The 57,671-nt window shown below is 44.3% G+C and carries 51 protein-coding genes, 6 pseudogenes and 1 other annotated feature (2 of these 58 cut by a window edge); of the genes and pseudogenes, 9 read left to right on the forward strand and 48 right to left on the reverse strand.

The features are described from left to right. The 14 genes and pseudogenes from FU659_RS07005 to FU659_RS07070 form a co-directional block, all read right to left on the reverse strand. Positions 1-283: the 5' portion of a tellurite resistance TerB family protein gene (locus FU659_RS07005; RefSeq protein WP_147946897.1), read on the reverse strand. Its footprint begins 164 nt before the window's first position; only the first 283 of its 447 coding nucleotides appear in the window; it begins with the start codon at positions 281-283; its stop codon lies off the left edge, out of view. A gap of 235 nt (positions 284-518) precedes the next feature. Further along, positions 519-1,685, reverse strand: a complete 1,167-nt coding sequence (locus FU659_RS07010; protein ID WP_261807663.1) for a M20 metallopeptidase family protein — start codon at positions 1,683-1,685, stop codon at positions 519-521. 11 nt (positions 1,686-1,696) lie between these two features. After that, positions 1,697-3,025: an LLM class flavin-dependent oxidoreductase gene (locus FU659_RS07015; protein WP_147946898.1), complete on the reverse strand. Its 1,329-nt coding sequence runs from the start codon at positions 3,023-3,025 to the stop codon at positions 1,697-1,699. A 17-nt stretch (positions 3,026-3,042) separates the two neighbouring features. Then, entirely contained in the window at positions 3,043-3,570 is a 528-nt protein-coding gene (locus FU659_RS07020) for a GNAT family N-acetyltransferase (RefSeq protein ID WP_147946899.1), read from the reverse strand. Positions 3,571-3,592: 22 nt separating this feature from the next. Beyond that, the gene (locus tag FU659_RS07025; RefSeq protein ID WP_147946900.1) at positions 3,593-4,069 is read right to left on the reverse strand and encodes a DinB family protein; all 477 of its coding nucleotides are present in this window, start codon (positions 4,067-4,069) and stop codon (positions 3,593-3,595) included. After that, on the reverse strand, positions 4,069-5,253 hold the full coding sequence (locus tag FU659_RS07030; protein ID WP_147946901.1) for a M20 peptidase aminoacylase family protein: 1,185 nt from the start codon (positions 5,251-5,253) through the stop codon (positions 4,069-4,071). Before FU659_RS07030 ends, FU659_RS07025 begins: the two co-directional genes overlap by 1 nt. Then, complete coding sequence (locus FU659_RS07035) at positions 5,250-6,260, reverse strand: LLM class flavin-dependent oxidoreductase (RefSeq protein WP_147946951.1); 1,011 nt, start codon at positions 6,258-6,260, stop codon at positions 5,250-5,252. Before FU659_RS07035 ends, FU659_RS07030 begins: the two co-directional genes overlap by 4 nt. A 27-nt stretch (positions 6,261-6,287) precedes the next feature. Further along, positions 6,288-7,040 carry an amino acid ABC transporter ATP-binding protein gene (locus FU659_RS07040; RefSeq protein ID WP_147946902.1) on the reverse strand — a complete coding sequence of 251 codons (753 nt, stop codon included), beginning with the start codon at positions 7,038-7,040 and terminating at the stop codon, positions 6,288-6,290. After that, complete coding sequence (locus tag FU659_RS07045) at positions 7,037-7,747, reverse strand: amino acid ABC transporter permease (protein WP_147946903.1); 711 nt, start codon at positions 7,745-7,747, stop codon at positions 7,037-7,039. Before FU659_RS07045 ends, FU659_RS07040 begins: the two co-directional genes overlap by 4 nt. After that, on the reverse strand, positions 7,744-8,520 hold the full coding sequence (locus FU659_RS07050) for an amino acid ABC transporter permease (protein WP_147946904.1): 777 nt from the start codon (positions 8,518-8,520) through the stop codon (positions 7,744-7,746). Before FU659_RS07050 ends, FU659_RS07045 begins: the two co-directional genes overlap by 4 nt. A gap of 42 nt (positions 8,521-8,562) precedes the next feature. Further along, positions 8,563-9,428: pseudogene (locus tag FU659_RS07055) on the reverse strand (transporter substrate-binding domain-containing protein). Between the two features lie 144 nt (positions 9,429-9,572). After that, positions 9,573-10,463 carry a LysR family transcriptional regulator gene (locus tag FU659_RS07060; protein ID WP_147946905.1) on the reverse strand — a complete coding sequence of 297 codons (891 nt, stop codon included), beginning with the start codon at positions 10,461-10,463 and terminating at the stop codon, positions 9,573-9,575. A 233-nt stretch (positions 10,464-10,696) separates the two neighbouring features. After that, positions 10,697-12,268 (reverse strand): sensor domain-containing diguanylate cyclase, encoded by a 1,572-nt coding sequence (locus FU659_RS07065; RefSeq protein ID WP_147946906.1) that lies wholly within the window; start codon positions 12,266-12,268, stop codon positions 10,697-10,699. 174 nt (positions 12,269-12,442) lie between these two features. After that, the gene (locus FU659_RS07070; RefSeq protein WP_147946907.1) at positions 12,443-13,186 is read right to left on the reverse strand and encodes an AAA family ATPase; all 744 of its coding nucleotides are present in this window, start codon (positions 13,184-13,186) and stop codon (positions 12,443-12,445) included. Positions 13,187-13,523: 337 nt separating this feature from the next. Here FU659_RS07070 and FU659_RS07075 point away from each other — a divergent pair, with 337 nt between their 5' ends. After that, entirely contained in the window at positions 13,524-13,796 is a 273-nt protein-coding gene (locus FU659_RS07075; protein ID WP_147946908.1) for an HU family DNA-binding protein, read from the forward strand. A 197-nt stretch (positions 13,797-13,993) separates the two neighbouring features. Here FU659_RS07075 and FU659_RS38205 read toward each other — a convergent pair whose 3' ends face one another. The 6 genes from FU659_RS38205 to tdh all read right to left on the reverse strand — a co-directional run bounded on the left by FU659_RS38205 (position 13,994) and on the right by tdh (position 19,791). Beyond that, complete coding sequence (locus tag FU659_RS38205; RefSeq protein WP_315971284.1) at positions 13,994-14,125, reverse strand: hypothetical protein; 132 nt, start codon at positions 14,123-14,125, stop codon at positions 13,994-13,996. 26 nt (positions 14,126-14,151) lie between these two features. Next, positions 14,152-15,375 carry a sugar phosphate nucleotidyltransferase gene (locus FU659_RS07080; RefSeq protein ID WP_315971285.1) on the reverse strand — a complete coding sequence of 408 codons (1,224 nt, stop codon included), beginning with the start codon at positions 15,373-15,375 and terminating at the stop codon, positions 14,152-14,154. Positions 15,376-15,411: 36 nt separating this feature from the next. Beyond that, positions 15,412-16,437 carry a glycosyltransferase family 4 protein gene (locus FU659_RS07085; RefSeq protein ID WP_261807664.1) on the reverse strand — a complete coding sequence of 342 codons (1,026 nt, stop codon included), beginning with the start codon at positions 16,435-16,437 and terminating at the stop codon, positions 15,412-15,414. A gap of 95 nt (positions 16,438-16,532) precedes the next feature. Then, a complete protein-coding gene (locus FU659_RS07090; protein WP_147946910.1) occupies positions 16,533-17,357 on the reverse strand; it encodes a DUF6492 family protein in 825 nt (274 codons plus the stop codon). 196 nt (positions 17,358-17,553) lie between these two features. Then, on the reverse strand, positions 17,554-18,732 hold the full coding sequence (locus tag FU659_RS07095) for a glycine C-acetyltransferase (protein WP_147946911.1): 1,179 nt from the start codon (positions 18,730-18,732) through the stop codon (positions 17,554-17,556). Between the two features lie 18 nt (positions 18,733-18,750). Further along, positions 18,751-19,791, reverse strand: coding sequence for an L-threonine 3-dehydrogenase (tdh, locus tag FU659_RS07100; protein WP_147946912.1), 1,041 nt, complete (start codon positions 19,789-19,791; stop codon positions 18,751-18,753). A 138-nt stretch (positions 19,792-19,929) separates the two neighbouring features. Here tdh and FU659_RS07105 point away from each other — a divergent pair, with 138 nt between their 5' ends. Then, positions 19,930-20,490 carry a helix-turn-helix domain-containing protein gene (locus tag FU659_RS07105; RefSeq protein WP_147946913.1) on the forward strand — a complete coding sequence of 187 codons (561 nt, stop codon included), beginning with the start codon at positions 19,930-19,932 and terminating at the stop codon, positions 20,488-20,490. Between the two features lie 19 nt (positions 20,491-20,509). Here the strand turns inward: FU659_RS07105 and FU659_RS07110 are convergent, their stop codons facing one another. From FU659_RS07110 to FU659_RS07140, 7 genes and pseudogenes are all read right to left on the reverse strand, one after another. Then, positions 20,510-21,778, reverse strand: coding sequence for a Gfo/Idh/MocA family protein (locus FU659_RS07110; RefSeq protein ID WP_147946914.1), 1,269 nt, complete (start codon positions 21,776-21,778; stop codon positions 20,510-20,512). Between the two features lie 17 nt (positions 21,779-21,795). Further along, positions 21,796-22,641 (reverse strand): carbohydrate ABC transporter permease, encoded by an 846-nt coding sequence (locus FU659_RS07115; RefSeq protein WP_147946915.1) that lies wholly within the window; start codon positions 22,639-22,641, stop codon positions 21,796-21,798. A gap of 12 nt (positions 22,642-22,653) precedes the next feature. Continuing rightward, positions 22,654-23,567 (reverse strand): annotated as a pseudogene (locus FU659_RS07120) (carbohydrate ABC transporter permease). Positions 23,568-23,635: 68 nt separating this feature from the next. After that, entirely contained in the window at positions 23,636-24,946 is a 1,311-nt protein-coding gene (locus tag FU659_RS07125; protein ID WP_147946916.1) for an ABC transporter substrate-binding protein, read from the reverse strand. A 175-nt stretch (positions 24,947-25,121) separates the two neighbouring features. Beyond that, a complete protein-coding gene (locus tag FU659_RS07130; RefSeq protein WP_147946917.1) occupies positions 25,122-26,165 on the reverse strand; it encodes a LacI family DNA-binding transcriptional regulator in 1,044 nt (347 codons plus the stop codon). A 251-nt stretch (positions 26,166-26,416) separates the two neighbouring features. Beyond that, positions 26,417-27,674: pseudogene (locus FU659_RS07135) on the reverse strand ((Fe-S)-binding protein). A 67-nt stretch (positions 27,675-27,741) separates the two neighbouring features. Beyond that, positions 27,742-29,157, reverse strand: coding sequence for an FAD-binding oxidoreductase (locus FU659_RS07140; protein ID WP_147946918.1), 1,416 nt, complete (start codon positions 29,155-29,157; stop codon positions 27,742-27,744). 121 nt (positions 29,158-29,278) lie between these two features. Here FU659_RS07140 and FU659_RS07145 point away from each other — a divergent pair, with 121 nt between their 5' ends. Next, complete coding sequence (locus FU659_RS07145) at positions 29,279-29,995, forward strand: FadR/GntR family transcriptional regulator (protein ID WP_147946919.1); 717 nt, start codon at positions 29,279-29,281, stop codon at positions 29,993-29,995. A gap of 259 nt (positions 29,996-30,254) precedes the next feature. Here the strand turns inward: FU659_RS07145 and FU659_RS07150 are convergent, their stop codons facing one another. From FU659_RS07150 to FU659_RS07170, 6 genes and pseudogenes are all read right to left on the reverse strand, one after another. Beyond that, positions 30,255-30,596 (reverse strand): GNAT family N-acetyltransferase, encoded by a 342-nt coding sequence (locus tag FU659_RS07150; protein ID WP_261807666.1) that lies wholly within the window; start codon positions 30,594-30,596, stop codon positions 30,255-30,257. Further along, positions 30,589-30,729 carry a hypothetical protein gene (locus FU659_RS36890; RefSeq protein WP_261807667.1) on the reverse strand — a complete coding sequence of 47 codons (141 nt, stop codon included), beginning with the start codon at positions 30,727-30,729 and terminating at the stop codon, positions 30,589-30,591. Before FU659_RS36890 ends, FU659_RS07150 begins: the two co-directional genes overlap by 8 nt. A 433-nt stretch (positions 30,730-31,162) precedes the next feature. Further along, on the reverse strand, positions 31,163-32,113 hold the full coding sequence (locus FU659_RS07155) for an alpha/beta hydrolase (protein ID WP_147946920.1): 951 nt from the start codon (positions 32,111-32,113) through the stop codon (positions 31,163-31,165). Between the two features lie 93 nt (positions 32,114-32,206). Continuing rightward, positions 32,207-33,677, reverse strand: a pseudogene (locus FU659_RS07160) (protein adenylyltransferase SelO). A 143-nt stretch (positions 33,678-33,820) separates the two neighbouring features. Next, positions 33,821-35,557 carry an arginine--tRNA ligase gene (gene argS, locus FU659_RS07165; RefSeq protein WP_261807668.1) on the reverse strand — a complete coding sequence of 579 codons (1,737 nt, stop codon included), beginning with the start codon at positions 35,555-35,557 and terminating at the stop codon, positions 33,821-33,823. A gap of 29 nt (positions 35,558-35,586) precedes the next feature. Continuing rightward, positions 35,587-35,803 (reverse strand) — a binding site (T-box leader). Positions 35,804-35,949: 146 nt separating this feature from the next. After that, complete coding sequence (locus FU659_RS07170) at positions 35,950-37,497, reverse strand: FAD-dependent oxidoreductase (RefSeq protein WP_147946922.1); 1,548 nt, start codon at positions 37,495-37,497, stop codon at positions 35,950-35,952. 190 nt (positions 37,498-37,687) lie between these two features. Between FU659_RS07170 and FU659_RS07175 the strand changes: the two genes are divergently transcribed. After that, positions 37,688-38,482: a DUF2935 domain-containing protein gene (locus FU659_RS07175; protein ID WP_147946923.1), complete on the forward strand. Its 795-nt coding sequence runs from the start codon at positions 37,688-37,690 to the stop codon at positions 38,480-38,482. Positions 38,483-38,830: 348 nt separating this feature from the next. Here the strand turns inward: FU659_RS07175 and FU659_RS07180 are convergent, their stop codons facing one another. After that, positions 38,831-39,412 (reverse strand): TetR/AcrR family transcriptional regulator, encoded by a 582-nt coding sequence (locus FU659_RS07180; RefSeq protein WP_147946924.1) that lies wholly within the window; start codon positions 39,410-39,412, stop codon positions 38,831-38,833. Between the two features lie 368 nt (positions 39,413-39,780). Between FU659_RS07180 and FU659_RS07185 the strand changes: the two are divergent. Further along, positions 39,781-40,937, forward strand: a pseudogene (locus tag FU659_RS07185) (MFS transporter). Positions 40,938-41,049: 112 nt separating this feature from the next. Here FU659_RS07185 and FU659_RS07190 read toward each other — a convergent pair. Together FU659_RS07190 and FU659_RS07195 are read right to left on the reverse strand one after the other, a co-directional pair. Next, positions 41,050-42,093 (reverse strand): DJ-1/PfpI family protein, encoded by a 1,044-nt coding sequence (locus tag FU659_RS07190; protein WP_147946925.1) that lies wholly within the window; start codon positions 42,091-42,093, stop codon positions 41,050-41,052. Positions 42,094-42,134: 41 nt separating this feature from the next. Next, complete coding sequence (locus FU659_RS07195) at positions 42,135-42,782, reverse strand: DUF2306 domain-containing protein (RefSeq protein WP_147946952.1); 648 nt, start codon at positions 42,780-42,782, stop codon at positions 42,135-42,137. Between the two features lie 221 nt (positions 42,783-43,003). On the opposite strand from FU659_RS07195, the gene FU659_RS07200 reads away from it, so the two are divergent. Then, on the forward strand, positions 43,004-43,600 hold the full coding sequence (locus tag FU659_RS07200; protein ID WP_147946926.1) for a TetR/AcrR family transcriptional regulator: 597 nt from the start codon (positions 43,004-43,006) through the stop codon (positions 43,598-43,600). Positions 43,601-43,684: 84 nt separating this feature from the next. Here the strand turns inward: FU659_RS07200 and FU659_RS35225 are convergent, their stop codons facing one another. Then, positions 43,685-43,852, reverse strand: a complete 168-nt coding sequence (locus tag FU659_RS35225) for a hypothetical protein (protein WP_187273962.1) — start codon at positions 43,850-43,852, stop codon at positions 43,685-43,687. 222 nt (positions 43,853-44,074) lie between these two features. Between FU659_RS35225 and FU659_RS07205 the strand changes: the two genes are divergently transcribed. Next, entirely contained in the window at positions 44,075-44,422 is a 348-nt protein-coding gene (locus tag FU659_RS07205) for an EamA family transporter (protein WP_147946927.1), read from the forward strand. 121 nt (positions 44,423-44,543) lie between these two features. Next, on the forward strand, positions 44,544-44,921 hold the full coding sequence (locus FU659_RS07210; protein WP_147946928.1) for a ZIP family metal transporter: 378 nt from the start codon (positions 44,544-44,546) through the stop codon (positions 44,919-44,921). On the opposite strand, the gene FU659_RS07215 is transcribed toward FU659_RS07210, so the two are convergent. Together FU659_RS07215 and FU659_RS38730 are read right to left on the reverse strand one after the other, a co-directional pair. Further along, positions 44,910-46,529, reverse strand: coding sequence for a heavy metal translocating P-type ATPase (locus FU659_RS07215; protein WP_397355234.1), 1,620 nt, complete (start codon positions 46,527-46,529; stop codon positions 44,910-44,912). The genes FU659_RS07210 and FU659_RS07215 overlap by 12 nt on opposite strands. Then, entirely contained in the window at positions 46,481-46,900 is a 420-nt protein-coding gene (locus tag FU659_RS38730) for a hypothetical protein (RefSeq protein WP_397355236.1), read from the reverse strand. The genes FU659_RS07215 and FU659_RS38730 overlap by 49 nt, the downstream gene beginning before the upstream one ends. A gap of 330 nt (positions 46,901-47,230) precedes the next feature. On the opposite strand from FU659_RS38730, the gene FU659_RS07220 reads away from it, so the two are divergent. Then, positions 47,231-48,589 (forward strand): Nramp family divalent metal transporter, encoded by a 1,359-nt coding sequence (locus FU659_RS07220; protein WP_147946929.1) that lies wholly within the window; start codon positions 47,231-47,233, stop codon positions 48,587-48,589. Positions 48,590-48,634: 45 nt separating this feature from the next. Here FU659_RS07220 and FU659_RS07225 read toward each other — a convergent pair whose 3' ends face one another. The 9 genes and pseudogenes from FU659_RS07225 to FU659_RS07265 form a co-directional block, all read right to left on the reverse strand. Then, a complete protein-coding gene (locus FU659_RS07225; protein WP_147946930.1) occupies positions 48,635-49,381 on the reverse strand; it encodes a YwaF family protein in 747 nt (248 codons plus the stop codon). A 177-nt stretch (positions 49,382-49,558) separates the two neighbouring features. Next, complete coding sequence (locus FU659_RS07230; RefSeq protein WP_147946931.1) at positions 49,559-49,966, reverse strand: DUF6855 family protein; 408 nt, start codon at positions 49,964-49,966, stop codon at positions 49,559-49,561. Between the two features lie 93 nt (positions 49,967-50,059). Beyond that, positions 50,060-52,186, reverse strand: coding sequence for a hypothetical protein (locus FU659_RS07235; protein WP_147946932.1), 2,127 nt, complete (start codon positions 52,184-52,186; stop codon positions 50,060-50,062). Between the two features lie 24 nt (positions 52,187-52,210). Continuing rightward, positions 52,211-53,152 (reverse strand): ABC transporter substrate-binding protein, encoded by a 942-nt coding sequence (locus tag FU659_RS07240; protein ID WP_147946933.1) that lies wholly within the window; start codon positions 53,150-53,152, stop codon positions 52,211-52,213. Beyond that, positions 53,149-53,601, reverse strand: a complete 453-nt coding sequence (locus FU659_RS07245; RefSeq protein ID WP_147946934.1) for a type 2 periplasmic-binding domain-containing protein — start codon at positions 53,599-53,601, stop codon at positions 53,149-53,151. Before FU659_RS07245 ends, FU659_RS07240 begins: the two co-directional genes overlap by 4 nt. Further along, the gene (locus FU659_RS07250; RefSeq protein ID WP_147946935.1) at positions 53,582-54,991 is read right to left on the reverse strand and encodes an ABC transporter permease; all 1,410 of its coding nucleotides are present in this window, start codon (positions 54,989-54,991) and stop codon (positions 53,582-53,584) included. The genes FU659_RS07245 and FU659_RS07250 overlap by 20 nt, the downstream gene beginning before the upstream one ends. Positions 54,992-55,064: 73 nt before the next feature. Next, the gene (locus tag FU659_RS07255) at positions 55,065-56,219 is read right to left on the reverse strand and encodes an efflux RND transporter periplasmic adaptor subunit (protein ID WP_147946936.1); all 1,155 of its coding nucleotides are present in this window, start codon (positions 56,217-56,219) and stop codon (positions 55,065-55,067) included. Positions 56,220-56,240: 21 nt separating this feature from the next. Then, positions 56,241-57,106: pseudogene (locus FU659_RS07260) on the reverse strand (carbohydrate ABC transporter permease). 120 nt (positions 57,107-57,226) lie between these two features. After that, positions 57,227-57,671, reverse strand: partial view of a carbohydrate ABC transporter permease gene (locus FU659_RS07265; protein WP_261807669.1) — the 3' portion only. The gene runs 443 nt beyond the window's last position; only the last 445 of its 888 coding nucleotides appear in the window; its start codon lies off the right edge, out of view — the gene reads right to left on this strand; the stop codon is at positions 57,227-57,229.

Consider the following 57,671-nt stretch of genomic DNA (forward strand, 5'->3'; position numbering starts at 1 on the left):
TGAGAGCCTCTTGTTTGCCAATCATTCCCGAGAACTCGAAGTTACTTGTAAAATGGTTAAAACGCGCGATAACATTGCTAATATCGAAAACTTTAAGTTCATCGCTTCTGCTTATGTACCCAATCATTTTTTCCTTTTCTGCATGGCTAATATTTCCATCAGCTGCTGCTACGATTGCACATCCAGCAACAACGGCATCCAGAAAATCTTTGTTTTGAAATTTTTTCACTTGATCCGACAAACCTGTTTTTGCACTCGAAAACCATGATTTGAAAGTACTCATTTCAGCACCACCTTAAGTTATAGTTACACAAACTGACTATAGGCTACATTTTTTCCCAAATTGCCCCTATACGTTCAGTTTAATCGATATGATTTCAGTTATCAAATTTCAGATTTGTCGAATCGTATATGAGAAAAAGGCATGCTGAGAACACAGCATGCCTTTTTCTATTCGTTTAGTGCCTCGCGAACGAACTGCACATGTATTTTGGCCCCATAGAGCAGAACATCCTCATCTACATTGAACTGGGGATGGTGAAGGGGATGATGATTCCTCGGTCGGCATTCCCCACTCCGATGAAGGCGAATGCGCCCGGGACACGCTTTACATATAGGGCAAAATCCTCACCGGCAAGGCTGGGTTTCTCCAACAGCAACGATTGCTCCCGACCCAGCACTTCCGCTCCTGCCTGCAGCACCAGCTGCGCGGCAGAGTGATCGTTCTTAAGCGCCGTACCCATGCGGAAGCTGAATGAGCAAGTACCACCATACGACTCCGCGATAGCCCCCGCTCGCTTTTCAATCGTTCCTCTGATCTTATCCACGACCTCCTGATCAAAGGTACGATACGATCCTGTGATTTCACTGTGATCAGCAATCGCGTTAAGAACGGTACCTGCTTTCAAAGTGCCGAAGGACAACACGGCAGGTTCAAACGGATCGATTTCTGAAGACATCGCAACCTTCATTTCTATGGCGAACTGCGAGGCCATCAGAAGCGCATCGGCAGCCAAATGAGGAGTGCTGTGATGTCCGGTTAAACCGTGAAACACGACTTTAAAATGTGTTGAAGCAGCCATCGCATATTGGGCATGCACGCCGATCGTACCTATAGGCAGTTCAGGCCAAACATGCAGCCCGAAACATAACCCGCAATCATCGAGAACACCCGATTCCACAAGATCCGCGCCGCCGCTGAGCAAACGTCCATCCAACGGACTTACTCTGGCGCCTTCTTCGGCGGCTTGGAAGACAAATTTAACTGTACCAGCCCATTCCTCACGGTACCGACTTAGCGCTTTCGCTGCGCCCAGCAGCATTGTCGTATGAACGTCATGTCCGCAGGCATGCATGAAGCCATCATACAAAGATTTGTATGAGGCATCTGTCTGCTCATGAATCGGCAAAGCATCCATATCCGCACGCAGAACAATGGTCTTCTGTAGGTTTTCGTTTAGCTTTGCATCCTTCTTGCCACGAAGTACGCCAATAACACCCATACCGAAGTGCTGACCGACATGACGCTGAACCTCCAGCCCCCATTGCTCCAATAAATCAGCAACTTTAGCCGCTGTTCGGGTAACATCAAACAACACCTCGGGATGTTGATGAAAATCCCTCCGCAATGCGACGAGTTCGTCCTCAATCGTGTCCAAATAAGCGAAAATCAGTGCTGTATTCATGCACGGTCCCCTCAGCTGGTAGCTTCTACCTTCGTATAACGGTTTGCCGGAATCGCAATACCTAGGTTGCCTCTTAACGTATCTGCTTCGTATTCGGTTCGATAAAGGCCGCGTTCTTGCAGGATCGGAACGACCAGCTCAACGAAATCGTCCAGCCCATTCGGAAGCGCCGCGGCAATAATGAAGCCATCTGCAGCGCCTTCTTCGAACCAACGCTGCACGCGATCAGCCACTTGTTCAGGCGTTCCTGTGAATTCGTTACGCGGCGTAGCTACACTAAGCGCTACTTGGCGCAGCGTTAAGTTGTTATCTCTAGCATTTTGCTTAATCTTGTCCGTGCCGCTGCGGAAGCTGTTGCTGCCGAAATCGCCTAGATCCGGAAACGGTTCATCCAGCGGATATTGCGAGAAATCATGGTGTTCGAAGAAGCGTCCGAGGAAATCCAACGCTTTATCAATCGTTACCAGGTTTGCAACCTCTTGATATTTGCGCTCCGCTTCTTCTTCCGTGAGCCCAATAATGGGACCAATACCTGGAAGAATGACAAGATCATCCGGCGAACGGCCATAAGCAGCGGCTCTATTTTTAATATCTTTGTAATAAGCTTTCGCATCCTCAATCGTTTCATGTCCGGCAAAAATGGCATCAGCCACCTTCGCTGCGAAGGCCCGGCCATCTTCTGAGGCTCCGGCTTGGAAAATAACCGGCTGTCCCTGCTTGGAACGAGCTATATTCAGCGGACCTTGTACGGAGAAAAACTCTCCTTTGTGGTTCAAGGTATGCAATTTATCGGGATCGAAAAATACACCGCTCTCTTTGTCCCGAACAAAAGCATCATCTTCCCATGAATCCCATAACCCGCGTGCTACTTCCAAGTATTCATTGGCGATGCGGTAACGTTCAGGGTGTGACGGGTGCTGATCCTTGCTGTAGTTTTTGGCAGAACCTTCTAAGGGTGAAGTAACAATATTCCAGCCTGCACGCCCGTCGCTGATCATATCAATCGAGGCAAATTGTCTAGATACGGTGAATGGCTCACTGTAGGAAGTCGATAATGTGCCCACCAATCCTATGTGTGAGGTTACCGCTGCGAGCGCGGATAGAATCGTGATCGGTTCAAAACGATTTAGAAAGTGCGGAATTGATTTCTCCGTGATATAAAGGCCATCTGCAATAAAAACAAGATCAAACTTACCGGACTCCGCTTTCTGCGCTTGCTGCTTGTAGAAACCGAAGTTCACGCTCGCGTCCGTTATAGCTTCAGGATGCCGCCAGCCCGATATGTTGCCTCCCACACCATGAATAATCGCGCCAAATTTCAATTGTTTTTGTTTGGACATAAGATCTCCCTACTCTCCTATAGATTCGCTGTTTCTTTTAATTGAAGCCGATAGCTTTTAACGAGTGTTTCACCCTTTTGAATATCCTTGTCAAATGCCCGCTCGAAGCCTAACCGTTCATAAAGCTTAACGGCCGATTCCATCATGTCGGATGTATGCAAATGAAGCGTAGATGCGCCTAATGCCAGCGCACGTCTCGCGCTTTCTTGAATGAGCGCCGTCGCGATACCGAGCCCTCTGGCTTGAGGCGAAACTGCCAGTAAACGAATAATCGGCGATTGAATGCCTAATTCCGGTAAGCCGTATGCCGCTTCAGATGAAAGGAAAAGCAAGGAGCTTCCGACCACTTCACCTTCCAATTCGGCAACCAGGCGAGCTGATGGCGCGTCCCCATCCACAGAGGACAAAATATTCGCCTTGTAATCCTCCCAACCTGCAGGAGTCAGAATAGCCTGATACTGCCCATAGGCATCAGCAAGCAGCTGCCGGATGAGATCCCGATCTCTTTCATTCGCTTCACGAATACGAACCTCTTGTGTACTCATAGCCTTATACCACCCTTCATCCTTACGCTTTCACTTTGGATGCGTTCTTGATCCGTTCAATTTGCGCTAAATGTACTTGGACATGTGCCGTGAAGGATTGGACGACATCGGTTAGTTTCACAACCTGCCCTTTAAAATTAATGCCGCTTTTCTCCCAATCCTGTGTAGGCAGCCGTTTGAACAACAGACTGTTAAACGTTAATAAAGCTTGAAAAACATCCAGAATGTCCGAAGCTGCGCCTTCATTCGCTCTGGCGCTGCTCACCCACGGGTCTTGGCTAAATGCAGGCAATTGCACCGTAGATCCAGAAAGAATTTCACGAATTCGGAACGAAACAACAATATTATGGTCGGCCAGATGGGACAGGACTTCCGTCACGCTCCATTTCTCTGGCGTCTCTTTCCATGTCAGCTGTTCCTCCGTAAGCCCTTCTATGGCTGTAATCAGTTGTTGATGTGTATCTATATAGGACTGGATATCGTTTGTATGTTCACTCATTATTTGGCCTCCAAGGGGTTGTCGGTATTCAGCTGCTTCAAAGCATGCTCAGCTAAACCGGCGAAATAGTGCGCACTGATCGATAGGGCGCGTTCATCCAAATCAAATGCCGGATGGTGCCACTCTTGCGTACCTGATGTCCCCATAAAAACAAAGACGCCAGGCACCTTTTTCTGATAAAAAGCAAAATCTTCTCCTGCCGGCGATGGGGTTGGTGTAATCACTCGCAAGCCAGCGTTGTGGGCGGCTTGGATTGCAACCTCAGCTAGCTCCGCATCATTATTCACGGAAGGAGGTCCCTTGATCCAGCGAACCACAGCCGTCGTGCCATAAGCAGCAACAACACCCTGAACAACCTGATCAAAACGTTTAAGCACCACAGAACGAACATTTTCATCAAAACTTCGCACTGTACCGTCCAAAACGGCTTTGTCCGGGATGATATTCCATGACGTCCCGCTATGAATTTTCGTCACACTAACGACGGCGCTTTGCAGCGAGCTAATATTGCGGCTAACAATGGATTGAAGGGCAGTGACAATATGCGCACCGGCTACGATCGGATCAATCCCCGCTTCGGGAACAGCAGCATGAGTGCCAAGTCCAGCCACTTCAACAACGAATCCGTCCGCTGCAGCCATTAATGGACCTGATTTAATACCAATGGTACCGACCGGAAGATCTGGTTTATTATGCATACCGAAAACAGCACTTACGTCCTCTAGCGCGCCGGATTGAATGACTCTCTCGGCTCCTTGCGCTTTTTCTTCTGCCGGTTGAAAAATGAAACGAACCGTGCCTTTCAGCTCATTTTCCTGCTGCTTCAGGAGGAAAGCTGCTCCTAGGATCGCCGCCGTGTGAAAATCATGCCCGCAGGCGTGCATTTTGCCGGGAATTTGAGACGCGTAGGCGAAACCTGTTTCTTCTTGGATTGGCAAAGCATCAATATCGGCGCGAAGCGCAATGATCGGTCCATCCTGCTTGCCGCCTACTTCCGCGATAAGTCCGGTTTTGAGCGGATAGTTGGCAATCCGAATATCCGCTTCCTCCAACCAGGCACGAATGGATGCTGTTGTTTGAAATTCTTCATTAGATAATTCCGGATTTTGGTGCAAATGACGTCGGATCGAAATTAATGTCTGATCAAGCTCGGGCAGCTGTAGTTTCGATGTGGTTTCACTCATACAAGCAGCTCCGAGAATGCCTCGCTGAGAAGCTCAAAGGAGCGGCGGCGTTTAGCAAAATCTTTTACAGACGTCGTAACCACGAATTCTTCAACACCATACTTTTGGGCAATTTCCAGCAGCTTTTGACGAACCGTTTCTTTCGTCCCTTTGGTGATCTCCGCTTCTTTCTCTTCTACTGTGAATTTCGCTTGTGTTTGGCGGCCATATTCTTCCGCTTGCTCAAGCGTTCCGACTGTCAATGTCTTCCCATTTTCCAAATGAATTTTGACATTCTTATATTCGCCCGCTAGTTCCTTTGCTTCCTCGTCCGTGTCTGCGACAATTAAGGCAAGCGCAAGGATCGCCTTCGGCTCTGCCCCATTCTCTCTGTTAAAGCCGTTATGATAAGCTTTGAAAGCTTCTGCTGCGACATCATGATCGCCATTAATAAATTGTGCGAAAACGTAAGGAAGTCCTAATTCAGCAGCCAATTGCGCACTTGCCGCCGTAGCGCCAAGCAAATAAATATCGGCAGGTTGCGCTGGGATTGGAGACACACGCAAGCCTATAAGTGGATGATCATCATCCAAACGATTGTGTACGAATTGCTTGAGTTCTTTCAATTTATCTGACAAGGAGGCTGCTTCGGTAATCCCCTGCTGCAGTGCCTTCGTCGAACGCGGTAATCCGCCCGGCGCTCTTCCGATGCCTAAATCCACTCGGCCAGGCGCAAGGGATGCCAACACGTTAAAATTTTCAGCCACTTTATAAGGGCTATAGTGCTGCAGCATAATACCGCCAGACCCGATGCGAATCCGTTCCGTTTTGGCCAATAGATGGGAAATAAGCACTTCAGGTGAAGAACCTGCTAATTGCTGAGAATCATGATGTTCCGAAACCCAGAAACGGTTATAGCCCAGTTTTTCCGCCAATTGTACAAGCTCTATCGTGTGCTGCAACGCATCCTCTGCCTGCTCCCCTGGAAAAATAACGCTTTGATCCAAAATACTCAGTTTGATCCCCATCATCATCCACTCCCGTTCGACTCAAAGTTATATGTTGTACGTATATTCCGGTGTAATTCTTTTCAAGAACTGCCTGGTCCGTTCTTCCTTCGCACTATTGAAAATCACCTGCGGCTTTCCTTCTTCGACAATCACGCCTTGATCCATAAAGACAACATGATTAGCAACCTCACGGGCAAAGCCCATTTCATGCGTAACGACGATCATCGTAATGCCTTCTTTCGCGATTTTCCGTATAACCTCCAGCACTTCACCAACGAGTTCAGGGTCTAGCGCTGAGGTAGGTTCGTCGAAAAGAATGACTTCAGGATTCAGCGCAAGCGCTCGGGCAATGCCTACGCGCTGCTGCTGTCCGCCTGAAAGTTGACTTGGATAGGCGTCGAGCTTGCTCCCTAATCCTACTTTTTCAAGCATTTGAATGCTTTTCTCGCGCGCGGATTCCTTGGCCTGTTTTTGAACGATAACAAGCCCTTCCATGACGTTCTCAAGCACCGTTTTATGTTTGAACAAATTATAATGTTGAAAAACCATGGCGGTTTTCTTACGAAGTGTATGAATGTCTTGTTTGCTTGGACGTTTGCAGTTTACCGTGAAATCGCCGATGGATACTTCACCGTCATTCGGCTTCTCCAAGTAGTTAAGGCAGCGAAGCAACGTTGTTTTGCCTGAACCGCTGGGCCCTAGGATACAAACGACTTCACCTTTAGTCACCGTGAGGTTAATACCCTTTAGCACCTCGTTCTTGCCGAAAGCTTTGGTGATATTCGTCATTTTAATCATAGTACGCCTCCTCGGTTATACACATTAATGCGTTTCTCCAGCAGTCCTGTTAGCTTTTCGATAAGAATGGTAACGCCCCAGAAGAGGAGAGCCGCGGCAATGTAGGATTCAAAAAATTTCCAGTTCGTCGTCGCGACGATCTGTGCTTTTGCATTAATTTCAACGACGGATACCGTAAAAGCTAACGTAGATCCATGCAGCATCCCGATTAATGTGTTGGATAAGTTCGGTAAGCTAACCGCGAGCGCCTGCGGGAGCACAATGCGCCTAAGCGCCTGCGGTGTTGTCATGCCAACCGCGTAAGCCGCCTCTATTTGCCCGCGATTGACAGCTAGAATCCCTGATCTCACAACCTCAGATAAGTAAGAACCTGCTGTTATGGAGAAGGAGAGAAAGGCAAAATCGATCATCGGAATGGAAGCCGAGCGAAAGCTCCAACCAGCAGATACAGCGATGGCATCCAAGATGGCGGGCAATCCGAAATAAATAAGCAGCAAATGCATCAGCATCGGCGTTCCACGAATAAACGTCACATATGCGCTGGCCACGTAGTGGAGAACAGGCACACGATAAATTCGGATCAAGGCAACGATCGTACCGATGATAAAGCCGAAAAATACGGAAACAACGGTAATAAGCAGCGTAGTAGGCAAAGCGGATAGCAGTTGAATAAAGGCCGTCCATATAAACCCTGGATCGAGTTTCATTGCTGATAGCCTCCTTTTTCCGGATGTGTTGCCCAAACGCCCTTGAACCATTTGCGGCTTTGTGGCTTCGGTTCATTGGTTACGACTTGCTGCTCATGGCGCAGCAGTCTTTGTTCAATGGCAATAAATATCTTTTCCAACCCATAGCATATAACGAAATAAATCAAAGATAGCGAAATATAAGTTTCGATAAAATGCTGCGTCGCCGTTCCAAGCGTCTGCGCTTTTCCCATCAATTCCATGGCGCCAAGCGAGAAGGCAAGCGAAGTGTCTTTTAGATGAGCAATCAGCAGGTTCGCAAAGTTCGGTATGGAAATTGCCAATGCTTGCGGCATCACGATCCGCGTGAAGGCTTGGAACCCCGTCATGCCAATGGAGTAAGCCCCTTCGATTTGCCCCCGATCCACCGCTTTGACAGCTGCGCGAATCACTTCTGAAATGTAAGCACCACCATTCAGAGCAAAGGTCAAAATGACAAAGGTCAAAACAGGCGCTCTGGATACATCTACGTTAATCGCCTTTAATATTTCTGGAAGACCGTAATAAATAAGGAACAGTTGGATGAGAATCGGCGTTCCCCGAAAGAAGGAAACATACACCTGTGATATTCTTCTCAGGACAGGTACTTCGTAAAGCCGAGGGAGGGCGATGAGAAATCCGACGACCACTCCCAGCAGCATCGAACAAGCAACAATGAATAAGGTGATATTCAAATAAGATAATAATTTCGGGATAAAATCGAACACATAGGTGATATCGAAGGGTTGGCTCATTAGGATGATCTCACCTTTCTTCTTGGCTTATAGGGATCGTTTCTATTTATCATCTTTCTTGGTGAAATCGCCGCCAAGCCATTGGATACTCAGTTTGGATAAAGTTCCGTCCGCTTTAATAGCTTTCAGAGCAGCATCGATTTTGTCCGCGAGAACTTGCCCATCTTTATCATTTTTGCGGAAAAGGAAACGCACTTCGGCTTCTTCAAGAACTGGACCAATCGCTTTCAACTTACCTTGTGGGTCAACGAGTGGAAGCAGGAAATCCGCTCCCAGCGCGCCGTCCGCGCGTCCTGTCGTAAGCTGACTCACCAAATCATTGGCTGCCCCGTTTTGATACACAATTTTGATCGCGTTATCGTGCGATTTGTTATAACTTTCTAGAAGAGTCGCTTCCGCGCTCGTCGCTGTTGTTAAAGCTTTTTTACCTTTCAAATCATCAATCGATTGAATCGTTGTGTTATCTTTGGCTACAAGTACTTTTGTTTTCCAGTACGCATAAGGCTCATTGTTGAAGAGATATTTTTGCTCTCTATCCGGATTTTTTTCAATTTCATGCGCAACAAAATCAATTTTGTTCGTTTCCAAGCTCAAGAGCAGGTTCGCGAAATCCATTGTTTTGAATTCAAATTCGTATTCAGGAAGACGTTTATCCAATTCTCTGACAAGCTCAATATCATAACCGGTAAGTTTACCATCTTATCAAGGAAGGCTACATTAGGAAATTGTGTGCCTGTGCCAACGATAATTTTTTTCACTTTCACAGGCTCAGCAGTAGTTGCGACTCCAGGTGCTTTCGTTCCTTCTGCTGCTTTCGGGGATGCGCCAGTCTCTGTATGTTTCGAACCGCAGCCCGCTGCCACCAAAGCCAAGGTTAGTGTTGTTGCAAGAATGGTTAATTTTTTCATGTGTCGTTCCTCCATGTCATCTAGCTTGAGTTTAAGTCAATAATTCCTACTGGTTTTATATGAATTAGGTATATGTTAAATTTATCATCAAGTTAGCGAACTGGATAATAGAGTTTTTCTATATGCTTATACAAGATTCTGATATCATGCTTTGGAACGTATCGTTAACCCTTTGCATATATCCAACATGCTATTGAATAATAAAGTGCTCCCACCATTTAATGCAATCAAATTCGTCTGCAAGGAAATGCCCGCTGTCTCTGGAAAATCAATCGGAAACAGCTTCTTCTCCTTTACTTCTTGACTGACACAAAGTCCCGGCAAAAAAGCGATTCCTACGCGCTGCAGCACCAGCTTCTTCGCGGTTTCTGAGTTGTCTGTTTGGAATTGAATATTAGGCGGCAGCTTCAAGCTTTCAAATAATCGATGAATCCGCATCCAGTCCAGTGATCCACACTCAAAAAATACAAGCGGCTGACTCCCCAAATCCTCAATCGACAACTTTTCCTTCCCGATAAAAGGGTGCCCTTCATATACATAAAGACGGATGGGGTCCTCAAAGAACTTAGCTGAGAGTATGTTCGGATGCGTGACGCCTCGTACGAAGCCTAAATCAACTTCTCGGTTCAAAACCTTATTGACAATATCATCCGTGATGGACGTGGATAATTTGAAGTTGATATCCGGGTATTTCTTGCTCATTTTCGGCATAATTTCCGGTATCATATAATTGGAAACAGAGACTGTACAACCAATGCGAAGCTCGTTCGGCAGCGCTCTTTTTTGCTTAATTTGAATTTTCCCTTTTTGAAAAGTTTGCAGCAATTGCTGCGCATAAGGCAGAAAGTTTTTTCCTTCTTCCGTCAAATGAACCTGTTTGCCGATACGATCGAAAAGTCGACAATCCAGCTCACGTTCAAGCGATTGGATTCTCGCGGTTACCGACGGCTGAGATAGAAATAATACCTCTGATGCCTTATTAAAGCTGCCATAATGAATCACATAAACGAATGCTTCTATATTCTCAATGTTCATGGTGTCAGCCCCCAATAAGTCCAATAACCAAATTACTATTATTCCGATTAACTAACTTGGTTTTAATATGTAAATACTATAAGGTATCCGTTAAAACGTGTCAATACATTTTCATAGGGTGAATAGACAGATCACTATGTCTTATAGATTTTAGTATGAACAAAAGGGAATCCCTATCAAAAAAAAGACCTAAGCTCCACCACAAATGCTGTGGCGAACCTAGGTCGCTTCAATTATCCATACATAACCGTACAATTCCGTCCATTCCCTTTGGCTGTGTAAAGCGCCTGATCGGCTTGGCTCAAGGCTTCGTGGGCGGTCATTCCCTGCGCGGTATAGGAAGAAACACCGAGAGAAACTGTTATAGGTTTTCCCGTCGGACTTGGTGTTGCTTCAAGTTTAAGACGAACCTTCTCTGCGTGAAGATAGGCATTCTCTTTGGTTACATGAGGTAATAAAAGCATGAACTCCTCCCCTCCGTACCGGGAACAGAATACTTCCTCACCGGCTAAGGACAGCAGCGTCTCTCCCAAAAATTTGAGAACATCATCTCCCACATCGTGTCCATACGTATCATTAACTTGTTTAAAACAATCGATATCCAAGGCGATCAGCGAAAATGGCGTCCCTTTTTCGATCCAACCGGTCATGAGCATATCCCTGCTGCGTCGGTTAGCAAGACCTGTTAAAGCATCTGTCTGTGCCTCAGTTGCGTAGTCATTCGCCCTCTTTTGCAGGGTGTCAATCGTTAGCAGAATCGTCTCGCTTAACTGATAGGCTTCATAATTATTCATCTTTATCTTGGGTATGTCCGCCACTTGCTTGCCTTTCAGAATGCTTTGCGCTGTTCGTGCCAAACTGGCGAACGGCTCCGACAATTTTTTGCCAAGCCAAATGGCTGCAATCAGCATAAGAAGAAGAAAAGGGAACGAATAGAACAGCACTGATTTAATTAATTGGATCGATTTTTCCTCGACCTCTTGCACAGGTGTTTGCACCACGACTCCCCAGCCATTTTGGGCCACATACGAATAGCCCGCTAACATAGCAACACCTTGGGTATTAATGATTTTTTCTTTGCCGCTTTCCCCATTCCTCAGCTTATTGACGATGGGATTAGTGCTTGCGTTCTGACCCAATCGATCATGAGCAGGATGATAAATAATGTTTCCTGCTCCATCAACCACATAGAAATATGAGCCTGAAGAAGAGACTTGATTAGAACCAAATATATCACTTAACACATTGCTTTCCTGCAAATAAATCGTTCCGCCAAGGTAGCCGAGGTACTTCCCCGCTGCACTAAAGATTGGATGACTCATTAATAGGATGAGTCTCTTTGTGCTTCCCTCGTAAGGTTTAGAAATAGTTGGTTGCTGGAGCGCTTGAGCATCCAAAGCCTGTTTGGATGTTAGCTTTTTCCCTACGAGACCAACCGAAATGGGGGAAACTGCTTGAACAATAGCTTGCTCATCAAGAACGAATTCGGAATTAAAGTAATTGTTGCTTGATGTAACCATATCTAGTTGCTCTTGAAGAAGATTTCGATTGTTCATATTTGAAACGAGGTGATCCGAAGTAACCTGCAAGCTGTGTTGCATAGAGGCAAACAAGGTATTCATAGTCATCCCCATCTTCTGAGCACTATCATAATTGCGTTCTAAGGTTGTTTCATACAAGGAATTTCTTTCTGCTTCATAAGCCGCCACGATTTGAATAGTCGAGATAACCATAACAGAAACGAACACCAGCAGCGCTATGAAATGAACAAGTCTGATTCGTGGAGCACTTTTCAATGTCTTCAAGTTTCTCAACTCCAGAAAATGATTTATTGTCTTAATTCCACATATTTCGACATTCCTCCTTTATTTTATACGCTAATCGTTTGAATGCCCCGTTTTTTGTAGCATTCCTGCATGAACGAACAAAAAAAGACCCACAGTTGTCATAGGGTCATGCATGGTTGGCTATGATGATACTTAATCCTCAAATAACATGCGAAAATATCTTTCTCTATGGTTCAAAAAATCTCTGGTTAGATTGAAATGATCCGTTTCTTCATAGGTGATTGGATCAATCGAAGACTCTGAAAATTGTAATATTCGCGCTTTGGGATACGCCATCAATATAGGCGAGTGGGTAGCAATGATAAATTGCGCTTGATTCTTTTGTTCCAATTCCCATATTATCCGCATAAAAGTGAGTTGGTTTTGGGGCGATAATGCCGACTCCGGCTCGTCTAATAAATAAACGCCCTTGCTGCCAAAACGATTTTTGAAAAACGTTAAAAAGGCTTGCCCATGGGACTGTTCATTCAACGATTTCCCTCCGTATGGACCATATGCTGATTGACCGATATAAGGGTCTTTGGCTAGTTCGTCAATATAACCGGCAAATGTATCAAAGGTCTCAGCCCGAAAGTAAAATCCGCCACTTATCTTGGGCAGCCAAGCCAACCTCATGATTGAAGCTAAGGATACATTATCCTTCTCTTTACTAATCGTTAAATCCTTTCCGCCAACCACGCTAAAACCACAGGAAATACCCATGGATTCCAGTAAAGTTGATTTGCCGGAGCCATTATCCCCAATAAAAAATGTGACATTTGAGTCGAAGCTATATTCGTGCAAAGAGCGAATTGCCGGTATGTTAAAAGGGAATTGTTCTTTGGATTCGTTACTCAATAAGGACCAGTCTAAAACAAGTCGTTTGATAAAGGGCATGTGAAAAAATCCTCCCTGGCTAATTAAAAAACCTCCCTGCCGGGGAGGCTTGCTTTAGCCATAACCACCCATTTTTTATTCCGCAGGCTTCGGGTATTTTGTCCTCCAATTATAACCTTTTTTATCAATACTGTACATTTTTTATGAATTGCTTTCTGAAGCTGACAGTGGTAAGGTTATAGAATATGAAAGCAAACGGATACTCTTCTTTCGATAAAGATCAATACGGACCGTATTTGTTCATTATTATTAGATCAAATTACATAAATCAATGAAGCTGCTCCTAACATTCACGTACTAGGAGCAGCTTTTTTTAATAAAAGTGAGGTGCTGTTGAATGAATAACGCAGATTTAATTGATAGAGTGGCCAAAACAAGTGGTTTCACAAAAAAGAATGCTGAAAAGGCTGTGGCCTGTGTATTAGATTCAATTTTTGAAGCTTTAAAACAAAACGAGAGTGTTCAGCTCGTTGGCTTTGGAAAATTTGATATCCGTGAGCGGGAATCCCGCATCGGACGAAACAGTAAAACGGGAATGGAAATCCAGCTTCCAGCGGGCAAGGTTCCTGTGTTTACAGCAGGTAAAGAATTAAAAAAAGCTTTAAATTGACTGCTTAAGCTTAAGATCAGCTTCATTTTCCATGATTCCCAGAAAAATAGGGCGCTCAGCCGTGATTCGGCGTATGAATGGCCAACATGAGCCGTTTATCCAGCGCTCTAAGCCAAGGCGTGTCCACCGTGATTCTGGAAGCGCTTCTGAATCATGCTCCCTGCGAACCCTTTCCTCTGTCGAATGTCTCCATTAAGCTATTGCTCTTGGCTGTTTCCACATAATTGAACAGACTCCTCCCACGTTTCGGTAATCCGCCATATATCCGTTTCTAGCAGCTGGGAACCTATTTGAATCTCAATGAATGTCATTGGAGTAATAGCTTTCACACCATGCTTAGCCCCACAGGGGATTTCTAAAACATCTCCACACTGAATCGGAAACAACCTATCATTAAAATAAATTCACCGGTACCTGACAGAATTGTCCAAACTTCTTTTCTTTTCTGATGCAGGTGGTAGCTAATATTTTTTCCTGGCAGCAGATCGATTTTCTTGGTCATCGTTTGCTTTTCATGCTCCATGCTCGAATGGTCCAAAACGCGATAAGTTCCCCATCTCTTTTCTTCGTACATAGGTCTTGGAGGTATGTTACCAAGCTTATCTTTAATTTGATTGGCACTGGTTTTACTAGCGACAAGAATACCATCCTGGCTTGCGGCTACAATAATATTCGACAAGTCAATAATTTGGATTGGGAAAGAAAGCTCGTTCACCAAGTGAGTATTTACCGAGTTTTGTGAAACCTGCCCCGAACCAATGACATTGCTTCCAAGATGATTGCTTAAGGTTTCCCAGCTCCCCAAATCCTTCCATGATCCATGGTATGGGATGACTACGCTATGGTTTGTTTTCTCGACAACTTCATGGTCAAAACTTATCTCGGCAAACTGCTCATACTGCTGCAGCCAATCCTCATAGCGGACGGGCAAACCTTTACTTAACAAGTAGGAGACCATATACGATAATGAAAAGGCAAAAATACCGCAATTCCATAATGCCTGTTTACGGATGAGATCAATTGCATGCTGCTTCTCAGGCTTTTCTACGAATTGATTAACAGTAAAGTACTCTTGCTCGTTATGGCTAGTTGGATCAGGCACAATATAACCATACTGACTGGATGGGTATTGGGGAGCCGTTCCGATAAGCGCAATATCAGCCTGCGATTGTGCTAGCACATCCGGAAACCTATGGAGCAATTGAAAAAATTCAGATTCTACAAAAGTATCAACCGGAAGAATACAAATCGTTTCATTGGGATCTGCCTGATCTTGTGAATGAAAATAGCTCGCTGCGAGGCCAATAGCGGCAAAGGTCCCTTTCTTGTAAGGCTCGCTAAGTATCGTAATCTTGTCTCCAACATGGCTTCGTGTAATTTCCACCTGGCTATCATGCGTGATAATCGAGGTGGATGGCAGCAATCCTACGGAGTCTAGCTGCCTGCAAACCCTTTGAATCATTGATTCCTTACCGCCGTCCTCGGTGCTTAGCAGTTTAAGAAAGACTTTGGATCTAATCTCATTCGAAAGCGGCCAGAGTCTTTTGCCGGAACCCCCCGACAGTAGAATGATACGCAAGATGTATGACCCCCTTAAGAAAAGATGATGTTCGTCTTATTTATCAGAACGAATCGCTTGTTCTAACGCCTTTTTCAATAAGCGGCCAGCCCTGTCCCAAGATACCTTAAGCACATCCTGTCTGCCCTGCTGCCCTTTCTTCTTGCACAGTTGAGGGTTCTTATAAGCCAATCTCATTTGTTTTTTGAGGCTTCCTCTATCTGCTTCTGCCCATCGTTGCCCTTTTTCTCCAAATAAATTGCGGAATTTTCGTGATATCGAATGTCCATTATTCATGCTTGTTAGTGGATGATTCAAACGGTAATCGACCAGAAAGGAATTCTTACTCGTTAAGAAATCCATATGTCCGCCCCACTTCGTTGCAATAACCGGTGTACCACTTGCCAAAGCTTCCAGGAACGGTAATCCGACACCTTCACCTCGTGTAGGCAGCACAAAAGCATTACCGAGTGTGTAGATTCCTTTCAACTTATCCGCATCCAAATGTCGAGTAATAATGACAATCGGAGCAGTCTTCTTCTGAATACCAAGCTTCTTTTTATATTGCGAAATGGTATGTTTGATCCATTGTTCATTTTCAAAGCGAGCGTACCCACTCGTTTTTATGACCAAAAGTACGTTGTCCGCAGAAGAAAACTCTTCCCAGTAGGCTCTTAGTAATGTCTCCGGATTTTTACGGTGTTGAAAACCAAAAACAGATACAAAGACGAACTTTCCTTTGGCTTGGCTTAGCGTCATTTTCTTATTACTTGGCTTATATCGCTGCGTATCTACACCATGAGGAACGATACGAATGGGAATTTTAACGCCACTGTTGATCAATGCTTTTTTATTTTGAGTGGACGGTATACAAACAGCGTCGAATCGATTAATGTAAGGCACCCATCTTTTTGGCACTTTGCTTGTCTCCCAAACCGTGTTTAGAAGTATAGGCTTATACATGGTCCGTTCCTTCTTGAAATTAATCGTGTTCGGTAGAAGATGATAAATTAAAGCTTTGCGTTTTTTTGTTTTACCGGAAGAAGTGAGTCCTTGCTTTGCAGCAACTATCTTCACCCCCACCCCTTGCCTCCTTAACGCATTAGCGTAAGCTCGGCTTGCTATGCCAAGACCACTGGCCCTGTGAACAGGACCCTTCCAAATCACTTCATAATCCGTCATTTTGGCATCACCGGCGATTTCTTTACATAGTCTTTCCGCTTATGAAAGGAGATGGATCGATAAGACTTGGCTAATTGACTTACTTTTGATTTGGGAATTTGTGTAACATTCATATGCAGCCCTTTATTTAAAGCCTTCTTAAGAATGAGTTGGCCAGGATACGCGCTGTGAAGGAAGTTTCCGTACGTTTCAAATTCTGAAAAAGCGAATTGCCTCGATTTATTCATACTCCGTAATATTGCTTTGTACCAGCTAGTCTGGTGCTTCGCTTCAATAGCCTTCTTCAGCTTTACCAATTTGGACTTCTCAAACAGCATATAATGAGTGACAAAGGAGGAAGAGGAGGATTTTTTTCGGCCAAGCAGCTTCCGATAGGTTTTGAAATATTCTTCTTGGCTCCAGTTGCGGCAATAAAATAACGTCTTTTGATTCGCTCGGAAAATATGAGGCCGAATTAATACGGTATCTGCATCAATTACCAAGTAAAACTTAGAGCGGCACAGCTTATCTCCGTTCAGCTTCAATAGCTGCTGAAACAGCCAGCCTGAACGATCCCACGTCTTCGACTGATAATGAATATCTTTTTTGGTAATCGGTAATACCTTATTTTCATCAACAAATGTACAGCCTTTCCGTTTGCACATATCCATTATCTTCGCACTTCTAGGAGAAACAATCAGAAATTGACCAATCGGATGCTTCACATATTTTCTTACCGCATCAATAACATAAGGGAGAGTTCCTAAATCCTTCTCGATTGCAGGGATCAGAACATCAATTTGAGTTTTGCTGCTTAATGGATTGCTTGGGGAAATCGGCATATTTTCAACTCCAATTAGCAAGTATTTGGATTATAATATGTCGATGTAGAGGAAAATGAGCGGGCAATGGCGCGTGGTGTAACGTCTAAATTTCTTCTTATGCTTCAAACCTTTCTCTTGCATAACGATAAATTTTTAGTGAGGCTGTGAGGCTGCAAAGAAGAAGAGGCTGTTGCCTCTTCTTCTTTTATTCCGATCACGAAATGAGACCAAATTCACGACCAACCTTAGACAACGCATGAAGCGCAAAGGATAAATCGTCCTCTGTGTGTTGTGCGGTCACGATAAGCCTGACTCGCCCTTTGTCTGCCGCGACAGTTGGATATACGATTCCTTGTGCAAAAACACCTTCCTCCAACAGTCGATCTGAGAACCGCATGGTTAATGCCGGATCGCCTACAATGATAGGGATGATCGGTGTTTCACTAGCTCCTGTATCAAAACCAAGCTGTTTCAAGTCGGCTCGAAATCCATTGGCATTGTTCCACAGCCTCGTTACCAAATCCGTGCTTTCCTGTAGGACTTGAATAGCTGCCAGACATGTCGCTGCAACCGCTGGCGGCTGTGAGGTACTAAATAAAAACGGCCGTGCTGTATGGATCAAATGTTCCTTTAGAAGCTGTGCCCCTGCCACATAGCCTCCCACAGCCCCAATAGCTTTAGACAAGGTGCCGATCTGGATATGAACGCGTCCATGAAGGCCAAAATGATCCGTTGAGCCTTTGCCGTTCTTACCTAGCACACCGCTGGCATGTGCATCATCCACATACACAATCGCCTCATAGGTCTCGGCTAACTGCACAATATGGGGAAGCGGAGCAATATCACCATCCATACTAAATACGCCATCTGTCACAATTACTCGCTTGCGATGATGCTGTGTTTCCTTTAGAACCGCTTCTAATTGATCCATATCTTTATGGGCAAAAATCTTCCGGCTCGCTTTGGTCAACCTTATGCCATCTATGATGCTGGCATGGTTCAATTCATCGCTAATGACAACATCCTCCGCTCCAAGAATGGACGCCAAAGCGCCTTGATTCGTGGTGAAGCCTGATTGGAAAACAAGTGCTGCTTCTGTGCCTTTAAATTTGGCAAGTTCACGCTCCAGCTCATCATGAATATCCAGCGTGCCTGTAATCGTCCGCACAGAGCCGCTGCCAACTCCGTACTTCTCAATCGCTTGAATCGCCGCTTGTTTCAACTTGGGATGTGTAGCGAGTCCCAAATAGTTATTGGAGGACATCTGGAGAATTGGCCTTCCATTCAAGTGCATCCATGTTTCGGAACCGCTCTCCCAAATCTTAAGCGTACGGTACCTTCCATCCCGTTTCCACCCTGCAATATCCGCCGCCAAATCATTCAAATAGTTCATAGTCGCCTCCTGCACCGGTTAGTGTATAAACACGATTTTACCGCATTGCCCTTCGTCCATTAATTCAAAAGCTTCTTTATATTGATCTAATCTAAACTTATGTGTAATGACCGATGCAAGGTCAAGACGATGCTGATTAAGTAAACCTTTCATTTGATACCAAGTTTGATACATCTTCCGGCCTGTTATCCCCTCGACCTTCAAACCTTTAAAAATAATTTGATTCGTTACGTCAAGTGATACCTCTTGTGTTGGTATACCCAGTAAAGATACTCTTCCCGCATTAGCTGCAGCTGCAAAGGCATCAACAATCGCTTGCGGGTTGCCGGACATTTCAAGGACAACATCCACCCCTTCGCCGCCAGTTAACTCACGTAAGGCTTCAGATGTACGCGTTTCCAAAGCATGAATCGTAGAGTCTGCCCCCATCTGCAAAGCCATCTGCAACCGATTCGGATTAATATCAACCGCATAGATCGCTCCCGCGCCGCATGCTTTAGCTACTTTAATTGCTAGCAAACCAATGGGGCCGACACCAATGATGGCAACGGTTTTTCCGACAATATCTCCTGATAAGACGGTTTGAACAGCATTGCCTAACGGATCTTGCAAACAAGCAATTTCGCATGGCAGGTTAGCATCGTTATGAATAATGTTGCTTGTTTTTACTATGGCAAATTCAGCAAAACAGCCCGGCGCCGTAATACCGAAGCTCTTCGTATTCGGACACACATGGGCATTGCCTGTTCGGCAGGCTTTGCATGTACCACACACCATGTGTCCCTCAGCGGAAACATAATCGCCCACACGCACGCCTGTTGCCCTCGACCCGACTTCTACAACCGTTCCGGCAAATTCATGTCCAAAAACGTTCGGTGTGATGACTGTGCGCTCCGCCCAGGCATCCCATTTATAAATGTGCAAATCGGTGCCACATATCGACGTCGCTTGAACACGAACAAGTACTTCGTCATCCCCACAAGTCGGTACAGGAACTTCTTTCAGTGTCGCGCCATAACCTCTATGCTCTTTGACCAGTCCAATCATATTAGCGCCCATCGTAATGCCTCCCTTAGATGAATACACGATAATGTACATATGTGCGTTTTATCATCTGTATATGATGTTACACGAATGTATGCTATATTGTAATTAGGCATTTTTATTAGGGACGAAAAGAAAAAAGGGGGCACAACGATGCAAGAACCGATTCACAAAAAGGTAGGGCGAAAGCTGCTAAACATTCGTCGGACGAGAGGACAAAGTTTAGATCAGGTCGCTGAGCTTACAGGCGTTAGTAAGGCGATGTTGGGGCAAATCGAGCGTGGAGATTCAAATCCAACCATATCGGTGTTATGGAAAATTGTGAGCGGATTACAAATTTCCTTTACGAGCCTGATCGAAGACGACGAACCGCAAATTACCGTTGTACGCGGAGCTGACCTATCTCCCTTCGAAGAAGAAGACGGGCAATACCGTGCCTATCCGCTGTTCCCTTTTAACCCTCATAAAGGTTTTGAGGTGTACACAGTGGAAATGGAGCCCGGCTGCAGTCACGCTTCCGAGCCCCATAACGAAGGTGTTGAAGAATATATTCTGATGGTGAGCGGCAAGTTGGAACTAACCGTCTCCGAGGAAAGTTTTACACTCGATAGCTGTGATGCGTTACATTTCACCGCTGATCGTCCGCACGAATACAAAAACGTTGCAGACACCAAAACCGTATACAAAACCATTATTTACTATCCTGCTTCTTAAAAATGCACTTTACACCATTTTAGAGTGGATTTGGCACTAACCGTTGGTAAAGAGCCTCGATTTCTACAGGCTTGCCTTGATTGAGACGAGACTCCTCTGCTGCAAATGCCATTAAATGGCTTCGGACCGAAGCCGAAGCAGAGGATGCACTTTCTCCGCCTGCATAGCTTCTGACTTCACGTAGAAAACTGCGCACGATTCCCGCGTCTCCTCCACTGTGTCCTTCTACAGAGGCATCCACTTGAATCGTGGTCTTCTGATTCGTATTGAAATCATGAACGGTAAATTCGTTTTCCTCCATATTTCCTTTAATATCGCCCTTCGTACCCATCACTTGTACGATACGGGTGTTATCTCTAGTAAATCCACACATACTGAACATCGCTGTCGCTCCACTTTTAAACTCCATGTTGACGACTTGATGATCAACGACATTATTGTCGCTGCGGTAGACGCATTTGCCGTAAGGCGAAGTACGCAGAGCAGAGAGAATCCCCTCTAAGCTTGTATCCATAGTGAACTTCGAAGCCCAGCCTTTACCCGTGCCCAAGTAGTATTTCGGCGCATAATATTGACACGTTGCTTCCGCAGGACAGCCGTCCAAGCAGTAGGCTGGGGCGCCTTCTGGTGCATGCTCCGCATTAAAATGCATTAATGATCCGAATGAGCTTACACGCTCGCACGGCTCATTCATGATGAAGGATAAAATATCCATATCATGACAAGATTTGGCTAAAATCATGGGACTGGAAGTATCCGAGTTATTCCAGTTCCCACGAACAAAGCTGTGAGCCATATGCATGTTGCCTACATTTTCATTTAATTGGATGGAAACGATTTGACCAATTTTCCCTTCATCAATAACTTGCTTCATAGCTGTCCAAAAGGACGTATAACGCAATACGTGGCAAATGGTTAGCAATCGATTATGCTTCTTAGCCGCAAGCTCCATCTCGACACATTCTTCCGGTGATGGAGACATAGGTTTTTCCAGGAGGATGTGATAACCAACCTCCAACGCTTTCAGCGTTGGGTGATAATGCATCTGATCCTGTGTGCAAATAATCGCAATATCAGCCATTTTAGGTTGTGCCAAAAGCTGATTCCAATCCGAATAGGCATGTGCTTCTGCAATATGATGCTCGGCTGCAAACGCATTTCTTCTCTCCTCGTTGGGTTCCGCCACTGCGACAATATCGAGCTCGTGAGGATAATTTATAGCATAAGGCGCATAGGCATGAGCCCCACGGCTGCCTGCACCTAATAGGATTGCCGTAACTTTTTGCATTGTCTATTCCCTCTTTCTTATGACTTGCCTCCTGTGAAAGCAATGCCTTCTATAAATGAACGCTGAAAAATAAAGAAAATGATGATCATGGGCAAAATAGCCATCATCGAGCCTGCCATAATAATTGTGTAATTGGTTTGATGCTCTCCTTGCAGAAAAGCGATACCTGCCGAAAGAACCATTTTATCCGGAGAACTGTTCACGATTAACGGCCACATGAGATCATTCCATGACCACAACATGGTGAATATCGCTAAAGCAATCATTCCCGGTTTGGCTAACGGGAGCATGATGCGCCAATAAATGAGAATCTGGTTACAGCCGTCTAGCTTCGCTGCTTCTTCAAGCTCATGAGGCAGCGTCATAAAAAATTGTCTCAATAAGAAGGTGCCGAAAGCGCTGAACAGTCCTGGTACAATAAGAGCCGTTAACGAGTTCAACCAGCCTAGATCTTTCATAATCATATATTGAGGAATGAGAAACACTTGACCTGGAACCATCAACACCGAAAGCATCAGCATAAAAAAGAAATTGCGACCTGGAAACGCGATGCGTGCAAACGCATATGCCGCTAGTGAGCAAATAATCAACTGTCCGATTACCTTTGCTACTGTTGTAATGAATGTGTTCCAGTAAAAGGTAAAAAATGGCAAATTCACGACCACTTTTGAATAGTTCGACCATTGAAATTGATGTGGAAACAGGATCGGAGGTACTGCCGTCGATTCTCCTAATGTTTTCACGGAGGTTAGAAACATCCATAGAAATGGACCCACCATGATGACGGAGCCGAGGATGAGAATGAGGTGAATGATACCTACCTGAAGACGTGTTGATTTATAACGCTGCGATTTCACATTCATCTGATCGCCTCCTTATTCGTAGTGAACCCATTTCTTCTGAATCTTTAATTGTACATACGTAATCAGTAAAATAATTAAGAATAACAAAACTGCGATGGAGGAAGCGTAGCCCTTACTGTTTTGCAGGAAGCCATATTTGAAATACAGGAAAACAATCGACTGTGTGGACTCAATGACAATATCCCCAACCATCATATAGATGAAATCGAACACCTGAAAGGCGCTAATTAGCGAAGTGACTGTGACGAAAAAAAGTGTTGGCGTTAATAAAGGCAGTGTAATTCGAATGAACTTGGTTACTGCATTCGCTCCATCTATCGATGCGGCTTCATAATAAGAAGATGAAATGCCTTGCAGCCCGGATAGGAAAATAATCATATGGCTGCCGATCGAGCACCAAACTGCCACAATAATAATCGATAATAACGCTGTACGGTTATCTGTTAGCCAGTGTGGGCCCGGAAGGTGCAATAAGCTTAAAAAGTAATTAATCAATCCGTAATCCGAGTTATATAGCCATTTCCAAACCATCGCGATAGCCGCAGGCATCGTAACGACGGGAAGGAAATACATGGTCCGGTAAATCGATAATCCTCTGATTTTCTGATTTAGCAAAATGGCCAAAAGAATAGACAAGATGATTCCAATGGGTACAGCAAGGACAATATAAATTGCTGTATTGCGGAAAGATTGGAGCAGCGTTATATCTGTAAAAAGTCTTTTGTAATTCGCCAATCCTGCCCACTTATGGATACCAAAAGCCCCCCAATCAGTGAACGAGAAATAAATCGTTTGGAATACAGGCCAAATGTAAAAAACGATTAAGCCAACATGAGCGGCAATATCATCAGATACGCCCATACCCAATCAGAATGACGTTTGGTGCGTGACCCTACTTTTCTAAAGCTCATTAATGGCATTCGCATACATATCTACTCTCCAGAGTGTGGCATATAGATGGGAAACTCGCTGCGGGAACGAGTCTCCCACTCGTTTATTTTTCTGCGGCCAACGCTTGGTTCATCTTCGTTCCTAGTTCTTTGGCTGCATCGGCAACGGATTTCTCTCCGGTCCAAGCATTTTTGAGAATATCCGTTTCATAAGTAGTCCAGACAGATGTGTTCTTTGACACTGGATAAGGGCTTGCGTACGCAGTCATATCGATGAATGCTTTGGCATGAAATTGTGGGAATGTACTTAACCAAGAAGTTTCGCTGCCTTTGTAGGCTGGAATAGCCCCGCCTTGTTTAGCGGCAACTTCCGCAGCTTCTTTGGAACTCAAGAATTTGATAAATTCCCATGCTTCCTTTGGATGCTTTGTGTTCGCAGAGATGACATTCCCAAGACCATGAATAACGACTCCCTGTTTTTTACCTTTTGGAAGTACAGCAACATCCGCGTTATTTTTCATCATTTCGTTTTGATTAATAGTGAATGCGGCCCATGATCCGTCGAAGTACATCGCTAGCTTGCCCGAAGTAAACATATCGCTCGGAGCTGTTTCCGTCATTTGCGCCAAGGTTGGGGAAACTTTATGCACTTGGATAAGGTCTGTCAAAAACTTCAATCCTTCAATCGATTCCGGCTGATCGTAACCTGATTTTTTATGATCATCAGAGATTACACTGCCGCCAGCCTGCAGAATCGTATTATAGTAGTCTTCCTGGTTCATCATCGGAGCGGCAAACCCGTATATACCTTTGGAAGTATCCGTTAATTTCTTTGCGGCTTCAATGAGTTTGTTCCAATCCCAGGAAGCATCTGGATAAGCAACTCCCTTTTCATCAAACAATTTCTTGTTGTACCATAAACCAATCGTATCGTAGTCTTTAGGAATACCGTAATTCTTACCGTTTAAACTGTAAAGCGAGACAAGAGAAGATGGAAAGTTATTGAGATCGAGTTGATCTGCCTTGATATTCCCAGTGATATCTTTGAGCATGCCATTGTCTGCGTACTTAATAAAATTAGGTCCATTCATCCAAAGCACATCTGGCATGGTACCTCCTTGCGCTGCCGTTTCTAATTTCGTGAAATACTGTTTATAAGGCGTGTTTTCAGCCTTCACTTCAATGTTCGGATGACTGGCTTGGAAAGCCTTGATGACCTCGGTCATCGTTTCCATTTTCCAACCGCCATAAGTAAGGGTCACTTTCTCCCCAGTTGCTCCAGCGGTAGCTTTGGCATCTTTGGCGGGAGCAGCTGACGATTGATTGGATGTATTTGCAGAACTGCAAGCGCTAACAACAATCATATTTACTGTAAGTAAAGTCAATAAAACAGCCTTCTTTGTGTATTTTACCATTTCAAGATCACCCTTTTTCGTTTTTTGGGAAAGAAATTGTAAATGCTCCACTTGATTACAAAACTACGCGAGCTGGGAAAGCCACCCTCACCTCCTCTGTTTAATAAAGCTATCTAGATATATAAATATTTGGCCCAAAATATGACAACGTTATCCCAATAACTAAAAAAAATTATTATCGATTGAAAAGAGAAGATTGCCGCACGATCAATTTATGCGGCAGCAGCACCTTCGAAAGAAGCGGCTCCTCACCTTTCAGCATTTCGAGCAGGGTCGCGGCTGCTCGCGTGCCAATTTCAACCTTCGGCACGTGTACCGAGGATAATGGCGGTGTTGTATAATGTGCAAAATCGATATTATCCATAGAAACAAAGGCGATATCTTCAGGAATGCGCAAGCCGCTTTCCAGTACTGCACGCAGGGCTGGTATCGCTAATTGGTCACTAGCCGCAAAAATGGCGGTTGGCCTCTCTATGTCATCTCTCTTTAGCTGACCGGCCAATCCTTTATAGCTGCGATCAATTTCCCAACGCGTATCGATGATCCATTCTCTATCTAGTGGAATTCCCGCGTCGTATAATGCAAATTTGTAGCCCTGAAACCTTTCCTCACTGTTTAACTCACCTGTATGTCCAGGACCGCCGACAAAGCCGATTTTCCGGTGACCTTGTGAAATGAGATGATCTACAGCTGATTTAGCTGCTGGGATTCGATCATAATCGACCATCGTAATTTCTGTTCCGCTCGTGCAAATACCGATAATGGCCAGCTCCTCCGATTGTTGCAAATACGCGAGAACAGCCTGACCGACCTCACCAATAATAATGATGCCATCGACTTGAATATCATGCATACATTTGTGCAGAAGAGCTTCATCTGTCAGCTCCTCGGAAGTATGTATGAAGGCTAGGGAATACCCGGCTTCAAGTATTTTTTTGTTAAACGAGGTAATAATAGGCGAATAGTAAGGATGATCATCGTTAATGCGAGCCGCTTGGATGATACAGCCAATTTGTTTCGTTTGTCGTTTGTTTTCTTTCTGCTTCTTCACAAGGAAGCGTGCAGACTCGTTAGGTTTATAGTTAAGTTCTCGTACAGCTTCCCATACCTTTGATTTCGTTTCCTGATTGATGTGCTTGCTGTTATCGTCACGTACCACGCGTGAAACCGTTGAAATCGAAACGCCAACGCGTTCTGCCACATCTTTAAGTGTTGGCATTTCTTACAACCCCTTCATCCAAAACATTAAGCCCAATTTGCCCAAACGTTATCCTGAGTCATGCGCCGATTTATTAATTTGATATTAATGCATTTGTCGGAGATGTGTCAATAGAAATATGAAAGCGAATACATTATGCATAAAACAATTGAACAGGAGCATATCCTGTTCAATTGTTTCTGTTATTCATGCTCGATGCAGCAGCGTCGCAGTCTTCTATTGAAAATTAAACTGAAAATGAATTCTACCGTTCATTTCACAACTCTATCATACAAGAAGTCAGCAATATGAACAGCTTCCATCCGACCTTTTTGCCCATGCTTCTCGATGCCCAGCTTCATTTGCAGCAGACAGCCGGGGTTGCTTGTAATGAGATATTGAGCACCAGTCGCGTTCACGTTTTCCATTTTATGCTCAAGAATCTGGTTGGCCATTTCGGGCTGCGTGACGTTATAAATGCCTGCTGAGCCGCAGCAAGATCCCGCATCCTTCATTTCTATAAACGCTACATTGCCTACTTCCTTTAGGAGCTGCCTCGAAGGATTACTGCCTTTCATCACATTGCGTAAATGACACGAATCTTGATACGTTACTGGAGTAGAAACTCCTTCATTCTTAGATCCTGCAAATGATAGAGGACGTCCTTGTTCAACAAGAATCGTACTGATATCCTTTACTCGCTTAGCAAACCAACCAGCAGATTCCTTCCACTCCGGCTCATCATGAAGCAAATGATCGTATTCCACTAGAATTGCACCGCAACCTCCAGCATTAGATACGATATAATCAACACCAGCATCTTGGAAAGCGCGAATATTGTTCTTCGCCAATGCTTTGGCCTGATCGCTTTCACCGCTATGAGCATGCAGGGCGCCGCAGCAATTCTGCGTATCTGGAATAACCACTTCAAATCCGGCCTCGGCCAGCAATTTCACGGTTTTAATATTCGTTTCTGTAAATAAAACGTCCATTAAACAGCCGCGGAACATACCCACAGTCGCTATTTTTTGTCCTTTTGCCGGAATACGGGTGCCCAAAATCTCTACAATTCCTTTATTCGAAGCATCCGGAATAATCTTTTCCATGTTGGATAAATGCTCCGAAAAACACCTTAACAGCGCCTGTTTTCCTAACAATCGCTTGGATGCCGGTTTTTTTATACAATTGAAGTCCCGTACCGAGCAATCGCATCCTATTTTGATAAGGGAAAATTTGCTTGAACACAAGCTTGCGAACACCTTTAATCCACCATCTGTGCTGCTTCGTATGCGTTTCAATGGCATCACGTGCCTGCTCGATTAATTGTCCATATTTGACATCAGCCGGACAGGCAGGCTCACATGCGCGGCAGCCCAGACAGTGGTTCATTTGATCTTCGAAACGCAGCCCTGGTTCCATAATACCGTCGACCGCTGCTTTCATCAGGGAAATCCGTCCACGCGGCGATTCTGCTTCCACACCGGTTTCCTTAAAGGTTGGGCACGCAGACAAACAAAAACCACAACGCATGCAATTCGTAAGCTGCTCATAATCCAGTTTTTTGATCAGTGTTTCTTGCAATGAGCCTGGAGCTGCCTTAGCCACGATCGATCACCACCCTGCGTCTGGACTCTTTGGCAAACATTTTCCCCGGATTTAAAAGGTGGTGTGGATCGAAGGCATCTTTGATCCCTTTCATAAGAGCAATTCCGGTACTGCCGACTTTCCATTCCAGAAACGGTGCTTTCACTAAACCAACGCCATGTTCACCGGTAATGGTGCCGCCAAGGCTAATCGCTGCTTCGAATATTTCTTCAAATGCTGCTTCAACACGGTGTATTTCTTCTGGATCTCTGGCATCCGTTGTTGCTGTTGGGTGCAAATTACCGTCGCCTGCATGACCAAAGGTACAAATTTGGACTTGGTGCTTCTCTGCAATGCGATTAATTTCAAGAACCATTTCGGCAATTTTGGAACGTGGTACCGTGGCATCCTCCAAAATAGTGGTTGGGCGCAGCCTAGCCAGCGCGGTAAAGGCGCTTCTTCTTGCCGTTAACAGCTTCAAAGCTTCCTCTTGATTGCTCGCAATGGTGACTTGATCAGCTTGCTCTTCATGGCAAATCTCCGTCATTCGCGCGATATCCCGCTCCACCGTCTCCATATCTCCGTCCTGTTCAATTAACAAAATAGCCGCCATATCAAGTGGAAGTCCCAGCTTGGCAAAATCATCAACGACACGAATGGTCGGATTATCCATGAATTCGAGCGTGGCCGGAATGATACGGCTTTCAATAATTTTGGATACCGTACGCGCCGCTCCATAAATATCTTTGTACATAGCCAACATCGTTTTCTTGAATTTAGGAGGTGGGATAAGCTTGAGAGTAGCTTCTGTAATTACCGCTAACGTCCCCTCCGACCCGATGAGCAGCTTGGTTAAATCATAGCCCGCGACATCCTTCATTAGCTTGCCGCCTGTACGCAAGATTTCGCCTGAGGCCAAGACGCATTCCAATCCGATGACATAGTCTTTGGTTGTCCCGTATTTGAGACCGCGAAGACCACCAGAGCATTCCGCAATATTGCCGCCTATGGTGGAGATCGCCATGCTGCTTGGATCCGGTGGGTAAAATAATCCTAATTGTTCGATATGCTCAATAAATTGCTTGGTAATGATTCCCGGCTGCACCGTTGCGGTTAAGTTCTGCAAATCAATATCGAGGATGGCATTCATCCGATGCATGACCATCACAATGCCCCCTTGAACGGGAACGGTTCCCCCACAAAGGTTTGTGCCTGACCCTCTACTAATCAGCGGTATGCGGTATTCCGTTAATACCTTCATAATCGCGGATACCTGCTCCGTATTTTGCGGATAAATGACGCCATCAGGCAAGGACTGAAGCATCGGTGTTCCATCATACGAATGGGTAACCAGTGATTCCGGATCATCTTTGAAAAAACGATCGCCAACGATATTGCGAAGCATTTGTTTAGCTTGGTTATCTAGCATAAGACCCTCCTGTGATTAAAAAAACGATTTTATTATTGATCATGTGATCAGATGACTTTTCTTCTATTTTAGCTTATGATTGAATACATGTATAGATGTGAAATGAGGTTGATGATCGTTCATGGTATTTCAACACGTTAAACCGCAAAAAGGCTCGGAAATCGTACTGCAGCAAATCAAACAGCAAATCATATCTGGAGCTTATCCTCCTGGCACCAAGCTTCCAACGGTAGTTGAGCTTTCTGCAAGTTTTCAAGTAGGCCGTTCAACGGTTAGAGAAGCGCTTAGCGCACTGAAAGCGATGGGGTGGGTCGATATTCGCCATGGCGGCGGAACCTTTGTCAGCAAGAAACTGCCTTCAGACGATACGGAAGAAAGTAAAGGTATTTTTGATCATACAGAATCTTTGCAGGAAATATTAGAAGTTCGCAAATTCATTGAAGTCGGTTGTGCTTCCTTGGCAGCTGAGCGACGAACGGAACATAACTTGATCGAGTTAAACAACATTTTAGCCCAAATGGAAGCTGCTCTGGGCAACGAGGAAGCAAGCGAAGAAGCGGATATTCGTTTTCATCTGGAAATTGCCAGATCCTCGAACAATTCATTGCTCATTGGCATGATGGAATCATTGACTGAACGGCTGCAAGAAAGCATGAGTACTTCAAGGCGGATATGGTTTTTTGCTGAACGGGCTTCTGCCGAGGAGCTTTTGCAAGAGCACCGTGAAATTTATGAGGCTATCCTTGCAAGAAATGAGCAGCTTGCAGCAGAGATCATAATGAAGCATATTCAGAAAGTCGATCATATTGTACAAAAACTTGCGACTCGTGAGCTTTAGCGTTAATCACTTACTTCCCATTAGGAATCATACAAAAAGCCACGTATCCGGCCCAAATGGTAATATCCCCTTTAAGTAGACACTCAATAAAAACCTTATGGTACCATAAGGAAATGAGTATAACTTGGAGGGGATATTACCTTTCGAGGTCTTTTGAAGATGCGGTTATTACGACATCGATATCACGAGAAAAAGACAAGAACTTATATAATACCGCGCTGAGTGCGAATCCATATAGTTATATGTTCTTGTCCACTTACTATTTTAATGATTTAATATACCATGCATCACATGCAAAATGCTCTGTTGCATTTAATGGCTTTTCTAATTGAACGAAACCATTCTTTTTGTAAAACTGATTGGCTGCGATCATATTACTAAGAGTTTCAAGATAGCAATTTTCATAGTGCTTTTTTGCAAAATCTAGGGCAACCTGCAGTAACACGCTTGCAATTCCTGTGCCTCGGTTTTCTTTTAAGGCATACATCTTTTGCAACTCACAAATATGCGGCCATTCCTTAATCGGTCCAATACCACAACCAGCTACTATTTTATTATTTTCCTCAACAACCCAATATTGAGAACCTTCATTTTTATACAAATAATAAAAAATTTCCTAAACTAGGATCAGTCCAAGCAGTCCCTGGCTTATTTGCCCCAAACTCCACCAAACAAATTCTAATAAGATACTCCACTTGTTCATTATCTTTTTCCGCAATCTCTCTAATAATCATGAAGAAAATCTAACCTCCCATCAGGATGTAGCCCATGGCTGCAGCCCTGTACCCTTCAACAAACTCATATACCGATCACTCAACAAATTTCAAATTCATCCTATACTATCACAAAAATTTAGGTACGAGGAGGGTACGTCTGTTAATCTAGCAATTTGACGAAAGGTTATAGGTGTAAGCGGGTCGAGCGATACACGGACCGTGGAGCCCTTATTTTCGTTTAAAATGGCCTTTTGGAAGCTAAACGGACATCAGCGCCGTTATTCTAGCGAAAATGAGTGAATCTTTACGATTTCACCGTCCTTAACGGAACGTATGTCCGTAGGGTAGGCGAATGGGGAAGGATTCGGACAATTAACGGCAGCTGTGTCCGCATGCCTATCCACTCCTTTTTGCAATCGCGTCCAGAATGGCGAAAGAGACTGCCAAATCTCTAACCTATCTCTACTTTTCTCAAAAAAGACAACACAGCAGCATTCATCTGCTCTAACCCTGGTTGTTCAATCGGAAAATGACCAGCACCTTCTAAAATCACACATGCCTTTTCACCCTTTAGATCGTTAAAAAATGGTTCACTAAAGCTATACGGAGTCATTGGGTCTAATTCAGGGTGAACGAGTAAAACAGGACATATATCAAAATTCTCAGGTTTTATGACCGGTTTCATAGCTAAAAACGTTCTTAGTAAGCGTAAAGGGATTTTCGTGCCTGCCGCATGAGCATCCTTCTTAATGAGTTTGGTCATTTCGACGTTATTCGTAATCAATTGCATGCGGGAAACATAATGAACAGGGATCTGCAAGGAGTCTAATAAGAAAGAGAGTTTATCCATACAAAATTTCCCTAACCGACTAATGAGTTTGTTGGGAGCCAATTGATCACGAACTTTCCCATCACTCGTATCAACAAATGTTGTTGCAATTAAACCTTTGACTTGTTTACTCTGTACAGCGGTGTGATAAGCTAACATACCTCCAATGCTAGTACCTAGCAAAATAACAGGCTTGCCATCCCGCTTTATTTCCCGATTAATCAATTCAGTGAGGATGTCAATCCATAGCTGATAATCTAATGATTGTAACGAATTCGTGTAACTTAACCCATAAGGAGGTAGATCCGGCGAAACTACCTCATAACCATTTTGCTGCAATACTCGCGCATAGGGAGCTAACAATCTGCCGTTGCCGCCAGCACCATGAATGAAGACAATTTTTAATTTTGCATGCAGAGCAGGCATTCGATCCAAATGAATATGAACATCGTTCCAAATCATCCATTCTTCCTCCGGTAGATGATGCTCATTGATCTGCATGTCTTCTGGAAAAAACTTCTGATATTGTTTCCAATAAATGACCGATTCATTATAGGTTAAAAACTTATTCATGAATGATTCGCAATCCTTTCCTCAACAGCACCATTACTTTCCCCACTAATCCATAGAAGAAAAACGCCATCAATTGATCAAAATGCTTCTATATCAGGTACCGCAAAAGGTTTGGTAAGGCCGAGTTGATTCAGGCAGGGTTGAGTAAGAAGCCTGATCGGAGGCGTGCGCGTAGGGTCTCGAAAGAACATCTAGAAGCCGCTCCATCACGCTGTAATCTTCTTGGTTCACCGCGGCTTCTAGCGCTTCTTCTACCCGGTGGTTGCGTGGAATTAGCGCGGAATTATTATTCCGCATCAGTTCAAGTACGGACGATTTTGTTTCTTGCTGCCTGCCTAATCTTGCCTGCCAAAGCTCATGCCACTGAGTAAATTCCGTCGTAGCAAACATGCGTGTATCCTCTGGCTGATCGAAAGTTAAAGCGATAAAGGTATTGGTGTAGTCCGCGCGAAACTTGCATCAGAATGAGTAGGTCTTCAATTAGGGCTTCATCTTGCAGCTCTTCGTTAAAAAGCCCCAGTTTCCTCCTCATTCCCGCGAGCCAATTATGGCGAAACAGCTTAGAAAAATCTGCAAGCATGCCCTCGGCCATGGTGATAGCCTCTTCCTCGTTGACATGCAGCAGCGGTAATAGGGTTTCAGCAAATCTCGCGAGATTCCACACAGCAATATGCGGCTGATTGCCATAGGCATAGCGGCCTTGTCTGTCAATGGAACTGAATACCGTTGCCGGATCATAGGCATCCATGAAGGCGCAAGGACCATAATCAATCGTTTCTCCGCTAATAGCCATGTTGTCCGTATTCATCACCCCGTGAATAAAGCCAACGAGCTGCCATTTGGCGATTAGTGCTGCCTGACGCTTGATCACTTCCTGTAGCAAGTGAAGATAGCGATTCTCATCAGCATGAACTTCTGGAAAATGTCTTTGTAAGGTGTAATCAGCCAGAGCTTGGATATCCTCGAAAGTACCATACTTTGAAACATATTGAAAGGTGCCGACGCGCAAATGACTGGCTGCTACACGAGTAAGAATTGCGCCGGGTTGCTCCGTTTCTCGGAACACGGAATCACTGGTTGTTACCACGGCTAGGCTGCGCGTTGTAGCAATACCAAGTGCATGCATGGCCTCGCTAATTATGTATTCTCGCAGCATGGGGCCAAGTGCCGCTCGACCATCGCCTCGACGGGAGTATGGCGTAATACCTGAACCCTTAAGCTGAATATCAACTCGCTCCCCCAAGGGAGTGATCTGTTCGCCGAGCAGTATGGCCCGGCCATCCCCTAACAGGGCAAAATGCCCGAATTGATGCCCCGCGTAAGCTTGAGCAATTGGCAAAGCGCCTTCCGGTATCTGATTGCCCGCAAGCATTTCTACGCCTTCATTGCTTTGCAGCGCTTGGATGTTCAACCCCAGCGCTGCTGCCAGTGATTCATTTAAAATGCTCAATTTCGGTGAACTTGCAGGGGTTGGGTTGACCCTAGAAAAAAATGTTTTCGGCAGACGAGCATAACTATTGTCGAAGTTCCATCCTGTTACCATACTTCCTATTTTCTCTGTCATTTGTATCTCCTTCGTGAATCATATGTACTTTTTAATAATCAACGCTCTATACTGCAAACATTTTATTTTTCACTTCCACCAAGCTATTATACTAAAATTAGAGATATTAGGATGAAAACATAAAAACGCATCTACCACCACACCTAAATTTGCTCAGGTGCCTGCAATCCAATGAGCCTCAATCCATTCTTTAGTGTAATCTGCACACAGGTAACCAAAGCAAGACGTGCTTCGCGTAATGGCACATCATCGACAAGTACGCGACACTCATGGTAAAAATGATTGAAGGCTTGTGCCAAGTCCACCAAATAACGCGCAATAATGGACGGTTCCAGCTTTCTCATGGCTTGTTCTACACGCTCAGTAAACAAATAGAGCTCTTTGATAACACGCACAGCCTCCGTATTGAGAAGCTGAGCGGCGTCCATTTCTCCTCCGTGCAAGGCCGAGCTGCTCAAAAGCTTAGCCTTATTTATCACAGTGCAAGTTCTGGCATATGTGTACTGTACATAAGGTCCCGTTTCCCCTTCAAAATTAAGTGCCTTATCCCAATTAAAATCGATATCCTTAATACGATTGCTGCTTAAATCATTAAAAATCACGGCTCCTACTCCCACTTGCTGAGCGACCTGTTCTTTATTTTCTAAATTAGGAGTTCTTTCTTCAATAATTCCCCTTATTTTGTTAATCGCTTGCTGAAGCAGATCCTCTAACTTTATAACGTTACCTTTGCGTGTAGATAAGCTCATTCCTTGAATACTGACACGACCAAATGCAACATGTACAATATCTTTTGCCCACGAATAACCCATAAGTTCTACAATTTTCATACATTGCTGAAAGTGAAGATTCTGCGCGTAATCCGTTATATAGATAGCCCTATCAAAATCATATTTTTTCTTCCTAAATAAAGCAGCAGCAACGTCACGGGTATGGTAAAGAGAGCTTCCGTCTTTTTTCAACATAAGCGCTGGTGACATACCGAATTCATCCAAACGAACTAACCAAGCCCCTTCGTCTTCCTCCAAAAGATGCTTTTCCTTTAGTTCGCCTATAACCTGTTCCATTTTGTCATTATAAAAACTTTCGCCTGTGTAAGAATCAAATTGAACCCCAAGCAATTGATAAATACGTTGGAATTCTGCCATGCTGATCTCTACAAACCATTTCCATAGTGCCAAAGCCTCTTGATCCCCTTGCTCCATCTTTACAAACCAAGCACGCGCACTGTCTTCCAATGCAGGATCTTTTTCCGCTTCCTCATGAAACTTTACATATAAGCGAAGAAGTTCATCAATGCCGTTTTGTTGAATGTTCTTGTCGTCTCCCCATAAATGATAACCTACAATCAGTTTTCCAAACTGAGTACCCCAATCACCCAAATGATTGATCCCCACACAGTTGTAACCTAGAAAGGTGAAGATTTGATAGAGCGCATGTCCAATTACGGTAGATCTAAGATGGGCGACATGAAAAGGCTTCGCAATATTGGGAGAAGAGTAGTCGATAACCACTGTCTTCCCTTGCCCTATATCTTGTGAACCATATTGCTCACCGGCAGTCAAGATGCCCTTTGTGACCGTGTCGACGAGATGTTTCTTATTTAAAAAAATATTTAAATAACCGGATTGGGAAACCACATCATCTATGACGTTATCCGTTAGTTTCTGTTTCAGCTCAGAAGCTATTTCTGAAGGGGACTTTTTTAACACTTTGCTGAGTCGAAAACAAGGTAAAGACAGATCCCCAATTAGGGAGTCTGGTGGATATTCCATAAGCATTGCAATCTCGTTAGGGTCAACACTTGAAATAACCGAAGATATTTTTTCTGCTAAATATAACTTGTAGTTAAGCATGTTATGTCCACGTCCTTTCTTCATACAACTAAAAAAAGCCCTCGTCTCTTTGTAAGAGAGAGAGCTATTCCATTCCCGCGGTACCACTCTAAGTGTTAAATGCATGATTTAACCCCTCTGTTTAATAACGGTCACAGACCGGGCCTGCCTACTAAAGAGTTCAGCAAACCATTTCCTGGGCCCGTTTCAATTTGACATCCGTACCGGCTCACACAAACCCGGCTCGCTGAGACTATCTGTCAAACCTACTTTCCCATTCATAAATATTCCAATATTCAATTAAATCTGTTATACAAGACCACCCTTAAAATGTCAAGTATTATATTCTTACCCATACTCATTAACTCTTATCGCCAAATAATCAAAAACCCTTCCCATTCTTGTTCTGGGGAAGGGTTGTCGAGTTATCCGTGACGTTACACCAAATGCACCTTGGCGAGCGCCTTCTTGGCTGGTCCTTCGATAACATCACCTTGAAATGAATATCTTGAACCATGACAAGGACAATCCCACGTTAGTTCCGCCTCGTTCCATTCGACCTCACACCCCATATGCGTACAAGTTGTATCAACCACATGTAGATCGCCCTTTGAATCCCGGTACGCTCCGGCTCGCTTACCATTTACTCGAACAACAGAACCCTCGTCAGGAGCCAGATCCTCTGGCTCCTTATGCAGTAATTCCAGCTTTCCAGCGATCAAATGCATCGCCACATTCGAATTCTGCACAACGAACGTCTTGATGCTAGGATCAGCGTGGAAGCGCCGCGGCGTGAATACTTCCTCATAGGGACTTTTTTCTCCTACGATAAGACTCGTATTTAGCATCGCTGCCACAATACTTGTCGTCATTCCCCACTTACGAAAACCGGTGGCAATCATAAGATTCGGCACATTCGGCAGCTGCTGCCCGATATAAGGCATGTTGTCCAAGGTGAAGACGTCCTGAGCCGACCAACGATAGAGAATCTCTTTGAGTCCGAACGTCTCTTCTCCAAACTGCTGCAGATGCTCATAGTATTGAAAGGTACAAATACCTTGGCCGGTCTTATGTCCCTCACCGCCGATAATGACCGCAGGCTCGCCATTGATGAGTAGAGCGCGCAAAGAGCGCTTCGGTTCTTCCGCGCTGAGATACATCCCCCCTGGATACGGTTTGTCAATGCGTGCAGCCAATACATAAGACCGCTCCGTATGTAGACGGGAGAAATATAGCCCCCTAAGATCATTAAACGGAAAGTGCGAGGCGGTCACGACGTAATCGCAAACGACCTGCGGTCCCTGCTTAGTCTTCACGATGGACGGCTTTTCCAATGTCGACCCCACAACCGTCGTCTGCTCAAAGATCTGTCCACCCATCCGGACAATCTCCTGGATAAGCCGGATCAAGAAGGGAACAGGATTAAACTGCGCTTGATCCTTCATGATAACGGCCCCTCTAGTCTCGTAGGGAAGAGGCGTAGTATCTACATAGGAACTTGGGATTTTCAGCTTCTCATAAGCGCTGTATTCATCTTCAATCTTCTTCAAATAAGCGTCACTCGATGTATACATGTAGGCGTCCTCTTGCGTTAACCCGCAATCGATACCAAGCTCTTTAACCGTATTCTTCACAAACTGCAGAGCTTCGTTGTTCGCTTCGTAATAAAGCCGGGCTATTTCCTCTCCGAAGTGAGAGATGTACTCGCTGTAGATGAGATCGTGCTGGGCCGTTATTTTCGCCGTAGTCGATCCAGTAGTTCCTTCTATGATGCGTCCCGCGTTTAAGACAACTACCTTTAATCCGCGCTTGGCCAACAAATAAGCGGAAGTTATCCCCGTTATACCTGCTCCAACGACAACCACATCAGCCTTCAAATCTTCCGTTAAACTCGGAAACTGAGGCATATTCGGGGTGGAGTGAAGCCAGTATGATTCAGCAAATTGTGGCAAGGTGCTAGTGGAAGATTCTTTATGCAAGGTCATTTTTATGTACTCCTGTCATACCATTTTTTCCCTATATTGCCCTGTTTGGCTGGGTTGTATGTATAACAGACTGCTGACGTTTTCATTTTATTTTACCGAGTGGGCTTCCTTATGTCGGCATTAGGCATATACGTTTCATCCACTCATTATATATGTGGTAGTAGAACAATTGATGAGGAGAGTGTACAATTTGTCAAATCAATTTGTTATGCGTTCATTGGATGAAATACGATTCTGGTCACGTATTATGAAAGAACACTCCTTATTCTTAAAACTGGGATTTAGGTGTGAAGATACACAGCTAATTCAAGAAGCAAATCAATTTTATCGTATTTTCGAGCACATTGAGGACAAATCTCATTCGTTTACCGAACTCACGGACCCTGAACAAATCAAACGATTTAATATGGAAGTGTATTCAGCTGCAACGCACATTTGGGCTTTTAAAAGAAAAGTTTTGGGACTTATCATACAATGCCAACTCCCAGGCGGAAACAATTTCCCCTTATTAGTTGATCATATTAGTAGAGAGGCCAATTATTTCAGAAATCGATTAGAGGAATTAAACACAGGAAGATTAGAACCATTACCTGATGCTATTATTGATGAAAATGTATTCTTTTTGCGAATAATGGCTGACCATGCCAAGTTTATCGGACATCTTCTCGACCCTTCAGAACGTCAGTTAGTGGAGCAAGCACGCAACTTTAGTCATGATTTTGACCAATTACTATTTCAAGCTATTGATCTAAGCGGCATGCGCCCTCAATCACAAACACAGCCGCTTCTCGGCCAATTTCTTGACCAAAATAGGGTTTCTGTTGTTTCCTTAAGGGATTTTAAAAAGACCGCCAAAGAACTGATCGAGGCTTGTCGCATTAAAAGCATTATTCATCCCTTACTCGCTGACCACGTGTTTCGCGAAGCAGAAAGATTCCTGCATATCATTGATATGTTTGAGGCCAGCTTGGCAGGAAATCACTGATCTAAATAAATCGACAAGGGCTGCCCTTCTATTTGAAACCGATTATTAAGCTATTCTTCCCCAGGCAAAGGAGCATCGCTTCTTTACGAAGCAGCTATTGGTCGAAATGAAGAACTATCGGGCGTCTATCTTGTGAAAGACCAAATAACGGAACTAAGGTTCGCCGATCAGGTCGCGAGATTCTAGAAAAAATAAGCACTATTTATGAACGGAAGTTTCCTCGTGAATGCAATCATTTGAAACTTTACTTAAAAGAGGATGTCCGTTCACGGAAAGGGGCTGCCATACGGCAGCCCTTCTATATTATTAACCTGTCCCCATGCCTTAACTTACATGTACTTGCTGAAATTACTGAAGCAACGTAAGGATGACAGCTACAGCATGATCAACAAACGATCGATCTGGACGCGATTTCATCATCACGGTAAGTCCAATTAACGCCACGACCAGCGTCTGCGCTAAAGCTTTGGTGTTCGTGATCGTTTTAAGCTCACCTGATTGTTTCCCCCGCTCAATCGCTTCTTGAAATATGACCGCAAGATACATTTGATGTTCCCTAGTGAGGATCTCAAATTTTTCATCATGAGGGGCAAGTTCCACCATCGTATTAATGCAAAAGCAGCCTCGGTTAGGAGTCTTTGTATATTCCTCTGCCACTAAACCTTCAAAATAGTTGCGAAATCCCTCTTTTATAGATGTATAACTTTGAAGTTTCGTACGGATATTAGCGCTATGGTTTTGCGTATATCTACGAAGCGCAGCTTCGAATAATTCTTTTTTGTCCCCGAAGGCTGCGTATAGGCTTGGTCGTTGAATCCCCATTCTGTCCGTCAAATCGGTTAAAGAAGTAGCCTCATAACCCTTCTCCCAAAATATTTGCATGGCTCCGTCTAAGGCCAATGCTTCATTAAATTCACGTCGCCTTACCATGATATCACCACCATTTCATATCGATCAGTACAGATATAATACTATACAAATAATTTAACGTCAAATTTCTTATCTTTTTAACCGATGCCTTATTAAATAATAAACTCCCTTTCCCCAAAAAATGCAAGTTTATAAAAGGAAATAGAACATTGACAACATTCATCAAGCTAAGTTATATTACAACTATCATTTTGTACCGATAGGTATATTATAAAGTCTTACTTTTGTTGAAAATTCATGAAATGTGGTGGACGAACATGGATAAAACAAACGAACAGCTTGGCGTACGGACTGAAGCTTGTTCCGAAATTGAAACGATAACAGCACAAGGAGAATTAAACGCAACCGAGTCATTTAGCAGGACCTCAATGTCTCGCTATATGACACTTTTATTTGCAACGGCATGTGGGTTGGCTGTTGCCAACATCTATTACACGCAGCCATTGCTTGACTCTCTGGCTAGCGAGTTTGGCATGTCCAATTCCTCCATTGGCATTGTCATCACTATCACTCAGATTTGTTATGCACTAGGCTTGTTTTTATTGGTACCCTTTGGCGATCTTTGAATCGACGCAGGCTGATTCCTGCTCAAATGTTAGTATCCGTTGCGGCGCTCATTGTAGTTAGTATCGCTCCAACTAGCACCGTGCTGTTCATGGGTATGGCTGTGGTTGGTTTACTTGCCGTAGTCACGCAGATACTCGTAGCATTCGCGGCAGTTCTAGCTGCGCCAGCTGAACGGGGTCGTGTTGTTGGAGCGGTAACAAGCGGGGTCGTGATGGGGATTTTACTTGCCCGAACTTTCGCTGGCATATTGACCGACTTGGCAGGTTGGCGTTCAGTCTATCTCGTCTCCGCAGCATTGACGCTTGTAATGGCTGCCGCATTGTTCCGTGCACTCCCACACTATGAACGAGAAAAAACTACGTCCCTATCTTATCCACAGTTACTCCGCTCGGTCTTGCTATTATTCGTTCAAGAACGAATTCTGCGTATACGGGCTGTACTGGCCTTGTTAATTTTCACCGCATTCAGCATATTATGGACATCCCTTGTGCTGCCGCTCAGTGCGCCCCCGCTGTCTCTGTCGCATACGGCGATTGGCGCGTTTGGTCTAGCAGGTGCAGCCGGAGCCTTAGCCGCATCCCGTGCAGGACGCCTTGCTGATCGCGGTTTAGGACAGAGGACCACAGGAATTGCGCTAATCCTGCTGCTCGTATCCTGGTTGCCAATCAGTTATCTAAGTCAAACCCTGATTGCATTAATCATTGGTGTTGTCCTTCTTGATATGGCGGTACAAGCCGTTCATGTCACCAACATGAGTATGATCTATACGTTGCGCCCTGAGGCTCGCAGTCGACTAACGGCTAGCTACATGATCTTTTATTCCATCGGTAGCAGCACAGGGTCGATCGCATCAACCCATATCTACGCCTACTTTGGCTGGTATGGCGTATGTCTTTTGGGTGCCACTGTCAGTGCTCTGGCTCTTTTATTTTGGGCATTGACCCGGCATCTGCGATAAATGTCCCGCTTCCTCTATGGTGTCACTAACCGTGCAGTCAATTTATCAAAAAAGAGCTGCCATGAAGGCAAGCTCCTACGGAAAGGGATTTGCTTCCCTCCATAACACTGAATTATATGCTAGCTTCTGCCACACGCTCGGCTGCGACTTTGGATGCCGGAAGCAAGCCGGCCTTAGCGATCCCAGTCAATTTGTTGCCGTTGAGGTTCACTTCGAACCTCAAATTCAGACGCATAGGTTTCGTAACGCGTTGGGACCAAGATAGTCGATTTCCTTCGATAATCGGATCGACAAACGCTACAAGCTCGTCACCTTGCTTGGATACCCCACTTACTTGACCATTCGCAGTCGAAATATGCAGCATGACGGGTAATTTACCGATCGGTGTAGAGATAATGGCATGCCATGTTCCGTCGAAAATCGAGCTAATTGAAGGATCGGTTGCCTTTTGAAACCATTCATCAGAGGGTTTAGAGGTAGTCGATTCCTCGTTAGTAATGAAATGGGAATCGTCTGCAAGGGGAGCAAGCCCTTGTTTTTTCCAAACAGTTCCGCGCCGTTCATACTCAAACAATTTCTCCACGGCGTGCGCAATGCGAGGTCCTAACTCGCGCTCAACCAAGTATAGCGCTACATCAAGCCCTGATGTCACGCCGCCGCCCGTAACCAAATTTCCATCGTCAACAACTCGTGCAGTCACGGGAATAGCACCAGTTGCACCGAGAACTTCCATGCCTAGATGATTCGTTACGGTATGGCGCCCCTCCAATAAACCTCCCATTGCAAGTACGAGAGATCCTCCACAAACCGTCGCAATGATCACATCAGGCTTGCCGAACGCCTCTTTAATCAGACTGGTGATCTCACTTTCCATCGCTCTCCTAAGTATGGAAGGTATAGCATTCGGCCCGTCTCCGCTCACTTCCCCCGATGCGCCGGGCACAAGAATGATTCCGGATCGTTCCGAACTCAATCTTCCACTGGCAGAAACCTGAGGACCATTCATTCCGCTGGCAACTAATCGCGCCCCTTCGGTGGTTACCAGTTCAACACTCCATGCACCGCCTGCATACATCTCTGCCGCACAAAACACTTCATAAGGAGCTAATGCGTCCAAAAGATCAAAACCATCAAACAAAACGATTTGAATATGCATAGAAATTCTCCCTTCAAATCCGAAAAGCCTTTCAACAAAAGCTAAACATTCTCAATACGCTTCTTCCCATACACATAATAAATAACGATTTCCGCCAGAATGAAATTAAAAAATATCGTTCCATATATGCCGATGGTATAGCTTAGCTCATACTTCATTCCAAAACCACTTTGCAAGACATTCGTGAAAAGATGAATAAACAGGTTCGTGAAACAAAATACAAAGCTTCGAACCATCCATTTTCGGTGTTGGCTTATTTTCTTTCGTTTGATTTTTACAATTGCTGTAACCGTGATAGCAAACCAGATGATATTCAAGAAATTGAAGGCCATACTATTGATCCTTCCACCTGTTGAATACGGCGCCATATAGCCCGATGTTACACATACTAAAAAGACGAAGAGAACGTATAAGTAACCATTTACTCTATGATATTTTCGGTATTTTTGTAAAATGGCCGTTGAGAAATTAATAGCTCCTGTCAGCATCGCCAAGCAAGCGACAACGACATGAACATGCATGACTGTCAACCAAACAGGTAGATAAAGGGGCCGAGCAAGGTTGATCTTTTGACTCAAAAAAGCGCTCGCTTGCGCGTCAAAGTATAAATTCGTCAACGTGGCGTAAATGATGTAAATAATCGATGCCGTCAACATCCATACATATAAATTGCCTTTCTTTTTTTCCATAAACAGCTCATCCTTTATTAACAAATGTGGTGTATTGATTTCGATCCTAATAGCCATTTCTAAGCTCCCTTATCAAGAAAAAAAGATTAACCATCCCCTCTTTCGTTTCGAGACCGAACCGTCCGGTCTTTTTTATTATACACTGATCTATGTTATGATTCACTAAATAAATGTTACAATCTTATGAGAGTGTTAACGTCTTTGGTGAAAGGAAACTGCACATGCGTAAAGGTGAACAAACACGAATGCAAATTATTATGAAATCCGCGGTGCTGTTCAACGAAAAGGGATACGCGGGTTCAACCATACAGGATATTATGGACGTAACCGGCTTGACCAAAGGTGGGATTTATCGGAGTTTCGCCAATAAAGATGAAATTGCATTAGAGGCTTTTGCCTATGCTGGTCAAGTCTTATGGGGGTACTTCGCAGCGGCCATGGAAGTCGCTACTACAGCAACAGACAAGATTATTGCCATGTGCGATGTGTACAGCGACACCGTTCACAATCCTCCTATCAAAGGTGGATGTCCTTTTCTCAATACAGCCGTTGAAAGCGATCATTCCTTCCCTGTCCTTCGAGACCGTGCCATGGACGCCTATCTGCATATGCTTTCATTCATACAGGGCATACTCCAGCAGGGAATCTCAGAGAAAGAATTCCGACCTGATATGGACACGGAATCGGTCGCATCCTTCATTTTCTCTTCAGTTGAAGGTGGCATCATGGCAAGCCGACTTACCAGAGACAACAAGCATGTCTATTACGCTAAGAAAAATATAGAACTGCTATTAACTACATTTAAGCCGATTTCTTAAAATCAGGTACATGCATAACTATCTATAACACAAAAAGCTGCCACTATGGCAGCTTTTTATTGAACTCACGAATCTTATTATGTTCTAACCCTCAATTTTTTTAGTCGAAGTCATGGAATAAATGTGCGGTTTATTGTCCATGTGGTCCGTTCTTTTAGGCAGGGTTCTTCTATTGTTATCGATGGAAATAAATATACAAAATGCTCCAAGAACAACCAAGACGATTGTAGTTAACGGAAACAGAACATCCATTTTCAAAACTCCTCACCGGATATAATAACGATAATCATTATCATCATTATATCCGATTTCCACGAATATTCAATCCGTTCATTCCAAATATTCACGAAATCCTGTACGAGGATAAAAAAGTTGGCTTCAGGAAACATTAATAACGAATGAATGCCATTCTGAATCACCAATCTTCGCGTAATAAAAACATGAATCGGAGCAATGCCAAGATTGGAGGTTCCAATGTTCTACTTGTACAGTTTCACACTCCTATTCGGAGGCTTATCCGTTATCAACTTTATTTTTTCTTATCAAAACAAGCATATTGATGTGCATTTTTGGTCAACTTTAAAGTTTCAACTGCTGATGTTGCCTCTATTTTTAATTGCAAATATGTGCATTGGCTATGGTGTCAGGTTTGGCTATAAATCAACCGAAAATTTAAGCTATGTTCTTGTAGCTGCGAAGTGTTTGGAGATCTTGATCTCATTAATCATGGGGTACTTATTTCTGAAAGAGATACCCAATTGGAAAACCTGGGTCGGTTTAGGTGTTATTGTGATTGGTATTGTAATCATGAAACAAAAATGACCCCCTATTAAGATGCAGGGTCGCACGATAAGTGCACCCGCATCTTTTTTTCATGAGAACCGCACATCATGGTCGTTCATTCTATTTTCACAGGTTGTACATATACCTATACGAAATAGATTTGATTGATCATCTACTGGCCTTGACAGCGGGCATCATGGTTGCTGCTTCCGTTTATGGCTTAATACCTACCGCATTAAAGCTATCCAATCTGTTCGTACTATGCTGCGGCGTACTATTAGGCGTTTTAACGTTGGGTGTATTGGAACAATACCTTCCTCATGTTCATATCAACCATTCGAAAACAGGCGGACGATTGGATGCCAAGTCCTTCCTGCTCATCATGTCCATGTCGCTGCACAATCTTCCTGAAGGTTCATCCATTGGAGTCAGCTATGCCAGTCAGGTTGAAAGCTTGGGCAACGTGGTTGCATTCCGGAAACGCATGGTCATGGACACGAAAAAGTGGCCACATTCTCATTTATCCTTAGACTTTTAATGATGATTTGCCTACTCGTTTGGTTTGGATAATTTCTCGATGACGCAATAATCTCAATCCGTTAAGGATGACTAGGATCGTGCTTCCCTCATGCCCAACTACCCCTAAAGGTAGCGCAATGCCTTGGATAAAATTGGCTGTGATTAACGTGATGATAATGGTCATAGCAAAAATAATATTTTGTTTGATGATAACTTTTGTTCGTTTGCCAAGTACAATGGCTCCAGCAATTTTCCCTATATCATCATTCATTAACACCAAATCTGCTGTTTCAAGCGCCGCGTCGCTTCCGGCTACTCCCATAGCAACTCCTACAGTAGCCGTTGCCAGGGCAGGAGCGTCATTGACGCCGTCACCGACCATCGCAATGCTGCCGAAGGTTTGCTTCAGCTCCTTGATTCGGCTCACTTTATCTTCCGGCAATAAATCGGCATAAACCAGTTCAATCCCAAGTTCTTTGCCAATTGCATCAGCAGTTTGTTTCTGATCGCCTGTTAACATAGCAACTTGAACACCTAAATCTCTGAGCATGGCGACTGCCTGTTTAGCCTCAGATCGAATTTTGTCTCGTAAGGCGATTACACCGGCAACTCCCTGCGAATTGTGCATCACCGTTACGGTCTTCCCCTCACGTTCCAGCCTGTCAATGACTGACTTCAATTCTTCCGTCCTAAATGCATCATCCAGAAAGGCAGGTTTCCCTATTTTCCACAAATCCCCTTTCCATTGTGCTTGAACTCCCCAACCCGTAAGCGTACGGAAATCAGATGGGCGATCAAGAACCACCCCTTGTGCCTGAGCTTCAAGTACGATAGCTTTGGCTAACGGGTGCTCGGACAAGCTTTCCAACGATGCGGCAATGCTCAGCACTTCTGCCTCATCTAATTGATGGAATGAAAGGATATCCGTAACTACGGGCTTTCCTGATGTCAATGTTCCAGTCTTATCAAATGCAATAGCCTTGATGGTTGCAAGATTTTCAAGATGCGCGCCTCCCTTAAAAAGAAGCCCCTTTCTCGCTCCATTGGATATGGCCGACAGCATAGCAGGCATAATGGAAGCGACCAGCGCACAAGGTGACGCTACAACCAGAAACACCATCGTTTTGTAAAAGGTTTGATCCCATGCCAAGTGGAATAACAGAGGAGGAACAACGATCAAAAGCAAGCAAATCAAAATGATCAACTTCGCATAGATGCGTTCAAACCTCTCCATAAACAGTTGAGAAGCTGGCTTTTCGCTTTGTGCTTCCTGCACAAGACGAATGATTTTGGCGAACAAGGTAGACTCGCTTAATTGACTTACTTCAATGAATAAAGCCCCTTGGCCATTCAGCGTTCCGGCAAACACTTCATCCCCTTCCCCTTTGTCCACCGGAACCGATTCGCCCGTAATAGAGGATTGATTAACAGCAGATGCCCCATCAAGCACAACACCATCAGATGGAATACGTTCTCCGGGTTTGACCAAAACGATATCCCCAACCGTCAAAGCTTCAATAGCAACAATCGTCTCTATTCCATCCTTAAACAAGACAGCAGTCTCCGGCTTCAAATCCATTAACGAAGAAATGTCTCTGCTGCTCCGATCCATGGTGTAGGTTTCCAAAGCTCCGCTGAACGAGAAAATAAAGATAAGTACCGCACCTTCTGTCCAGTAACCGATACTGCTGCGCCAGCTGCCGCAATGAGCATCAGCAAGTTGACGTCCAGGTCACGTTCCGCAATAAGGGTGTGCAAGCCTTCCTTGGCCTTCACAAATCCCCCCACACCAAAAGCGATCAAATAGAAAACAATTGACCATAATTGGGAACTGCTTCCTATCCCCCATGCAATAGCAATGAATATCCCACTTGTTAAAGCTGCCAGACCTTCCCCATAACGATTAAACCATTCTCTTCCTTCTTTATCCTTTGTTTTGGAAAGTTTAACATCCTGTTGTTTGGCGCAGCCATCTGCCGTTTGAAAAACCTGTCTCATCACCATCACTCCTCCTCATTGAGAATGAAATCCATTATTAACTCCCTTAAAACAGCACATGCTGCTCCTTTAAGGAGCAGCACGTTGAACGAGAATGATTCTCGTTTTTACTTCATTCAATTTTTTTGCCTATAACCAACTTTATAATAATGATTATAATCTAATTAGTCGGAAAAATAAAGCGCATTTTCTTTCCCTAGTGAAACTTTTTGTTGTACAGGCAATTTTTTTGGTGTAGGATAATATTGTAGATATCAAGAAATACATATTTTTCCGCCCTTAATGTTGCCCTAAGACAAAACTATTGTGTAAAGGAAAGAAGGTTGTCCAATGGAACCTGTTGTTCAAGAATCAAAACCTCTGTCATCCCCAGAGGCAGGATGGAGGCGAAAAAGAGTTTCAAACAGTCTCCCGGAAGTTTACAAAACCCTCCCTATCCCAACAAAGGGAAGCTTCTTCCGGAAGCTCCTAGCCTTCGCCGGTCCCGGCTATCTGGTTGCCGTGGGTTATATGGATCCTGGGAACTGGGCAACCAGTATAGCTGGAGGGTCCGTATACAATTATCAATTATTGTCCGTCATCCTAATTTCAAACCTGATGGCTATTGTACTTCAATCCTTAACGGCTCGATTAGGCATCGCAACAGGCAGAGATCTTGCGCAGGCATGCCGTGATCATTATAGTAAACCTGTGAATTTCGGACTCTGGGTTTTATGCGAACTGGCCATAGCCGCGTGTGACCTGGCTGAGGTGATTGGCTCTGCCATTGCCTTAAACTTATTATTCGGGCTTCCCCTGTTATATGGCGTATTGATTACTTCGTTCGATGTTATCCTCGTTCTCATGCTGCAAAATAAAGGCTTCCGCTATATCGAAGCCATAGTGATTTCCTTAATCGTTACGATCTTTGTCTGTTTTGGTATTGAAATGTTTCTCTCCAAGCCGGATATTGTTGGTATTATGGGTGGATTTGTGCCAAGTGCTGAAATCATTAAAAATCCGGCAATGCTTTACATTGCTCTAGGGATTCTGGGGGCAACTGTCATGCCGCATAACCTATACCTGCACTCTGCTATTGTTCAAACAAGAAAGTACGAGGAAACGTCCGAAGGAAAACGTTCCGCAATTAAATTTGCGACGATCGATTCAACCGTCGCATTAATGTTGGCTCTATTCGTGAATGCAGCTATATTAATTCTGGCTGCTGCCGCCTTTCATACTTCTGGCCATACGGAAGTAGCGGAAATCGAAGATGCATATCAACTGCTGACTCCTTTGCTGGGAACTAGCATGGCTAGTGTACTATTTGCGGTCGCCTTACTAGCCTCAGGGCAAAACTCTACCTTAACAGGAACTTTGGCCGGTCAAATCGTCATGGAGGGTTTCTTGAACATCCGACTGAAACCTTGGATACGGCGATTGATTACCCGACTGATCGCCATCGTGCCGGCAGTTATCGTAATTGGGCTATACGGTGAAAAAGGAACCGGCGATCTCTTAATTCTAAGTCAAGTTATTCTTTCCCTGCAGTTGTCATTTGCTGTCATTCCACTGGTGATATTCACCTCCGACAAAAGGAAAATGGGCGAATTTGTTGCTCCTAAATGGCTGTCCAGGATGTCTTGGGTGATCGCTATCATTATCGCTGTTTTAAATGTGTACCTGCTTTACGGTACGATCTTTGCTTAAAAACTTCAGATTATTCCCTCTGGCTCTGCCTCTGCATATAAACCTTCAAGATGTCGAAGGTTTATATGCAGACATTTTTTTCTTCCTAATCATAAATGGCACAAACATGATGATAAAAAAAACAAAAGCAATGACTTCCTCCGATAGTAAGTAATACGGGTATGGCCCAAGGAAATCTAATAATGAGGCAGTGTTAGGTTTATTCATGAGAAACATATAGTTAGCATGAACAATAAAATCAATCATTCCAACAAAAACTAAAAGTATGTTTAAGAAAATCATAGCTAATCCTATCGATTTCCAGGTTGGTTTATATTTTTCTACCCAAGTCATGTACAAAGGCGCCAGAATAATCGCCATATGTACAATAAAGAAATGAAAAAAACGAAAATGCGGGAATGGATAGGATAGATTCGGTGTCATTATCGCTTGAAGAGCCCCACTTATTCCTGCGAAAAAAAGAATTTGATACAGTAAATAGCTTCTCGTGTACAGCATGATTATCGATAAGATGAGGGTTATACTACATAATTCTAACGGCAAAGTAGTTCTGATATCCCACGTTTTCTCCCCTATATACCATATATCCAGGCAGGCCTCAGGTAGAATTAAACAGATAATTAACGTGTATCGAATACTCCGTTTCAACCGTTTATTGGCATATATTTTATCTCTAAACATGTACATGGCAAATGCCGCTATGAATAAAATAATGATGCAGACCACGTGAGATGTTGAAAACATGATAAAATCAAATGGATAATTGGCTTTAAAAAAATCATTCTCTTTCATAATATCCCCCCACCCTATTTTGCACATTTTTATTACTATGACATCAGTTTATCTGAAAATAACAAAAGAAATAGTACTAAGTTACTGTAGTACCTTAAAGCATAACCGCCCGGAAACACAAAAAGCTGCCACAATGGCAGCTTTTTTATTGATTTCATGTACTTAGTTGTTTAGTTATTAGATGGCCCTCATGCGATTATTCCTTGCATTGTGTTCTACTTCCGCAAGACCTAATTCTTCCATTAGAGGAGGGATGTACATGCCAAATCGACCCCGCAAGCCTTTTTTCAAACCGTACCAACCACCTACTGGATTTTCAGGTGAACGCCCCCAAGCTTCAACCGTGCCTTCTTTAGCAGGTTTTTGCTCATCAGCGCTGCCCAGCTCGATCCAATCACCATGTTGTTTGAGCATAGCATGTAAGTCATCCAGACAACGATAATCATAGTGTAGGACCGTTTTACCTACTGTGCATACTATAATAGCTACTCCATCCTTTTCGTCCTTATACATTTCATAATCGGATGATTGAGGAGGCGTTTTTAATTTCCATGGATTTTCTTTGGTCCCCTGTATCATTGTCATTCCAATTCTCCTTTGATATTCATTGTTTTTTCTAATCTTCACTATAGCATAACACGCTATTCTTAAAAAAATGTTACTTTTTCACTATCGCATTTAATCCGTATAAATAAACCAATCGGCTTTTTGTGTAGCCAACAGCTTCCTCTGGTTTTGAAATTCATCATAAAGACTAAGACTGTACTGCTTAAGGAATTCTTGCTTATAAATCAATTCTGCATCGGTAACAGAAATATGCGAATTTTCATGCTTACCAAGCTTCAATTTGGAAGTATCTGTAGAAACATCCGACACTGTATCCACTGCTTCAATATCTTTGGTTTCGAAAGCCCTCTCAAAGGACTTCCTTCCCTTGCTATCTTCGAACACAATGACCAATTTATGTCCTTCCCTATTCCCTTCGATCAACAAATCTTTAGTAATCTCGTAATCAAACTTAAGCGTAAGTTTACTATTTTCAATGGTAGTACCAATCCGGTTAATTGTAATGGTATATGGATGCAATTTCACGCCAGTTAATTTGTCTTTGACTTCCTCTTTCTCTTCAGGCAGCCGGAAAGCTGCTGGCTTCACATAAGAATCTGCCTTCTTATCGCCTTCTGTCATCAGTCCTTCCGTAACAGCTTCCCCAATTAATAGCTGCATGTTCTCTTTCGAGTAGCTAGCTGGCAGAGTAGCGTATACATGAAGAAGCGCTTTGCCGCTTGGCCCAATCTTATTTTTTATTTCTTCAATAGAGGCAGGAAAGACGGTTCCGTCGTCTGCCCTGAAATGAGCAACTAACTTTGGCAGATTCGTATAACGCTTTTCTTTGTTGGTTGCCTCTATTTGCGCTGTGAATAAGTCTCCCGTTTGACCTTTATAAGTGCCAACGCTAATCACCTTAAATTCCGTTTTACGACCTGTATCATTCAACGTGTATGATTCATATTTGTTAAAGAATGCTACTGGTTGCAGCTCAGATTGACTGGTAAATTCCAATAAATCTGTTAGGGGCGCATCGGAAACATCTTGTTTCTCCTGTAGGACAAGCTTGATTTTAGAAAACCTAAGCGTATAAGGAATTTTTCCTACAAGCTGAAATCCGACTTTATCACCAACCCCAAGTCCAATCACTTTCTCTGTTTGAACAACCTTAGCATCTATTTTTACCGCTTCATCAAGAAGAAAATAGCCGAATAACGCTGGAATAGGCAGAGACTCGGGGCCCTTATTCAATAGGACAAGGTCCGCAGTTAAAATATCTTGATCTTCCCATGGAAGACGATAAAGAGCATTCAACTGCGTTGAATAAACACCCGATTTGTCAGCAAATGAATATTCCTTGCCCATATAGCTATCATCCTGTCGAGAAACGGCAGGAAGCTGAAAAACGCCGATTGGTAGATTAAATTTGATATCTGCTGCCTTCTCCGTGATGACTAGCTGCCAATCCTCAATAGATACAGAAATCGGAATACTTCCGGAAAGCTGCACCTCTTTACTCTCCTTAGGACGGATGGAGCGATCCTGCAGCCCCTTAGCTTCAAGCGGATAGAGCAGTCCTTCCGCCGTGCGGATTGAGAACAAATAAGTCGGAATAAGAACAGATTGAGTGCCTGAATTTTCAAATGTCAAATAAACGGTAGGCACATGATATTTCTCGTTTTTGTTGCTGACAAGTTTACTAACAGTTACTTTAATATCTGTTCCGCTTACGGAAATACGATGGGAATCCCCAACTGCGGTCGTGTTCGAATAAGCATCTGGGATAGCAATCTCCCCAAGAACTCGTTCGAAATTCGCTTGACTGAAATCCCCTTTAATAAGCTGGATGACTAAATCTTGCAAATTCGTGCTTTCGTTCACCTTCGCGTAGAAAGTGATGTCCGTGCTTGATCCTGGGGCAACCCGATCCTTATCTTTATCCTGAGGAAGCATACGGGCAGTAAATTGATTGCCTGATTTACTCTTAAGTCGGGCCCAGTAATCCATAATCATCAGCTCATTGTTGCCTTCGTTATGTAAAATTATCGTAAAAACAGCCAGCTTGCCGCTCTGATCAGGCAGTAAATCGATCTGCTTCAGCTCGGCATAGCTGCTTCCTGTAATTTTAACGCTGCCTAGAGCTGCTGAAGGATCTGTAGAAAATGCTCCTGCAGCGAAAGTGGTGCTGAAACAACCCAGGGTAATTGCTACAACTAGCGCGATAGTAGCAAGACGTTTGTATGTTAAAGTAGACAAAGCCTATTCTCCTCTTCCAAACCCTTATTCCTGTAGATACGTGCTAACTTTATTTTGAATGACTTTGGCTGTTTCTTCGACGGATCGATTTCCCTGGAAGAACGGCATGCTCTCTTCCGTGACAATCTTCGTAATTTTCGGTTCACTTTCAGCATAGTTTTTAATGCCGTTCACAATTTTCTCAATGCGGGCAATACCCTTCTCCTCCGCTGCCTTCGGTGAAAACTCCTTGCCGTCGACCAATATTTTCATTTTTTTGACCGATCCGTCCTGCCCTTGTCCCAACGTCTTCAAGAAGTCTAGTTGCGCTTTCGCCCCATTTTTGTTGACGGCGATTCCCCCAAGTTCCATCGTTGACTGCATCTCTCCGGATAATAGGAATTTGACGAATTCCCACGCCTCTTTCTTATTGGTCGATTTACTGTTGATCGCAAGCGGTATGCCAGGCGTGAAAGAAGTGCCCCTTACATCGTTTTCGGATGGCAGGTTGTAATACTCTGCTTTTCCGTCATAGAACATCTGCGGCATCGTCACCATATCCATATATGTGCGTATGCCTCCTTTATTCTGGAAAATAGTGCTGTTCGCATCCACTTTTTGCGGAGGGATGATGTTGTCATCGTACATTGATTTGGCTGATTTCAGTAGGCTGATAAATTCCTGTGAGTCGAATTTCGCCTTTTTCCCACCTGCATCTATGAAACGACTGAAACTGCTGTTTAAGAGCATGGTCATTAACTCGTCAGGCTCAATGCGATTGAGCGGATACACATGGTTTTGGTCCTTCATCAGTTTTCTGCTCATGGTTGTAAAGTCTCCCCAGGTCCATTTACTGTCGTCGATCTTCTCGCCGCCAACAACAGCCTGATTGCCAAGCATCATGTTCAATCCCACCTTGATTGGAACCTCATACAATTTCTCATTATATTTCATCGCATCGAAGATGTTCGTATAATAATCTTTCATGGAAATGACGCATCTTTGCTCATCAGGTCGCCAATATTTTCCAGTAATTTTTTGTCTGCATATTTTTTGAAAGGCAAATTATCCATGACGATAATATCAGATGCTTTGCCGCTCATCAGCTCCGTGTTGACCGAACTGACGTATTTCTCGACATTTTTGGGATCGGGCTTGCCAGTCATAAGCATCACGCCTTTTTGCTGCGTTTGTGCATTCTGCTGCATTTGCGGAGCGGCAATGCTCTCCTTGATTTCGATTTTGATATCTGGGTGCTTCTCTTCGAACTTTTGCTTGGCAAGCTCGAGAAAACGATCCGAAGTCATGACGGAAAAGGTAACCGTCTTCGTTCCTGAAGCAGCGGGCGCTGCGTTTTTGTCCTGGCATGCGGTTAAGGAAAGCATAGAAATTAGGGTACAAGCGATGACCGATTTGTTAATCATGGTTTTCTTCATTATTCATCAACACTCCCTTTATGGTTTTTTGATTTTGAAAGTACACGGCAGTCACGGTAAACAACACGCCTGAAACCGTGATGTCTCTTAGGTCGATCAGGTAGTCCATACCCGCCCAGCGAGCTGCAGCAAAAGTGATGGCTGTGGCAGCCGGAACAAAGAACAAAAGGATCACCAGTTGCTTTAATAATGGTATTCTAGTGATCGCCCACATCCGGACCCCGAGCAGAAATAACGGCAGTCCCATCACAACACCTGTAATCAACAGCCATCCCGTAAGTTTCCCGGCTGCGGCCGTAAGTGCTTCCTGAGACGAAGGAAGATAGCCCGCCAGCAGAATGTTCTGCTGCCACAAATTTCGCAGCTTATCCATATAAAAAGGCAAGTCGATGATCTCTTCGGGTATCCAGTCCGGCGGAATGTAGAGTTGAAAGGCGATCCATTTCCATAGTATGGCAGCGACCGCAATCAGACAGATGACGACCAGACCGTGCTTTACTAGCATTGTTCTCTCGATATTCAGAGCGTCTTGCCAGTTTTCCATGACTAGCCTACTCTTCAGTCGAGCATACACGATGGACATTTGACTGGGTACAAACCGAAGACATAAATAGACGGCAATTATTCCGTAAATGAATAGCAGCAGTGATTTTTGCTGTGCGATCCAAGTATGATCGCTGATGTTGTTGTCGATTCGGAATTGCGTCGGATTTTGGCCGATAGCCGTCAGCGCATGTTGAACATCGGTGCGCCCGCCCAAAGCAGCATCCGATTTAGCCGCCAGCTCGATGTTGATGATTTTCAACTCAGGGCGGATATCCAGCATGGTTGTGACAGGGATGAGCACATCTGGAATGCCGTCACCGGCCATTTGTTTAATAAGCGAGTCATGATCGTAAAAAACACCGATGACTGTAAAGGGGACACCCCACAATTCAATCGTTTTGCCAACCACTTGGACCGAATGATAAAGCTGATCGGAAACTTTTGCGCTAATTACCGCAACTCTGCTATGTTCGCCCACTGAGGTTAATGTAATCGTGGTGCCAGCAATCATCCTCATGTGAGTAAAATCACGGTAGTACTCATTGACGCCGATGATATGGCAGTTCGCCTTGTTTATACCGGCCTTCGCATTCCCCCGCTCCCCCGCGCTATATGTAATCTGCGTGTTCCACACTTTCGCCAGCTTTTCTGCATCCTGTAAAGTTAGACCCGTTGTACTTGTTGCCGCAACGGATGTATCGACGTTAGCAGCCAGCTTATTCAATTGATGAGATCCATTCGTTTGCTCCCAGTCCGTAATGACGGATGATAGCAGTCCTGCGCTGGCAACCATCAACAGCACGCCGGCAAATACCATCCATGAAGCGAGTTTGGCACCCAGCATGTTCTGTTACTCCTTTTTATGCGAATTCGAATGCTGCTCTTGGAACGAATATGTATGTACAAATGCCAAAGGACTATCGGGTTTCGATGATCCGGTCACCGTCCGCTACCGGTTTGTTGCTGGATGCAACCACTTTGTCCATCGAAGTGACGCCGTTGATAATGGCCGTTTTCTGATCGTCTGCATCCCCCACTTGTACCGAAGCCCGCTGTAAAAAGTATTCACTGCCCAATGGCCCTTTCTTTTCTTTCATCACAAGCACATACTTTCCGTTGTCGTCTTCTCGGATCGCATCGTTCGAAAGCAAGAGTGAAGTAGGAGGCACTTTTTTGACGATATCGAATTCGCCGGTTTCACCTCCCTTCAATCGTTCATCCTGCAAGGCGAAGGAAATTTTTTTCTGATCGCGCAAATTTCCGTTTTGTCCCGCTTGTGTGACTGCGCTCCCTTGGCTTGCAGCAGCGTCTCGGATATCGGTTACTTTTCCTTTTATACGAGTGTTTTTCAGTGTTGCAAAAGTGAGTTCCGTTACGTCTCCCACGTTCACATACTGAGCTTTGGCGTTGCTAACAAGTGCCTTGAGGAGATGACCTTTGGACAAATCAGCAATGCCAACGGCCGCTTTTCCATTCTGCACGGGGGCGCCTTTCACTGCATTCACTTCCGTAACGATACCGGCGATCTGCGATGTAAGCCTTGTGAAGTCCTCGAGTTGGCGCTGCAAATTGGCAATCGCCCGCTCTTGGATCTGCTGGTCAAGCTTCGCGCTTTCGATATCCCGGGAAATGCCGCGCATTTGGCTTTCGTCACCGTTTCGGGCCGCTGCCAAGAAACTCTCCTGCAGCTTTTCCAAGCTTAATTGTTTCTGCTGATACCTTGCCTGATTGTCCTTCAGCGAATTTTCCGCATCCTGTGTCTGAAACGAGACAAGCTCTTGTCCAGGCTTCACCTCGTCGCCGACTTGAACGGCCACTTCTCTCACAGCCCAGTTCACATTGATATACAGGTCTATCGTCTCTGCCGCCTCTACCGTGCCCGAACCTGTGACTTCGTGCGAAAGCGCACCGGGAGCCGGTTTTTCAATCGTTACCTGCGGCAGCGATAGATGGAGCAATGTTTTAGAAAAAAATGTGAATACAACCATGACAAAGACGAATCCAACGATTGCCCGCCGAATCGTTTTCTTCCTGACTCGTTCATTGTCTGAAGAAGCTTGTATAATTTCCATGATGCATGTACCTCCTGCTCTTTACCCTTTGATTCCGGACAGCTGAATGCCTTCGACCAAATAACGCTCCGCGTACAGCGCTATCAAAATAAGCGGAAGCATGTACAGAGCCGAAGCAGCAAAGGCAATACCACGTTCACCTTCGCTGATAAGCGCTAAATAGACGGATAGCGGCTGCTTGTTGGCGTCGTTTAGAAAGATGAGCGGCTGCTCCACCATATTCCAGTTATCGATGAAAATAAGGATGGAAAGCGCGGCAATTCCCGTTGTGCACATAGGTAGAACAATCCTTCCAAAAATATACAGATGGCCTGCTCCATCTACCCTTGCTGCCTCGATATAACTATAAGGAATTGCCATCATAAACTGCCGTAGCAAGAAGACACCGAATGCACCAAAAATGCCGGGAAAATGATAGAAAAATAAGAATCGATCAACCCGAGTCGATCTGCTACGATAAAATTCGGCACGAGAGTTACTTGATAAGGCATCAGCATCGTGACAATGTACATAAAAAAGAGCGGCTCGCGTAAACGGAAGCGCAGCTGGGAAAATGCGTATGCCGCGAGAGAAGCGACAACGATTCCACCGACGATGATGGGCAATGTCATTAACACTGAGTTCCAGAATAAGAACAAAAACTGCGGTTTCTTGATCAATACAGTATAGTATTGAGACAGTGTCGCAAGATCCGGAATCCACTTCAGTTTGACGAATTGGCTCCCGCCACCATCGCTCTGATCAGATATACTGCCGGAGATCGCTGCATAATTAGCAGATATCTCTGTTTCGGACATAAATGAATTCGTAAACGTCATCACCAGTGGAAAAATAAATGCTGCAGCCAGCACTGACAATACCGCGATTAGCGCCGTTTGTCTGCCAATCCGAGCATTTCGCCTCCTCGCGGAGGCTGATTTCTTCGTTCCTATCAGTCCTGATGGTCTTACAGGCCTGCTAGTTTCCATCATGCACCTCGCTTCCGTTCAAAATTGGCAGTAATTGAGTTAAGCGAGCGACTTTGCAATGCGCCGCTCCACCCAGAACAAGACCAGTACCAGAACCACAATGATCAAAGCCATGATAAAAGCGGCCGAGGTCAACTTCTGATAATCCAACGATTTGAACATATTGTTCATGTAGTGCTGGAGCATATAGATGCTTGAATTCGGGTAGTCGCCGGCGATCAGATACGTTTCTCTGAAAACTTTGAAAGAGTTGACGATCGACATAATAAACACAAAGAAAGTTGTTGGCGTCAGATAAACGAGCGTAATCGTCGTCCATTTTCTAAATTTACCTGCCCCATCCATGGCAGCTGCTTCGTAATATTCAGTTGGGATATTTTGCAGCCCAGCGAGAAACAGCACCATATTGTACCCGACGTTTTTCCACAAATAGACGACAATCACGACCAGCATCGCCGACCGACTTTCCATCCAGTCCGTCGGT

Source organism: Paenibacillus sp. N3.4 (genome assembly GCF_008017805.1).
Lineage (GTDB): Bacteria > Bacillota > Bacilli > Paenibacillales > NBRC-103111 > Paenibacillus_E.

Coding starts and splice junctions, on each gene's coding strand:
- FU659_RS07170 (WP_147946922.1), bottom strand. CDS start 37,497: ATGACCTTGCATAAAGAATCTTCCACTAGCACCTTGCCACAATTTGCT.
- FU659_RS07130 (WP_147946917.1), bottom strand. CDS start 26,165: ATGCCAACACTTAAAGATGTGGCAGAACGCGTTGGCGTTTCGATTTCA.
- FU659_RS07220 (WP_147946929.1), top strand. CDS start 47,231: ATGGAACCTGTTGTTCAAGAATCAAAACCTCTGTCATCCCCAGAGGCA.
- FU659_RS07125 (WP_147946916.1), bottom strand. CDS start 24,946: ATGGTAAAATACACAAAGAAGGCTGTTTTATTGACTTTACTTACAGTA.
- FU659_RS07145 (WP_147946919.1), top strand. CDS start 29,279: ATGGTATTTCAACACGTTAAACCGCAAAAAGGCTCGGAAATCGTACTG.
- FU659_RS07105 (WP_147946913.1), top strand. CDS start 19,930: ATGCAAGAACCGATTCACAAAAAGGTAGGGCGAAAGCTGCTAAACATT.
- FU659_RS07190 (WP_147946925.1), bottom strand. CDS start 42,093: ATGCATATTCAAATCGTTTTGTTTGATGGTTTTGATCTTTTGGACGCA.
- FU659_RS07015 (WP_147946898.1), bottom strand. CDS start 3,025: ATGTCCAAACAAAAACAATTGAAATTTGGCGCGATTATTCATGGTGTG.
- FU659_RS07050 (WP_147946904.1), bottom strand. CDS start 8,520: ATGAGCCAACCCTTCGATATCACCTATGTGTTCGATTTTATCCCGAAA.
- FU659_RS07245 (WP_147946934.1), bottom strand. CDS start 53,601: ATGAAGAAAACCATGATTAACAAATCGGTCATCGCTTGTACCCTAATT.
- FU659_RS35225 (WP_187273962.1), bottom strand. CDS start 43,852: ATGGATGTTCTGTTTCCGTTAACTACAATCGTCTTGGTTGTTCTTGGA.
- FU659_RS07155 (WP_147946920.1), bottom strand. CDS start 32,113: ATGAATAAGTTTTTAACCTATAATGAATCGGTCATTTATTGGAAACAA.
- FU659_RS07090 (WP_147946910.1), bottom strand. CDS start 17,357: ATGCCGATTTCCCCAAGCAATCCATTAAGCAGCAAAACTCAAATTGAT.
- FU659_RS07045 (WP_147946903.1), bottom strand. CDS start 7,747: ATGAAACTCGATCCAGGGTTTATATGGACGGCCTTTATTCAACTGCTA.
- FU659_RS07200 (WP_147946926.1), top strand. CDS start 43,004: ATGCGTAAAGGTGAACAAACACGAATGCAAATTATTATGAAATCCGCG.
- FU659_RS07095 (WP_147946911.1), bottom strand. CDS start 18,732: ATGAACTATTTGAATGATTTGGCGGCGGATATTGCAGGGTGGAAACGG.
- FU659_RS07255 (WP_147946936.1), bottom strand. CDS start 56,219: ATGGAAATTATACAAGCTTCTTCAGACAATGAACGAGTCAGGAAGAAA.
- FU659_RS07115 (WP_147946915.1), bottom strand. CDS start 22,641: ATGAATGTGAAATCGCAGCGTTATAAATCAACACGTCTTCAGGTAGGT.
- FU659_RS36890 (WP_261807667.1), bottom strand. CDS start 30,729: ATGATTATTAGAGAGATTGCGGAAAAAGATAATGAACAAGTGGAGTAT.
- FU659_RS07020 (WP_147946899.1), bottom strand. CDS start 3,570: ATGAGTACACAAGAGGTTCGTATTCGTGAAGCGAATGAAAGAGATCGG.
- FU659_RS07110 (WP_147946914.1), bottom strand. CDS start 21,778: ATGCAAAAAGTTACGGCAATCCTATTAGGTGCAGGCAGCCGTGGGGCT.
- FU659_RS07070 (WP_147946907.1), bottom strand. CDS start 13,186: ATGCCCTTTATCAAACGACTTGTTTTAGACTGGTCCTTATTGAGTAAC.
- FU659_RS07240 (WP_147946933.1), bottom strand. CDS start 53,152: ATGAAAGATTATTATACGAACATCTTCGATGCGATGAAATATAATGAG.
- FU659_RS07250 (WP_147946935.1), bottom strand. CDS start 54,991: ATGCTGGGTGCCAAACTCGCTTCATGGATGGTATTTGCCGGCGTGCTG.
- FU659_RS07075 (WP_147946908.1), top strand. CDS start 13,524: ATGAATAACGCAGATTTAATTGATAGAGTGGCCAAAACAAGTGGTTTC.
- FU659_RS07010 (WP_261807663.1), bottom strand. CDS start 1,685: ATGAATACAGCACTGATTTTCGCTTATTTGGACACGATTGAGGACGAA.
- FU659_RS07030 (WP_147946901.1), bottom strand. CDS start 5,253: ATGAGTGAAACCACATCGAAACTACAGCTGCCCGAGCTTGATCAGACA.
- FU659_RS07060 (WP_147946905.1), bottom strand. CDS start 10,463: ATGAACATTGAGAATATAGAAGCATTCGTTTATGTGATTCATTATGGC.
- FU659_RS07195 (WP_147946952.1), bottom strand. CDS start 42,782: ATGGAAAAAAAGAAAGGCAATTTATATGTATGGATGTTGACGGCATCG.
- FU659_RS38730 (WP_397355236.1), bottom strand. CDS start 46,900: ATGAGACAGGTTTTTCAAACGGCAGATGGCTGCGCCAAACAACAGGAT.
- FU659_RS07025 (WP_147946900.1), bottom strand. CDS start 4,069: ATGAGTGAACATACAAACGATATCCAGTCCTATATAGATACACATCAA.
- FU659_RS07180 (WP_147946924.1), bottom strand. CDS start 39,412: ATGGTAAGGCGACGTGAATTTAATGAAGCATTGGCCTTAGACGGAGCC.
- FU659_RS07040 (WP_147946902.1), bottom strand. CDS start 7,040: ATGATTAAAATGACGAATATCACCAAAGCTTTCGGCAAGAACGAGGTG.
- FU659_RS07140 (WP_147946918.1), bottom strand. CDS start 29,157: ATGCTAGATAACCAAGCTAAACAAATGCTTCGCAATATCGTTGGCGAT.
- FU659_RS07035 (WP_147946951.1), bottom strand. CDS start 6,260: ATGGGGATCAAACTGAGTATTTTGGATCAAAGCGTTATTTTTCCAGGG.
- argS (WP_261807668.1), bottom strand. CDS start 35,557: ATGAAGAAAGGACGTGGACATAACATGCTTAACTACAAGTTATATTTA.
- FU659_RS07225 (WP_147946930.1), bottom strand. CDS start 49,381: ATGAAAGAGAATGATTTTTTTAAAGCCAATTATCCATTTGATTTTATC.
- tdh (WP_147946912.1), bottom strand. CDS start 19,791: ATGGGCGCTAATATGATTGGACTGGTCAAAGAGCATAGAGGTTATGGC.
- FU659_RS07205 (WP_147946927.1), top strand. CDS start 44,075: ATGTTCTACTTGTACAGTTTCACACTCCTATTCGGAGGCTTATCCGTT.
- FU659_RS07230 (WP_147946931.1), bottom strand. CDS start 49,966: ATGACAATGATACAGGGGACCAAAGAAAATCCATGGAAATTAAAAACG.